46 protein-coding genes and 12 pseudogenes are annotated in these 56,816 nt (G+C 68.5%); 36 read left to right on the top strand and 22 right to left on the bottom strand.

From position 1 onward, the window contains the following. Positions 1 to 63: 63 nt before the first annotated feature. From PH203_RS47260 to PH203_RS47250, 3 genes are all read left to right on the top strand, one after another. Complete coding sequence (locus PH203_RS47260; protein WP_354671324.1) at positions 64 to 789, top strand: TetR/AcrR family transcriptional regulator; 726 nt, start codon at positions 64 to 66, stop codon at positions 787 to 789. Positions 790 to 1,218: 429 nt separating this feature from the next. After that, positions 1,219 to 1,584, top strand: a complete 366-nt coding sequence (locus PH203_RS47255) for a MerR family transcriptional regulator (protein ID WP_289928900.1) — start codon at positions 1,219 to 1,221, stop codon at positions 1,582 to 1,584. A 46-nt stretch (positions 1,585 to 1,630) separates the two neighbouring features. Beyond that, the gene (locus PH203_RS47250; RefSeq protein ID WP_289928898.1) at positions 1,631 to 2,647 is read left to right on the top strand and encodes an NADPH:quinone oxidoreductase family protein; all 1,017 of its coding nucleotides are present in this window, start codon (positions 1,631 to 1,633) and stop codon (positions 2,645 to 2,647) included. Positions 2,648 to 2,900: 253 nt separating this feature from the next. Here the strand turns inward: PH203_RS47250 and PH203_RS47245 are convergent, their stop codons facing one another. Next, positions 2,901 to 3,176, bottom strand: coding sequence for a hypothetical protein (locus PH203_RS47245; protein ID WP_289928896.1), 276 nt, complete (start codon positions 3,174 to 3,176; stop codon positions 2,901 to 2,903). Positions 3,177 to 3,360: 184 nt separating this feature from the next. Further along, positions 3,361 to 3,585, bottom strand: coding sequence for a suppressor of fused domain protein (locus PH203_RS47240; protein ID WP_289928895.1), 225 nt, complete (start codon positions 3,583 to 3,585; stop codon positions 3,361 to 3,363). 221 nt (positions 3,586 to 3,806) lie between these two features. Between PH203_RS47240 and PH203_RS47235 the strand changes: the two genes are divergently transcribed. The 3 genes and pseudogenes from PH203_RS47235 to PH203_RS47225 all read left to right on the top strand — a co-directional run. Further along, positions 3,807 to 4,328 carry a DUF664 domain-containing protein gene (locus PH203_RS47235; protein ID WP_289928894.1) on the top strand — a complete coding sequence of 174 codons (522 nt, stop codon included), beginning with the start codon at positions 3,807 to 3,809 and terminating at the stop codon, positions 4,326 to 4,328. Positions 4,329 to 4,541: 213 nt separating this feature from the next. Further along, positions 4,542 to 4,694: pseudogene (locus PH203_RS47230) on the top strand (IS701 family transposase); the annotation flags it as partial. Then, positions 4,693 to 4,836: pseudogene (locus PH203_RS47225) on the top strand (conjugal transfer protein TraA); the annotation flags it as partial. The pseudogenes PH203_RS47230 and PH203_RS47225, both read left to right, overlap by 2 nt. 26 nt (positions 4,837 to 4,862) lie before the next feature. Here PH203_RS47225 and PH203_RS47220 read toward each other — a convergent pair. Beyond that, a complete protein-coding gene (locus tag PH203_RS47220; RefSeq protein ID WP_289928893.1) occupies positions 4,863 to 6,389 on the bottom strand; it encodes an MFS transporter in 1,527 nt (508 codons plus the stop codon). Between the two features lie 122 nt (positions 6,390 to 6,511). Here PH203_RS47220 and PH203_RS47215 point away from each other — a divergent pair, with 122 nt between their 5' ends. Further along, positions 6,512 to 7,084 (top strand): TetR/AcrR family transcriptional regulator, encoded by a 573-nt coding sequence (locus PH203_RS47215; protein WP_289928892.1) that lies wholly within the window; start codon positions 6,512 to 6,514, stop codon positions 7,082 to 7,084. Between the two features lie 358 nt (positions 7,085 to 7,442). Here PH203_RS47215 and PH203_RS47210 read toward each other — a convergent pair. Next, a pseudogene (locus PH203_RS47210) lies at positions 7,443 to 8,515 on the bottom strand (IS630 family transposase). A 271-nt stretch (positions 8,516 to 8,786) separates the two neighbouring features. Here PH203_RS47210 and PH203_RS47205 point away from each other — a divergent pair. The 5 genes and pseudogenes from PH203_RS47205 to PH203_RS47185 all read left to right on the top strand — a co-directional run. Then, positions 8,787 to 9,536: an FHA domain-containing protein gene (locus tag PH203_RS47205; RefSeq protein WP_289928908.1), complete on the top strand. Its 750-nt coding sequence runs from the start codon at positions 8,787 to 8,789 to the stop codon at positions 9,534 to 9,536. Further along, the gene (locus PH203_RS47200; protein ID WP_289928891.1) at positions 9,533 to 10,873 is read left to right on the top strand and encodes a protein kinase; all 1,341 of its coding nucleotides are present in this window, start codon (positions 9,533 to 9,535) and stop codon (positions 10,871 to 10,873) included. The genes PH203_RS47205 and PH203_RS47200 overlap by 4 nt, the downstream gene beginning before the upstream one ends. A 138-nt stretch (positions 10,874 to 11,011) precedes the next feature. Next, a complete protein-coding gene (locus PH203_RS47195) occupies positions 11,012 to 11,194 on the top strand; it encodes a hypothetical protein (RefSeq protein WP_289928890.1) in 183 nt (60 codons plus the stop codon). A 776-nt stretch (positions 11,195 to 11,970) separates the two neighbouring features. Beyond that, positions 11,971 to 14,814 (top strand): carbohydrate-binding protein, encoded by a 2,844-nt coding sequence (locus PH203_RS47190; RefSeq protein WP_289928889.1) that lies wholly within the window; start codon positions 11,971 to 11,973, stop codon positions 14,812 to 14,814. A 5-nt stretch (positions 14,815 to 14,819) separates the two neighbouring features. Beyond that, a pseudogene (locus tag PH203_RS47185) lies at positions 14,820 to 15,971 on the top strand (ThuA domain-containing protein); the annotation flags it as partial. A gap of 248 nt (positions 15,972 to 16,219) precedes the next feature. Here the strand turns inward: PH203_RS47185 and PH203_RS47180 are convergent. Beyond that, a pseudogene (locus PH203_RS47180) lies at positions 16,220 to 16,824 on the bottom strand (GntR family transcriptional regulator); the annotation flags it as partial. A 508-nt stretch (positions 16,825 to 17,332) separates the two neighbouring features. Between PH203_RS47180 and PH203_RS47175 the strand changes: the two are divergent. The 3 genes and pseudogenes from PH203_RS47175 to PH203_RS47165 all read left to right on the top strand — a co-directional run. Beyond that, on the top strand, positions 17,333 to 17,842 hold the full coding sequence (locus PH203_RS47175; RefSeq protein ID WP_289928888.1) for a helix-turn-helix domain-containing protein: 510 nt from the start codon (positions 17,333 to 17,335) through the stop codon (positions 17,840 to 17,842). Positions 17,843 to 18,059: 217 nt separating this feature from the next. After that, positions 18,060 to 18,995: a GNAT family N-acetyltransferase gene (locus tag PH203_RS47170; protein ID WP_289928887.1), complete on the top strand. Its 936-nt coding sequence runs from the start codon at positions 18,060 to 18,062 to the stop codon at positions 18,993 to 18,995. Between the two features lie 287 nt (positions 18,996 to 19,282). Further along, positions 19,283 to 20,255: pseudogene (locus tag PH203_RS47165) on the top strand (sodium:solute symporter); the annotation flags it as partial. Between the two features lie 19 nt (positions 20,256 to 20,274). Here the strand turns inward: PH203_RS47165 and PH203_RS47160 are convergent. Further along, complete coding sequence (locus PH203_RS47160) at positions 20,275 to 20,874, bottom strand: TetR/AcrR family transcriptional regulator (RefSeq protein WP_289928886.1); 600 nt, start codon at positions 20,872 to 20,874, stop codon at positions 20,275 to 20,277. A 163-nt stretch (positions 20,875 to 21,037) separates the two neighbouring features. Here PH203_RS47160 and PH203_RS47155 point away from each other — a divergent pair, with 163 nt between their 5' ends. The 3 genes from PH203_RS47155 (at position 21,038) to PH203_RS47145 (ending at position 22,601) form a co-directional block, all read left to right on the top strand. Beyond that, positions 21,038 to 21,184 (top strand): hypothetical protein, encoded by a 147-nt coding sequence (locus PH203_RS47155; RefSeq protein WP_289928884.1) that lies wholly within the window; start codon positions 21,038 to 21,040, stop codon positions 21,182 to 21,184. 108 nt (positions 21,185 to 21,292) lie between these two features. Continuing rightward, a complete protein-coding gene (locus PH203_RS47150; RefSeq protein WP_289928883.1) occupies positions 21,293 to 21,943 on the top strand; it encodes a peroxiredoxin-like family protein in 651 nt (216 codons plus the stop codon). A gap of 109 nt (positions 21,944 to 22,052) precedes the next feature. Next, positions 22,053 to 22,601 (top strand): NUDIX hydrolase, encoded by a 549-nt coding sequence (locus tag PH203_RS47145; protein ID WP_289928882.1) that lies wholly within the window; start codon positions 22,053 to 22,055, stop codon positions 22,599 to 22,601. A 686-nt stretch (positions 22,602 to 23,287) separates the two neighbouring features. Here the strand turns inward: PH203_RS47145 and PH203_RS47140 are convergent. Both PH203_RS47140 and PH203_RS47135 read right to left on the bottom strand, forming a co-directional pair. Next, positions 23,288 to 23,749, bottom strand: coding sequence for a DUF4279 domain-containing protein (locus tag PH203_RS47140; protein ID WP_289928881.1), 462 nt, complete (start codon positions 23,747 to 23,749; stop codon positions 23,288 to 23,290). A gap of 518 nt (positions 23,750 to 24,267) precedes the next feature. Then, the gene (locus tag PH203_RS47135) at positions 24,268 to 24,777 is read right to left on the bottom strand and encodes a GNAT family N-acetyltransferase (RefSeq protein ID WP_289928880.1); all 510 of its coding nucleotides are present in this window, start codon (positions 24,775 to 24,777) and stop codon (positions 24,268 to 24,270) included. Positions 24,778 to 25,068: 291 nt separating this feature from the next. Here PH203_RS47135 and PH203_RS47130 point away from each other — a divergent pair. Next, positions 25,069 to 25,302, top strand: a pseudogene (locus PH203_RS47130) (ATP-binding protein); the annotation flags it as partial. A gap of 231 nt (positions 25,303 to 25,533) precedes the next feature. On the opposite strand, the gene PH203_RS47125 reads toward PH203_RS47130, so the two are convergent. Next, complete coding sequence (locus tag PH203_RS47125) at positions 25,534 to 26,082, bottom strand: TetR/AcrR family transcriptional regulator (RefSeq protein ID WP_289928878.1); 549 nt, start codon at positions 26,080 to 26,082, stop codon at positions 25,534 to 25,536. Positions 26,083 to 26,107: 25 nt separating this feature from the next. Further along, complete coding sequence (locus tag PH203_RS47120) at positions 26,108 to 26,581, bottom strand: nuclear transport factor 2 family protein (protein WP_289928876.1); 474 nt, start codon at positions 26,579 to 26,581, stop codon at positions 26,108 to 26,110. Between the two features lie 482 nt (positions 26,582 to 27,063). Here PH203_RS47120 and PH203_RS47115 point away from each other — a divergent pair, with 482 nt between their 5' ends. Next, entirely contained in the window at positions 27,064 to 27,786 is a 723-nt protein-coding gene (locus PH203_RS47115) for a sulfite exporter TauE/SafE family protein (RefSeq protein ID WP_289928874.1), read from the top strand. A gap of 146 nt (positions 27,787 to 27,932) precedes the next feature. On the opposite strand, the gene PH203_RS47110 is transcribed toward PH203_RS47115, so the two are convergent. Further along, positions 27,933 to 28,346: an NUDIX domain-containing protein gene (locus PH203_RS47110; protein ID WP_289928873.1), complete on the bottom strand. Its 414-nt coding sequence runs from the start codon at positions 28,344 to 28,346 to the stop codon at positions 27,933 to 27,935. Positions 28,347 to 28,558: 212 nt separating this feature from the next. Between PH203_RS47110 and PH203_RS47105 the strand changes: the two genes are divergently transcribed. Continuing rightward, positions 28,559 to 28,870, top strand: a complete 312-nt coding sequence (locus PH203_RS47105) for a hypothetical protein (RefSeq protein WP_289928872.1) — start codon at positions 28,559 to 28,561, stop codon at positions 28,868 to 28,870. 116 nt (positions 28,871 to 28,986) lie between these two features. Here the strand turns inward: PH203_RS47105 and PH203_RS47100 are convergent, their stop codons facing one another. Further along, the gene (locus PH203_RS47100; RefSeq protein WP_289928871.1) at positions 28,987 to 29,982 is read right to left on the bottom strand and encodes a phosphotransferase; all 996 of its coding nucleotides are present in this window, start codon (positions 29,980 to 29,982) and stop codon (positions 28,987 to 28,989) included. Between the two features lie 205 nt (positions 29,983 to 30,187). Between PH203_RS47100 and PH203_RS47095 the strand changes: the two are divergent. From PH203_RS47095 to PH203_RS47075, 5 genes and pseudogenes are all read left to right on the top strand, one after another. Then, positions 30,188 to 30,457: pseudogene (locus PH203_RS47095) on the top strand (hypothetical protein); the annotation flags it as partial. Positions 30,458 to 31,352: 895 nt separating this feature from the next. Then, the gene (locus tag PH203_RS47090; protein WP_289928870.1) at positions 31,353 to 32,396 is read left to right on the top strand and encodes an iron-siderophore ABC transporter substrate-binding protein; all 1,044 of its coding nucleotides are present in this window, start codon (positions 31,353 to 31,355) and stop codon (positions 32,394 to 32,396) included. Between the two features lie 30 nt (positions 32,397 to 32,426). After that, positions 32,427 to 33,431: an iron ABC transporter permease gene (locus tag PH203_RS47085; protein WP_289928869.1), complete on the top strand. Its 1,005-nt coding sequence runs from the start codon at positions 32,427 to 32,429 to the stop codon at positions 33,429 to 33,431. Beyond that, complete coding sequence (locus PH203_RS47080; RefSeq protein WP_289928868.1) at positions 33,428 to 34,510, top strand: iron chelate uptake ABC transporter family permease subunit; 1,083 nt, start codon at positions 33,428 to 33,430, stop codon at positions 34,508 to 34,510. Before PH203_RS47085 ends, PH203_RS47080 begins: the two co-directional genes overlap by 4 nt. Continuing rightward, positions 34,507 to 35,349, top strand: coding sequence for an ABC transporter ATP-binding protein (locus PH203_RS47075; RefSeq protein ID WP_289928866.1), 843 nt, complete (start codon positions 34,507 to 34,509; stop codon positions 35,347 to 35,349). Before PH203_RS47080 ends, PH203_RS47075 begins: the two co-directional genes overlap by 4 nt. 96 nt (positions 35,350 to 35,445) lie before the next feature. Here the strand turns inward: PH203_RS47075 and PH203_RS47070 are convergent, their stop codons facing one another. The 5 genes from PH203_RS47070 to PH203_RS47050 form a co-directional block, all read right to left on the bottom strand. Continuing rightward, the gene (locus PH203_RS47070) at positions 35,446 to 36,378 is read right to left on the bottom strand and encodes an aldo/keto reductase (RefSeq protein ID WP_289928865.1); all 933 of its coding nucleotides are present in this window, start codon (positions 36,376 to 36,378) and stop codon (positions 35,446 to 35,448) included. 19 nt (positions 36,379 to 36,397) lie between these two features. Continuing rightward, complete coding sequence (locus tag PH203_RS47065) at positions 36,398 to 37,255, bottom strand: aldo/keto reductase (RefSeq protein ID WP_289928864.1); 858 nt, start codon at positions 37,253 to 37,255, stop codon at positions 36,398 to 36,400. Between the two features lie 594 nt (positions 37,256 to 37,849). Further along, positions 37,850 to 38,833 (bottom strand): glycoside hydrolase family 68 protein, encoded by a 984-nt coding sequence (locus PH203_RS47060; protein WP_289928863.1) that lies wholly within the window; start codon positions 38,831 to 38,833, stop codon positions 37,850 to 37,852. A 92-nt stretch (positions 38,834 to 38,925) separates the two neighbouring features. Next, on the bottom strand, positions 38,926 to 39,924 hold the full coding sequence (locus PH203_RS47055; RefSeq protein WP_289928861.1) for a LacI family DNA-binding transcriptional regulator: 999 nt from the start codon (positions 39,922 to 39,924) through the stop codon (positions 38,926 to 38,928). Positions 39,925 to 40,121: 197 nt separating this feature from the next. Further along, a complete protein-coding gene (locus tag PH203_RS47050; RefSeq protein ID WP_289928860.1) occupies positions 40,122 to 41,210 on the bottom strand; it encodes a LacI family DNA-binding transcriptional regulator in 1,089 nt (362 codons plus the stop codon). Positions 41,211 to 41,641: 431 nt separating this feature from the next. On the opposite strand from PH203_RS47050, the gene PH203_RS47045 reads away from it, so the two are divergent. Beyond that, positions 41,642 to 42,958 carry an extracellular solute-binding protein gene (locus PH203_RS47045; RefSeq protein WP_289928859.1) on the top strand — a complete coding sequence of 439 codons (1,317 nt, stop codon included), beginning with the start codon at positions 41,642 to 41,644 and terminating at the stop codon, positions 42,956 to 42,958. Positions 42,959 to 42,972: 14 nt separating this feature from the next. On the opposite strand, the gene PH203_RS47040 is transcribed toward PH203_RS47045, so the two are convergent. After that, entirely contained in the window at positions 42,973 to 44,184 is a 1,212-nt protein-coding gene (locus PH203_RS47040) for an RNA-guided endonuclease TnpB family protein (protein ID WP_289928858.1), read from the bottom strand. Positions 44,185 to 44,345: 161 nt separating this feature from the next. Here PH203_RS47040 and PH203_RS47035 point away from each other — a divergent pair, with 161 nt between their 5' ends. Both PH203_RS47035 and PH203_RS47030 read left to right on the top strand, forming a co-directional pair. Continuing rightward, on the top strand, positions 44,346 to 45,326 hold the full coding sequence (locus PH203_RS47035) for a sugar ABC transporter permease (protein ID WP_289928856.1): 981 nt from the start codon (positions 44,346 to 44,348) through the stop codon (positions 45,324 to 45,326). Further along, complete coding sequence (locus PH203_RS47030; protein ID WP_289928854.1) at positions 45,327 to 46,151, top strand: carbohydrate ABC transporter permease; 825 nt, start codon at positions 45,327 to 45,329, stop codon at positions 46,149 to 46,151. Positions 46,152 to 46,739: 588 nt separating this feature from the next. Here PH203_RS47030 and PH203_RS47025 read toward each other — a convergent pair. Then, positions 46,740 to 46,945 (bottom strand): annotated as a pseudogene (locus PH203_RS47025) (MFS transporter); the annotation flags it as partial. Between the two features lie 319 nt (positions 46,946 to 47,264). Here PH203_RS47025 and PH203_RS47020 point away from each other — a divergent pair. Both PH203_RS47020 and PH203_RS47015 read left to right on the top strand, forming a co-directional pair. Continuing rightward, positions 47,265 to 47,928: pseudogene (locus PH203_RS47020) on the top strand (PP2C family protein-serine/threonine phosphatase); the annotation flags it as partial. A gap of 530 nt (positions 47,929 to 48,458) precedes the next feature. Beyond that, positions 48,459 to 48,848 carry a MarR family transcriptional regulator gene (locus PH203_RS47015; protein ID WP_289928853.1) on the top strand — a complete coding sequence of 130 codons (390 nt, stop codon included), beginning with the start codon at positions 48,459 to 48,461 and terminating at the stop codon, positions 48,846 to 48,848. 368 nt (positions 48,849 to 49,216) lie between these two features. Here PH203_RS47015 and PH203_RS47010 read toward each other — a convergent pair. Continuing rightward, positions 49,217 to 49,342, bottom strand: a pseudogene (locus PH203_RS47010) (IS30 family transposase); the annotation flags it as partial. 364 nt (positions 49,343 to 49,706) lie between these two features. On the opposite strand from PH203_RS47010, the gene PH203_RS47005 reads away from it, so the two are divergent. After that, entirely contained in the window at positions 49,707 to 50,546 is an 840-nt protein-coding gene (locus tag PH203_RS47005; protein WP_289928852.1) for an IS5 family transposase, read from the top strand. A gap of 262 nt (positions 50,547 to 50,808) precedes the next feature. On the opposite strand, the gene PH203_RS47000 is transcribed toward PH203_RS47005, so the two are convergent. After that, positions 50,809 to 51,981 (bottom strand): IS4 family transposase, encoded by a 1,173-nt coding sequence (locus PH203_RS47000; RefSeq protein WP_289928851.1) that lies wholly within the window; start codon positions 51,979 to 51,981, stop codon positions 50,809 to 50,811. Between the two features lie 277 nt (positions 51,982 to 52,258). Between PH203_RS47000 and PH203_RS46995 the strand changes: the two genes are divergently transcribed. The 4 genes from PH203_RS46995 to PH203_RS46980 all read left to right on the top strand — a co-directional run bounded on the left by PH203_RS46995 (position 52,259) and on the right by PH203_RS46980 (position 55,446). Next, entirely contained in the window at positions 52,259 to 53,446 is a 1,188-nt protein-coding gene (locus PH203_RS46995; RefSeq protein WP_289928849.1) for a CE1758 family FMN-dependent luciferase-like monooxygenase, read from the top strand. 3 nt (positions 53,447 to 53,449) lie between these two features. After that, positions 53,450 to 54,196: a CE1759 family FMN reductase gene (locus PH203_RS46990; protein ID WP_289928846.1), complete on the top strand. Its 747-nt coding sequence runs from the start codon at positions 53,450 to 53,452 to the stop codon at positions 54,194 to 54,196. Between the two features lie 292 nt (positions 54,197 to 54,488). Continuing rightward, positions 54,489 to 54,959 carry a flavodoxin domain-containing protein gene (locus PH203_RS46985; protein ID WP_289928844.1) on the top strand — a complete coding sequence of 157 codons (471 nt, stop codon included), beginning with the start codon at positions 54,489 to 54,491 and terminating at the stop codon, positions 54,957 to 54,959. Positions 54,960 to 55,005: 46 nt separating this feature from the next. Continuing rightward, the gene (locus PH203_RS46980; protein WP_289928907.1) at positions 55,006 to 55,446 is read left to right on the top strand and encodes a MarR family transcriptional regulator; all 441 of its coding nucleotides are present in this window, start codon (positions 55,006 to 55,008) and stop codon (positions 55,444 to 55,446) included. A 73-nt stretch (positions 55,447 to 55,519) separates the two neighbouring features. Here the strand turns inward: PH203_RS46980 and PH203_RS46975 are convergent. Further along, positions 55,520 to 56,626, bottom strand: a pseudogene (locus PH203_RS46975) (transposase). Positions 56,627 to 56,816 lie beyond the last annotated feature (190 nt).

Below are 56,816 nucleotides of genomic sequence, written 5' to 3'. Positions count from 1 at the left end.
CCTTTGGACACGGCGTGTACTAATGTCACGGCGGAGACTATCGCACCCCTGTAACCTTTCAAGGTGAGCATCGACGAGGGCGAAAACGTCCCGGGCGTGATGAGCCGCAGGGAGCGGCTGCGGATCGAGACGACCCGGGAGATCAAGGCCATCGCACTGCGGCAGATGGCGGCAGGAGGGCCCGGAGCGATCTCACTGCGTGGCATCGCCCGTGAGATGGGGATGACCGCTCGCGCTATCTACAGCTACTTCCCGACCCGAGACGACCTGATCACGGCACTGATCAGCGGAATCGCCACATCGCTCGCGGAGGCGGTGGAAACTGCCAGCAACGCCGTGCCCGACACCGACCCCGGCGGCAGGCTCCTGGCATGGGGCCAGGCCCTGAGGGAATGGGCGCTGGCTCACCCGGAGAGCTTCCGGCTCTTCTACGGCCACCCCATCCCCGGCTACCAGCCCCCTGAGGACGGGCCGGTGGACCAGACGGCACGTCGCGTGTGCCGTGAGCTCACCCGCCTGGTGGCCGCCGCATGGCCCCACGCCCGGCACCACCAGCCCGAGGACACCTCCTGGTCCGACCTTCACCCGGATTACGTCGCGAAGATCCAGGACGACCTCCCGGACGTGCCGCCCGCCGCGGCGGCGCTCGCGCTGCGGGTCTGGGGCCGGATGCATGGCCTGGTGGCCCTGGAGATCGACGGCCACATCCACCCTGTCGCGGGCAACCCGGCCGCCTTGCATCGCGCCGAAATGCTCGACTTGGTCAGGTCACTGGGCCTGGATTACTGATCTACTCGGATCTACTCGGATCTACTCGGATCTACTCGGACGGTCGGCTGATCCCTGCGGTAGGCCGGTGGTATGCGGTACGCGCAGGGTGGCGGGGTGAGTGCCGAGCGGCGGCGGTCTCGTGAGCGGATCCGGTACCAGCCCGCACTTCTTCTCGGCGGCCGGCATTCGCAGCCCGGGTCGGCGGCGGGGCCTGCTTCACCGGCACCGTCACCGTCTGGGACCCCGGACCGGCCAACGGATCAGCCAGCCCGCCACGGGCCGCGACGAGACCGGGAACGCTCGCCTTTCCGCCGACGGGGAGCTGCTCGCTGTCGGCTGGCGCAGCGGCAGCATGAAGAGGTGGGGGTTGTTGACGCCGCAGCGGCTTGTCGCTTCGTCGTAGCGAGTGCTGGAAGAGCGCAGCGCTCCTGGGCGTTGCCTTCAGGTATGAAGATCAGCGAAGCGTCCAGAGCCAGCGGTGTGAGTGCCAGATCGTTGCGTCACTACGAGGACGAGGGCTTGATCGTCCCCGGTCGCTTCAGCAACGGGTTCCGCGACTACTGCCAGTCCACGATCGACCGGGTGCTCATCATCCGCTCGCTGCTGGAATCCGGGCTGCCCGTGCGGCTGATCAGGGAACTTCTGCCCTGGCTCACTGACGGATCCGATGCCGGCAGCGATGCGGTGTGCGCGGAGTTCCTGCACGAGGTACAGAACTACCGCGATCGGCTTGCTGCTCGCATCGCCGTTCTCAGCGATCAGCAGGCGGCACTCGACGCCTACCTTCGTCAGGCCCGCCGTACCGATCTCTGACCGCCACTTGACCTTGACGTAAGTGTCAGATTCCTAGGTTCGGTGCATGGAGACCGACGAGCGGCAGAACGCCGCTGAGCAGACGGTACGAGCACTGGTCCAGCAGTCCCGTCGGGGGCCCAAGGACCTGACCCTGACGACCGATCATCGCCGCCCGACCCCGGGGCCCGGCGAGTACCTCATCCGCGTGGGCGCCGCCGGGGTCAACTTCGCTGACGTCATGCAGACCCATGGAACCTACGGCGGAGGCCCGCAGGCCCCCTACGTGGCGGGCTTCGAAGCCGCTGGCGAGATCGTGGGTATCGGCCCGGACGTCGAAAGTCCGCTTCAGCTTGGCATCCATGTCGTCGGAGTGGGCCCGGGCGCGTTCGCGCAGTACATGACGATGCCGGCCGCGGGTGTCCTTCCGGCGCCGTCCGGCTGGAGCGACGCCGAAGCTCTCGGGCTGGTGCTGAACTGGGCCACCGCCCTTGCCGCGCTGAAGCCGCTGGGCGAGATCAAACCGCGGGAGGTGGTGCTCGTTCATGCCGCGGCCGGCGGGGTGGGACAGGCCGCCGTGCGCCTCGCCCGCCACTACGGCGCACGCGTGATCGCCACGGCGTCACCCTCGAAGCGCAACACTGTCAAGGCACTCGGTGCCGACGAGGTTCTGGACAGCCGGCACCCCCATCTGGCGCAGGAGATCACCCGCCTGACCGGCGGCGTCGACCTGGTCCTCGAATCGGTGGGAGAGGCCACATTCGAGGCCAGTCTGTCGGTCACCAGACCCTTCACCGGACGCATCGTCGTGTTCGGTGCCGCTTCCGGCGACGCCACCCTGACCACACACGACCTGGTCTTCACCCACCAGGTCCAGGTCAAGGGCCTGCACATCGGTGCGCTGGCGGTCGCGGCCCCGTCCATCTACCAGTCGTTGCTCGTCGAGATCGAGGCGCTCATCGCGCGCGGCGTATACGCACCCGGCACCCCCCACGTCCATGCCCTGGCCGAGGGACCGGCAATACTGCAGCAACTCGAAGCCGGCCAGACCATCGGCAAGCACGCCCTCGACCCATGGCGCTAGCAGCGCCTGCGCCTCACCGCAACCCTCCGCCGTCCCCTGAGGGACGGCTGCGACTGGTACAGCGTTGCCAGCACCACCTGATCGCCCACGTGGCGGCACAGATGGGCATCTCCCGTGCCTGCGCGGCGACATGGGCCAATCGTGGGATCTCACTGAGGCGCCGCGCCGTGTCGCGGAACCTGCTCGCCCAGGAACCCAGAGCGGTGCCGGTTCATCGATCCCAGCGGCGAGACGAACGGGGATCCGTGGGAGATCACCTCTTGCCGTCCGGTACACATGGCCCGCGTCGATGTGAAAACGGTCGGCCGGAGCCCAGACGGTGGTTGGTCGGCGTGTCCAGGGACGCGGAAGTCATGAGGCCAAGACTGTCGAGCGCCGGTTGCTGGAACGCCTGGGGCGGCAGGTCGGCGGCCTCGCCCGCGTAGCTGGTCGGCCGCACTCCGGTGGGGATCATGAATGGGCTGAAGTCGGGGATGGACCAGCCGCCCGTCAGGGCGCCGGTGAAGCAGACGCTGCTGTGCGCCCGCACGCATCCGAAGGTGTCGGGCGCGTACCCGGCTGGGGGCTTTTCGCTTCGTTCATGAGGTCGGACAGTGTTTGCCGATGACTTTGGGCAGCAATCGGTGATCACTGAGCCTCAACGCGTCGACGAGTTTTGACGGCGCTGGAGGGATCCCCGGCTGCCGCTTGTGCCCGGACTGTGCCCGCGAGGTTCAGGCGACGGGTGGCCGCCGTGGATCGGTCGGGACGATCGCGTGCTCGTCGAAGAGCTGTTCAAGGGCTTCGAGGTCGTGCTCGCGACCGTATGCCATCTCGGCTGCGGTGACCGGCAGGGCCCAGAGGATGCGGGCATGGCCGTCCGGCAGGGGGCAGTGCTCCAGGTCGGGGCCGTGCAGGTAGGGGAGGCTGATCTGCGGCCAAGGCCAGGAGCTCAGCACAGCGTTCTTCGCGGACGGGCGCGGAGAGGACGAACTCTCAGTGCTCCAGTGCGACGTCGTGATCTGCTGTCGGAGGCAGCGGCAAGTCGCCTCGCTGACGAGGCCCTGAAGCGGAAGGTGATTCCAGTGGCTGCCCTTTCACGGTTCCACGGCCTTCAGCCGGCTGCGTATATCGGGTAACTCCCCGTGCGGCCACAAAGATTCGGGGATCATGGGCGACCATGACCGAAGATTTGAGCGAAACAGCTCCGAGTAGTGAGATCAGGGCGCTCCTTCGGGTCCTGGACGGACAGCGGCGTCACGTCCTCGGCATCCTCGACGGGCTCGACGCGAAGGATCTGCGGCGGTCCGTGCTGCCTTCCGGATGGCACTTTTTGGGGCTGGTCCAGCACCTCGCGCTGGATGTGGAGCGGTTCTGGTTCGGCGCGGTCGTCGCCGGGGACGAGGAGGTCATCCGCGGCCTGACGAGCGGCGACGAAGCGTGGAAGGTGGCCCCGGAAGTGCCGGCCATCGACGTGCTCGACCGATACCGGCAGGAGACGAAACTCGCAGATGCCGTCATCACCGCCACCGCTGCCGACGCCGCATTGGCCTGGTGGCCTCGCGACCTGTTCGGTGAACCGCACCTGCATACCCTGCGCGACGTCCTGCTGCATGTCATCGCCGAAACTGCGTGCCACGCCGGCCACCTCGACGCAGCCCGAGAACTGATCGACGGCCGTCGCTGGCTGGTCCTGACCTAGAAATCCCGGATCAGCTTCGCGCTGCCTCGTGTCGAAGCCGCCTGCGGAACAAGCGACCACCGCGTGATCATCGAAGGTTGTGTGGGCTGTCGTAGACTGCGCGGCGGCCGCCAGCCGTGGCATGGACCCCGCCCACTGGCGAGGGCTGTTCGACCAGGTCATGGACCGGACCGCGGGCCGGTTCGGACGAGTTGGGCCCCGGCCACGGCCCGCGCCTACCTGCTCGGGCTGCTGTCCCGTGTTGAGCGGAAGAGCTGCTGGCAGCCGGCCGAACAGGTCGGACACACCCGCCCCGGGCCGCTGCAGCGCCTGCTGCGCTACGCCCGATGGGATGCCGATGCCGTCCGCGACGGCCTGCGCGCCTACACCGAACCTGCGCGCCCTGTACCCGCGCGACACCGAGGACCAGGCCGTGCTGCGCCCGCTCACCCGCAAGCGGTCCGCGACCCCGTACGAGCGGGCCCGCCGCGCCGCTGGCGCCCTGGCCGCCCGGGTCAACGCAGCGCGGCTCGATGGTGTTCGTCCGGACGGGACCTACTCGGCGGATTCCGGTGCGGTGTCGGTCGTCGCGGGGGTGTGGCGAGAGGTCGTGGCAGGAACGGGCCGGGAAGCGGTGGGGAGTTCCTGGCTGCGGGTGTTGGTGGCGCCCAGGGCGATCAGGGAGGCGAAGAGCAGGGCGAGGCTCGTGGCGAGGATCGCTCGTTGGAATCCCGAGGTGAGCGCGTCCGCGGGGGCGGTGTGCGCGGCAAGCAGGTCGTCGGTGCGCGCGGTGGCGATGGCGGAGAAGACGGCCAGCCCCAGCGCGGAGCCGATCTGCAGCGACGTATTGAGCAGGCCGGCGGCGAGTCCGGCTTTGTCCGCGGGCACTCCCGCGTTGGCGGCGGCGGTGACGGTGGTGAAGATTGCGCCCAGTCCGAACGACATGATCGCGAGGCCGGGCAGCAGATCGGCGAGGTAGGAGCCGTCGACGGGGACGCGCGAGAGGTAATACATGCCACCGGCCGCCACGAGCGCGCCGACGACGATGACGGGCCGGGTGCCGATCCGTGGGATGAACTGGGCGGAAACTCCCGCCGCGATGCCGATGCCGACCGTGACGGGAAGGTAGGCGGAGCCGGCCTGGACCGGTGAATAGCCGAGCACGTTCTGCATGTACAGGGTGAGGAAGAAGAACAGTGAGATGAACCCGGCGAACGCGATCAGCTGGGTGGCGTCGGCGGCGGCCAGGCCCTTGATGCGGAGGATGGAGACGGGGAAAAGGGGGGCGCGGGTGCGTCGTTCGTTGAGGGCGAAGACGGCGAGGAGGATGCCGGCGGTGGCGAGTTCACCGACGGTGTGGGCGTTGTCCCAGCCGACTTCGGGCGCCCGTACGAGCGCGTAGACGAGCAGCAGCATGCCAGCGGTGACGAGGATCGCGCCGGGCAGGTCGAACGTGGCCGGGCGGGCGCGCCGCTGCTCGCCCGGTATGAGGCGGAAGGCCGCGACCAGCACGTACGCGCACACGGGGATGTTCACGAAGAGCACCCAGCGCCAGCCGGGCCCTTCCGAGAGCACGCCGCCCAGGAAGACACCGGTGGCGGCGGCGAGTCCGCTGACCGCTCCCCACACACCGAGTGCCTTGGCCCTCTCGCGGCTCTCGGTGAAGGTGGTGGTGAGGATCGACAGCCCGGCGGGGGCCATCATCGCCGCGCCGATGCCCTGGACGATCCGGGCCCCGATCAGCGTGCCGCTGTCGGGGGCCAGCCCGCCGAGGAGCGAGCACACGGCGAACAGGGATGTACCGGCGACGAGCATGCGGCGACGCCCGAGCAGGTCGGCCGCGCGGCCGCCGAGGAGCAGTAAACCGCCGAAGGTGAGGAGGTAACCGCTGATCACCCACTGCAGGTTCTGCTGCGAGAAGCCGAGGTCGCGCCGGATGGAGGGCAGCGCGACGTTCATGATCGAGGAGTCGACGATGTCCAGGAACTGGACCGCGCACAGGAGCAGCAGCGTGAAGGTACCGCGGCGGGTGGCGAGGAAGGACGGCTGGGAGGGAGACGGTTCGGAAGCAGTCGGCGCCATGGCGGGGGACCTCCGGGGGATCCGCACGAGTGATGTGTCGGTAAGTGGCGTCCTGTTAGTGAGTTGACTGACTAACTCGACGCTAGCAGCAGGGGCCCCGGCCCCGCTATCCTCTGAGTGAGATGACTGACTCAGCCAAACGGGACCGCGGCAAACGGGAGCGCCTCGTCGCCGGCGCCGGCGATCTCGTACACCGCCAGGGCGTCCTGGGTGTCACGCTCGCGCAGGTCGCCGAGACGGCGCATGTCCCGCCGGGCAACGTGTACTACTACTTCAAGACCAAGGACGACCTGCTCAGAGCGGTCGTCGAGGCGCGGATCGGTGAAGTCCGGGCCATGCTCCACTCGTTCGACGCGCATGCCGACCCCAGCGTCCGCCTCAAGGAACTCGCGGGCCGGTGGGTCGAGATGCGCGATCTCGTCGCCCGCTACGGCTGTCCACTGGGCACCCTCAGCGAGGAGCTCGGCCGCCGGGACGACGGTCTCGACCGCGAGGCCGCGCAGCTGATGGGTCTCATCCTCGACTGGGCGGAAGCCCAGTTCCGCCAGTTGAACGCCGCCGACCCGCGCGAGTGTGCGGTCACACTCCTCGCCGGCGTGCAGGGCGGCGCGCTCCTGGCACACGCCTTGCGCGACCCGTCCCTCCTCGCCGACCACGTGCGCCGCCTCCAGGAGTGGATCGACTCACTGCTGTGAACCAGACCCGACTCGCGCATGCAGAAAACGACCGTGACCGGTGCGGTGAGAACGAGACCACCGGAGGGAAATCAAACCCCGCAAACGGAGCAAACACCGACGCTCAGAGCGCGCCGCAATGAGAATCTCCCGGCACGAACGAGACCGAGTAGGAATCCGACGGCCCCAATGCGACAGGACACAGTTTCTCTGACCTGTGCAGTCTCGACCGTGGCCACCGAGTCGCAACGGCTTTTGAGAATCGGCCACGAGATCCGAGAACCGACACCTGCTGGTGCTCGGGGCTGTTGCGGAGGTCAGCCATGCCCCGAACCATCTGGTCAGGTGCCATCTCGTTCGGTCTGGTGACTTCTCTGAACTAGTGTCCTGCGCCAGAGTTCCGTCGGCAGAGACGGGCGAGGCAGTCGAGGATTTCTTCGGCTGTCTTGGTCCAGATGAACGGCTTGGGTCTTCGTTCCAGTCTTTGGCCCAGGCGCGGATGTCGGCTTCCAGGGCCTGGATCGTCTTGTGTGCGCCGCGGCGGATCATCTGGTGGGCGAGGTAGCCGAACCACCGCTCGACCTGGTCGATCCAGGAGGAGCCGGTCGGGGTGAAGTGCAGCTCGAACCTGGGGTGTTCGGCCAGCCAGGCCTTGATCGCGGGAGTCTTGCGGGTGCCGTAGTCGTCCACGATCAGGTGGATCTGCAGGTGCGCGGGCACCGTGTTGTCGATCCGGATCAGGAACTTCTTGAACTCCGCGGCCCGGTGCCGGCGGTGCAGGGCGATGACCTCACCCGTGGCGACGTCGAAGGCGGCGAACAAGGTGGTCAGGCCGTTGCGGACATAGTCGTGGGTGCGCCGCTCGGGCATGCCCGGCATTATCGGCAGCACCGGCTGGGACCGGTCCAGGGCCTGGATCTGCGACTTCTCGTCCACCGACAGCACCACCGCCCCCTCGGGCGGGTTGAAGTAAAGGCCGACGACGTCGTAGACCTGTCCCACGAACAACGGGTCCGTCGACAGCTTGAAGGTGTCGGCCAGATGCGGCTTGAGCTGGAACTGCCGCCAGATCCGGCCGACGGTCGACTTCGACAGACCACTGTGCTCGGCCATCGATTTCCGGGACCAGTGGGTGGCGTTCTTCGGCAGCTGTTCCAGCGTGTTGACCACCACTGCCTCCACCTGATCGACACTGATGGTGGGCGGCCGGCCCGGCCTCGGCTCGTCGGCCGGCCCGTCCAGCCGCTCGGCGAGGAAGCGCCGCCGCCACTTGCGGACGGTGTCCGCTGTCACCCGCAGTTCCCGGGCGACCGCGACGATCGGCGGTACTTCCGGCCCCGCACAGGCCGGCACGATCCGCGCCCGCAGAGCCAGGGCCTGGGCCGATGTCGCCCGACGCGTCCACCGCTCCAACCCCGCCCGTTCTTCAGGAGACAGCAGCAGCCACTCCAGCTTCGGGCCACGACGAGGAACTGATGCACCAGCTTGCCTCCTCCGACCCCTCGTAGATCGCAATCTGCCCGTCACCCTGCGCTCTGCCCGGAACGCTCCAGGAGAGATGCCGGGAGCGGACTCGCCGCCGAGAGCAGCACATTCGCCGGCGACCTTCACCGACTCTCCGAGACGCGGGCAATGCTTCGCTCGGCTGATAAGGCATCCCTTACCCTGCCTTTCGTCGAACTGGGGGTACGCCCCCATGGCGTCGGAGAAGGGGGACAACTCCGTGTACAGCGTCATCGTGGTACCACCGCCGCACGAAAGCACGGGCGGACACCTCGGGCAGCTCAAGATCGCGGACGGTGAGCGGCTCGCGTTCGGCAGAGCCGCGGCGGACGACGGCCTGACGATCGCTCACGAAGGTGTGCCCCGGGTCGCCGGCGAGATCACGGCGCACCGGAACTTCTGGCTGCTGAGCAATCACAGCGAGGACCAGACCTACGTGGTGGAGAACCCGGAGGGCGCGGGCGAACACATCAAGGTCGCACCGGGCCGCATGGAGGCGCCCGTGCCGTTCGAGTTCGCGCGCGTGGTCCTGCCCGCCGCGGGCGACCTGCTCACCTTCGACGTGTGGGCGCCGCGCCACACCTTCGCCAGCATCGCCCGCCACACCCTTGCCGGAGACCTGACCACACCCGCGTTCACCCTCGACCGCACCAAGCGGTACTTCGCGGTCCTGACCGCCCTGTGCGAGCCACGCCTGCGCGGCGAACCGCATGCGCCGCTGCCGGCGGTCGAGGACCTGACTGAGCGGCTGCGCCCGGTGTGGCCGACGGTCAGCCGCTCGGCCGTGTACTGGAACATCGACTACCTCAGCGTCAAACTGCGGCTGAGGCCGGGCCCGGACACAGCAGAGCCGGGCCACCGCGTCAACGGCAAGAAGGAGTTGCTTGTCTCGCTCGCTCTCCGCTTCGACCTGGTCCGCGAGGACGACCTGGCCGTCCTCACCCCGGCCGCGAGCGAGGTGGTCCGATGACCAGGCAGCAGTCGTACGCCGTTTCTGTCCCGCAGGGCTATCGAGTCGGCGCCTGGGAGGTTCGCGAGCCGCTGGCGTCCGGTGCGTTCGCCACGGTCTACGTCGGCAGGCGCGTCGGCGATGACGAGCCCGGCCTGCCCCGCCAGGTGGCCCTGAAGTTCCTGCCCACCGGCACCCGCACCCCACGCCAACTGCATCATCTGCGGGAACTGGCCGCGCGGGAAGTGGAGCTACTCGGCCGGCTGCGCACACCCCGGCTGATCCGGATGTACGACACCGTGACGATCGACGACCCCGGCCACCCGGACCTCGACGGCGCCACGGTCCTCGTACTGGAGCGGGCCGAGGGCTCCCTGGACGCCGTACTGGCTCGTGATCCGGGGCTGGAGGCGGGCCCCGCCCTGCTCGCCCAGATCTGCGAGGGCCTGCATCAACTGCACCACGCGGGCTGGGTGCACGGGGACCTCAAACCCGCCAACGTGCTGCTGCTGGAGGACGGTTCGGTACGGCTCGCCGACTTCAACATGGCCGCCGAACTGGAGGGCACCCACGCCTACGCTCCCGCCTTCTCCACTCCCGACTACACGCCGCCGGAACTGCTCTGGCCGGAGATCGACGAGCGGGGCACCCGGATCAGGCCCTCCGCCGATATCTGGGCCTTCGGCGTCCTCGCCCACGTCGTTCTGACCGGCACCTTCCCGCTGCCCGGAGCCACCACACAGGCCCGCTGCGACGCGGCCACACGCTACGCACGAGGCACCGAGGAGCTCCGTCTGTCCCCCGAACTCCCCGCCACCTGGCGTCAGATCATCACAGACTGTCTGGCCCGCACCCACGCCGAACGCATCGGGGCCGAAGCCCTGCTCCGCCAGGCGGAACAGGCGGCAGGTGCCGCACGCTCGGCCCGGCTGCCGAGACTGCGGCCCCGACGGTGGGTGCGGCCGGTCCTGGTCTCGGCGGTGGCGGTCCTCGCACTGGGTACGGCGGCGACAGTGACGTACACCCTGCGCGACTCGGCCCCGGCGTCCGCGGCACCCCCCACCTGTGAGAAGCCCGCCGTGTACGAGGACGACGCCCACGGCCGCGGCTACACAGCGGGCTGGAGCGGCACCTGGAACTTCACCGTCAAGCGGGGCGACGGCGGCAGCCAGGTCCGAGAACTGCAGTGCCTGCTGAGGTATGTGCACGGCATCACCGAAGTCGGCGAAGTCGACGGCGACTTCGGCCCCCTCACCCACGGGGCCGTCCTCACCCTCCAGAATCGGACGGGACTGGGCGCGGACGGTATCGTCGGACCGCAGACGTGGCAAGCGCTGCGTAAGGCCGAGGGAGTCTGACAGGCGATTCCTGGCACGTCCGGCCTCGATCAGCTGCTGTTCCTGGATGCGGCACCGGGCTCCGCGACTTCGCCGACGATGCGGGTGAGCTGGGTGTCAGACGTCAGTAGTAGGACGTCTGGAGCGGCGGAGATGTGGATGCTCCCCGAAGAGGTCACCGGCAACGTCGCCATGAGTTGCCGGTACTTCGGCATCAGCCGGCAGGCGTATTACTCCTGGTACCACCGCTATCGGGCCGAGGCCGCGTCCAGGTCGTCGGAAGATCACAGATGGAAGCGGTACGAGAAGCAACTGCCCGGCCACGCGTGCAGATCGACGTGAAGTTCATCCGACCGCTCGCCTCGATGCTCCGATCGATGGCACGAGGCACCCGGTCGTGCCTGTCCCTGCCCACACCCCCGCCTCCGCCCGCTGCACCAGATGCGGCGCCGTCTACACGGGCCGGGGAAACGACTGCCCTCCTCGTCCCGCGTCGCCTGAGGACATCGTGCGACGCAGAAACGCAACCGAGTGCTTGCGGCTATGCCCTATCGGGGCGGTCGGCTGTGGGCGTACCGCGTGTGTGCCCGAGTTCGGTATCGGCGGTCGTGGCAGGGATCGTCGAGCGTCTGGTGCCGGATGAGTTGTGGGAGTTGTTACAGCGGGTGGTTCCTCCTGCCCCGATCCGGAAAGCCGAGCGCTACTGCCTGTGAGCGGATGCCGCCTCAGTGGGCGGCCCGCACCGGTCAGCTCGCTTCTCCGGGGCCGCAGACGCTCGTCGCGGTCGCTCGCCCTTCGTGTATTGCCCGCCTCGGCGAAGTTCATCAAGTGGGCAGACCCGGCGAAGAGTTGACCCCGACTTGACGGGCCCGTCTGATCAGCGTGGGCGATGCCGACGATTTTGACAGGCTCTTGACAAATGTGGCAGTGCCGCGCAGCATGCAAGAGATCTGCGGAAGCCTGCAACTCCCTTAGTTCAAGGCGTAATTTATCCGCACAGCGCATCGAATGGTCCGGAGTCCGGCGGTTTCTTCGCCGTGCCCCGTACAGACACACCCCAGCAAGCGCGGCCGGCGCGCGCCTTGCCTGACACCCGCATCGTCAGGAAGGACACCCCCATGTTTCGACGCCCTCACGCGGGGCTGAGAACGATCACCGCGCTGGCGCTTCTCCTGGCCGCCGCCGTCACGGCGGGCCCCACGGCCGGTCCGGCCTCCGCCGCCCCGGCGGACCTCCCGCCCGGCGACTACCAACAGGTCCAACTCGCCCTCGGCGCGGCAGAGCTGGGCGAACCGATGTCCCTGGCCGTCCTGCCCGACCGGTCGGCCCTGCACACCGCCCGCGACGGCACGATCCGCCTCACCGACGCCGCGGGCAACACCAAGCAGGTCGGCAAGCTCGACGTCTACACCCACGACGAGGAGGGCCTGCAGGGCATCGCAGTCGACCCCTCCTTCACCGTCAACCGGTACGTCTACCTCTACTACTCCCCGAAGCTGACCACCCCGGCCGGAGACGCGCCCGTCACCGGTAGTGCCGCCGACTTCGAGCGCTGGAAGGGACACCTCAACCTGTCCCGGTTCACGCTGCGTGCCGACGGCACCCTGGACCCTGCCAGCGAGAAGGTCGTCCTGGAAGTGCCCAACGACCGCGGCCAGTGCTGCCATGTCGGCGGTGACATGGACTTCGACGCGGCCGGGAACCTGTATCTGACCACTGGCGACGACACCAACCCGTTCGACTCCTCCGGGTACGCACCGCTCGACGAACGCACCAACCGCAACCCGCAGTTCGACGCCCAGCGCAGCGCCGGCAACACCAACGACCTGCGTGGCAAGGTCTTGCGGATCAAACCGACCGCCGCCGGCGGCTACACCGTCCCCGCGGGCAACCTCTTCGCGCCGGGCACCGCGGGCACCCGTCCCGAGATCTACGCGATGGGCTTCCGCAACCCGTTCCGGATGTCCGTGGACCGCCCCACCGGCACGATCTACCTCGGCGACTACGGCCCCGACGCCGGTGCCACCGACCCGAACCGCGGACCGGGCGGGCAGGTGGAGTTCGACCGGATCACAGCGCCCGGCAACTACGGCTGGCCGTACTGCACCGGCACCAACACCACGAGTGAGACGTACAACGAGTACACCTTCCCCAGCGGCCCCTCCGCAGCGAAGTACGACTGCTCGGGCGGCCCGGCCAACAACTCCTTCCGCAACACCGGCCAGGCCAAGCTGCCGCCCGCGAAGCCGAGTTGGATCAAGTACGGCCTGGACGGCTCACCGCCCGAGTTCGGCGGCGGATCCGAGTCGCCGATGGGTGGCGAGGTCTACCGGTACGACGCCGGCTCGACGTCCACGGTGAAGTTCCCGCAGTCCCTCGACGGCCGGTTCTTCGCCGCCGAGTACGGGCGCCGGTGGATCAAGGCCGTCGAGGTGAAGAACGACGGCACCTACGGCACGATCGAGAACGTCCCCTGGAGCGGCACCCAGGTCATGGACACCGACTTCGGCCCGGACGGCGCGCTGTACGTCCTGGACTACGGATCCGGCAGCAACAACCAGGCCCTGTACCGCATCGAGTACATCGCGGGCAGCAACCGCAACCCGGTGGCCCGGGCGTCCGCCGACCGCACCTCCGGAGCCCTGCCGCTCACCGTGCGGTTCTCCGCGCAGGGCAGCTCCGACCCCGAGGGCGGAGCGCTGACCTACTCCTGGAACTTCGGCGACGGCACCACGTCGACCCAGGCCGACCCCAGCCACACGTACACCACCGCCGGAACCTACCGGCCCACCCTCACGGTCCGCGACCCGCAGGGCCTGACCGGCACCGCGAGCCTGGTGGTCACCGCGGGCAACACGGCGCCGACGGTGACCCTGCAACAGCCCCCGGACGGCCAGCCGTTCGCCTTCGGCGACACCGTGCCCTTCCGGGTGCAGGTCAGCGATCCCGAGGACGGCACCGTCGACTGCTCCAAGGTCAAGGTCACCTATCTCCTCGGCCATGACAGCCACACCCACGCCATCACCTCCACCAGCGGCTGCCAGGGCAACCTGACCGTGCCCGCCGACGGGGAACACGACAGCGCCGCCAACCTCTACGGGGTCCTCGACGCCGAGTACACCGACGCGGGCGGCCTGACCACGCACTCGGTGCGCACCCTGCAACCCCGCCACCGGCAGGGTGAGCACTTCGGCGCCCAGTCCGGCATCGAGATCGCGAACCACGCCACCGCCGAGGGCGGCAGGACGGTCGGCTTCACCGACGACGGCGACTGGATCTCGTTCAAGCCGTACGTCCTCGCGGGCGCCACGAAGTTGACCGCCCGGGTGGCCTCCGGCGGCGCGGGCGGCACCCTCCAGGTCCGCGCCGGGTCCTCCACCGGCACCCTGCTCGGCACCGCCACGGTGCCGGTCACCGGCGGCTGGGACACCTTCACCGACGTCACCGCCAACCTCTCCGGCGCGCCCGCCGGGACCACCGAGCTGTTCCTGGTGTTCCGCGGCCCGACCGGGCAGGGCAACCTCTTCGACGTCGACGCCTTCACCCTCGGCTCCGGCTCCACCACGACCACACCGTGGGAGGCGGAGTCGTACAGCTCCGCCTCGGGCGTCCAGTCCGCCGCACACGGTTCCGCGAGCGGCGGACTGACACTGGGCTACATCGACAACGGCGACTGGGCGGGCTACGCCTCCGTCTCCACGGCGGGCGCGACCTCCGTCTCCGTCAGGGTCTCCTCCGCCGGTGCCGGCGGCACCCTCCAGTTCCGCTCCGGCTCGCAGACCGGACCGCTGCTCGGCTCGGTGACGGTGCCGGTGACCGGCGGCTGGGACACCTTCACCACCGTCACCACCACGCTCAACGGCGCCGGAACGGGCCCCCTCTTCCTCACCTTCACCGGAGGAACCGGCAGCCTCTTCGACGTCGACACGTTCACGCTCGCCTCCTCGACACGGAAGGAGTGATGACCATGACCACCCTGACGCGGCGGCTGCGCCGCGGCGCGACGGCCCTGGCCCTGGCCGTACTGGGAGCCCTCGTGGTCCCGGTGCAGACCGCACACGCGGCCTCCTTCGAGGTCCTCGTGTTCTCCAGGACGGCCGGGTTCCGGCACGACGCGATCCCGGCCGGCATCGACGCCCTGCGCACCCTCGGCGCACAGAACGACTTCTCCGTCACCGCCACCGAGGACCCCGGCGCCTTCACCACGACGAACCTCGGCGGCTACGAGGCCGTGGTGTTCCTCAACACCACGGGCGACGTCCTCAACGCCGCCCAGCAGACCGCCCTGCAAACTTATGTCGACTCCGGGGGCGGCTATCTGGGCGTGCACGCGGCCGCCGACACCGAGTACGACTGGCCGTACTACGGGCAGTTGGTCGGCGCGTGGTTCCAGAGCCATCCCGCGATCCAGCAGGCCACGATCCGCACCGAGGACCGCACCCACCCGGCCACCTCCCACCTCGGCGCGACCTGGACCCGCACCGACGAGTGGTACAACTACCGCACCAATCCCCGCACCGGCGTGCACGTCCTGCAGACCCTGGACGAAAGCACCTACAGCGGCGGCTCGATGGGCGCCGACCACCCCATCACCTGGTGCCACCGCCAGGGGCAGGGCCGCTCCTTCTACACCGGGCTCGGCCACACCATCGCCTCCTACGCCGACCCGGCCTTCCGCTCCCTGCTGCTCGGCGGAGTGCGCTACGCGGCCGGACAGGTGGCAGCCGACTGCTCGGCTCCGGCGGGTACCGGCCAGGTCGAGGCCGAGGCGTACACCTCCGGCTCCGGCGTGCAGGTCGCCGCGCATGCCCCGGCGAGCGGGGGACGGACGCTGGGCTACATCGAGAACGGTGACTGGGCGGGCTACGCGTCCGTTTCCACCGCGGGCGCCAGGACGTTCACGGCGAAGGTGTCCTCGGCGGGCGCGGGCGGCACGATCGAGGTCCGCTCGGGCTCGGCCACCGGCGCCCTGCTCGGTACCGTGACGGTGCCGGTGACCGGCGGCTGGGAGACCTTCACCACCGTCACCACGACTCTCACCGGCTCGGCGTCGGGTCCGCTGTTCCTCCGGTTCACCGGCGGTGGGGGAGCGCTGTTCGACGTGGACACGTTCACTCTCTCATCGGGCAGCGGCCGCAGGTAGTTGTCGCTGTGTTCGGAGGGAAGGACCCGTTCGCCGGACAGGGGGTCCACCCATGTGTTCCCGACCATGGCGGAGACCGGAGAAACGTGGTTGGTCACCCGTGCGGTCGGTTGTGCGCCGTCCATCGGACGACTTGTGTGAGCGGGTGAAGTCCACCGAGAGCATGGTCCGCCGGGCCTCGTTGAGCGCCTCGGCCGCGCGGCGCGGCCGAGGGGTGACCCGGTGGACCGCAGGTGCCGGCGCAGCCACGGTTCGGCGTTGCTCATGTAGCAGTGCGGTGGCCTGGCTGAGGGCGGCGTCGCGGGTGGACAGGGCCGTGAAGCTCGCCTCATGTGCGGCGAGGCCGCGCCGGATGCGGGTGCGCAGTGTGTCGTTGCCCGTGGCTGAGATGACGGCACGGTGGAAGGCCGCGTCATGGGCGTTGAGCTGCTCGACGCCGTCGCGGGCTGCGCCCATGGCGTCCAGGTGTTGTTTCACCTCGGTCAACTGCTCCTCGGAGATAGATGCGGGTGGCGGCCAGTGTGGCGACCGGTTCGAGATGGCGTGGTACCTCCATGAGGTCCTGCAGGGCGGCCGAGCCGCCCTGCAGCAGTCCATGGCTCCGCCGAGGCCCTGGAGGAGCAGGCTCGGCTCAGGCTGGTCACGTAGGTGCCGTCGCCCCGCCGGACCTCCAGGACCCGCGGGGCGGCCAGGGCCTTCACTGCCGGGCCAGATTGCGGGACAGGCCCAGCTGGGCCGCCAGCTCTGGTTACGACGGCAGCTTCAAGCCCGGGGAAACCGCACCGGTGCGGATCAGCTCACGGATCTGCTCGATGGCCTCGTCCGTCAGGGACTACGCGAACCCTTCCGTGTTCCGTGAGTGTTTGGCTCCGGCATGTCCAGATGCCAGGGGTAGGCGGACTTCCGCGAGACCCGCAACAGCCTCGCCACCCGCGGCGCAGCAATGCCGTCCGCGAGCATCTCGGCGGCCTGGAACCCTACCCGCTCTCGCGCAGCCCGCTGCCGCATCGCCCCGGCTACCGGCCCACCCTCGTCGACCCCTGCCGTGACCACCTGCGTGGGCGCCATGCCCAGGGACCGGCCATCCCGGTCAGCCACCTCCTCCAGGAGATCCGGGAGTTGGGCTACACCGGCAGCGCTCACATACCGGTCCGCTACCTCGACCAGGGCCGGCTGCAGTGTGCTCTGGACCTCCTTCTGGGCCTTGGCTCGGCCTTGGCCTCGGCGACAGTACGCGTGAGCGGCTACCACGATCGTTCCGTTTACAGAACGTTCTGTTTGTGGAACGCTGGTCGCGTCACGGGCACCGCATCACCGGCGAGCAGGGGCGGAAAGCTATGGAACTGGCCCAGGAGGTGGGCGAGCGTCTGCGCCGTCTGCGCCAGGACGGCGGCCTGTCGCTGTCGGAACTGGCCCGCCGCTCCGGCGTCGGCAAGGGCACGCTCTCGGAACTGGAGACGGGCCGACGCAATCCGACCCTGGAAACGCTGTACGCGCTGACCACGGCCCTTCAGGCGCCGCTGAGCACGGTCGTCGGCCCCGCCCCGGTGCAGGGCGCGGCGGTGCACGCGGTGCTGACGGACCGCGTGCAGGACGCGGCTGCGGTGTCGGAGGTGTATCGCATCCGCATTCAGAGCGGCGCGGTGCAGCGCTCGGCCGCTCATGTGCCGGGCACGGAGGAGCACTTGCTGGTCTTCAGCGGTACGGCCCGGGTTGGTCCCGCCTCCGCCCCGCTCGAGGTTGGCCCGGGCGGCCACGCCCGGTGGGCGGCGGATGTACCGCATCTGTACGAGGCGGTGGGGAGGGATGTGGAGGGGGTGCTGGTGGTGCGCTACCCGGTGGAATGAGATGCCTGCGCCGCACCGCCCTGTGCCAGGCCACGGCCACCGCTGATCGGTTGTAGATCCACCGCTGCCGCAGGAGGCCGACAGTATCCAGTCCCGTGAGCCCGGGTCTGATGGCCGCTCTGACAAGGGCGGGAACAGCCATGCCTGCCGGTGCTACTGGGTGGCGGTTTCATGCAAAGTCCAGCTACATCATCGAGAGACAGGACGATCCCAGTACATGCCTGTACGTATAGCGCGCCCCGACGAACTGCCTGCCCTCGTCCAGCACGCCGACCAGCCCGAGCGCAACGCCGGGACGGCCGCCTACCTCACCGACCTCCTGGCCAAGAAGTGCACGCGGCCGGAGTGGTGCCTGGTCGCGGAGGACGAGACCGGTCGGCTCACCGCGGCCACCGCGCTGTGGACCCTCCCCGGGAACGACATCCCGATGGCCCTGGTGCTCCTTGAGACACCGTGGGACGAGCCGGGCCTGGCCACCGGCCGGGCACTGCTGGCCGAGGCCGTCGCCCTGGCCGGCTCGCTCGGCGCCACGGAGCTGGAGCACGTCATCGACTCGCCGACGCAGCCGCCGCAGTTCCAGGCGGAGCCGGAACGGCGCGCCGAGCTTCTCCGTCTGGTGGGCTTCGAGCAGGCCCGTGACGGTCGCCGCTTCCGCCGCCGCTCCGGGGCGGAACTCACTTCGCATGATGACCGATTGACCTGGCGTTCCCTGCCCAGTCTGGGACGTGAGCCGTTCATCTCTCTGCTCGCCGAGGCGCTGCCGACCAGCGCCGACGCCCAACTCGCCGCCAGAGTCGCCCAGCACGGCGCCCGGCGTGCGGCGGAGAGCCTCATCGCGGACATGGAGGAGTTCTCGTACGAGCCCTCGTGGTGGGAACTCGGCTACGCTCCGGACGGCACGCCGGCTGCCCTCAGCCTCCCCGCCCGAAACGCCTCGACCGCGGTGATCGGCCTGGTGGCTGTGTCTCCGGCCTGCCGCGGTAACGGCTACGCGACCGCGGTGGTGGCCCGCGGCACGCGGCTGCTGGTCGAAGCGGGCGCCGAGGAGATCCGCGGCGACTGCGACGCGGCCAACACCGCCATGAGGATGGCTTTTGAACGGGCAGGCTACGAGAACTTCGCCGACCGCCAGGAGTTCACCCACCGGTGGTGAGCGGGGGGCCGCTCCCGCGCCGTCACGAATGCTGAACGGCCCCTCCCACCCCAGTTGGTAGGGCTGGACGGATAGGTCCGAAGTCCTGCGAGCGCAAAGGAAAAGGGTCTCGTTGATCGTTGCATGACGAACGACAGCGAGACCCCTCTGACCACATGTATGTGAAGATCGACGACGAGCCGGCGGGACCACGACGGCTGGGCAGGCCCCCGGTATTGACCGACTCCGAGCTCGTGTGTGTCGCGCTCGCCCAGTCGCTGCTCGGCTTCACCTCCGAGGCGCACTGGCTGCTCCTCTTGCGGGCGGCGTACACCTACTCGTCGGGTCTGCGCGCCCCCGCCATGATCGACTTTGTCAAGGACGCGTTGATCTACGTCGTCATCGTCGTTGTGATCGTCTTCATCCCGAGCAAGGTGGGCGGGTTCGATGTGATCTTCGCCGCGGCGGACAGGAAGTACGCCACGACGGGTGCGGGCGGATTGCTCCCGGCTGCGGAGGGCCAATGGACGTACGCCACGCTGGCGTTGGGCTCGGCCATGGCCATGTTCATGTACCCGCATTCGATCACGGCGACGTTCCAACGGCCAGTTGGCGATCCCGCAGCTGTTCGAGAACATGTTCCCGGCCTGGTTCGCGGGCGTGGCCTTCGCGGCGATCGGCATGGGCGCACTGGTCCCGGCGGCCATCATGTCCATCGCGGCGGCGAACCTGTTCACCCGCAACATCTACAAGGACTTCATCAAGCCGGACGCCACGCCGGAGCAGGAGACCAAGGTCTCCAAGCTGGTCTCGCTGCTGGTGAAGGTCGGCGCGCTGGTCTTCGTCCTGACGATGGACAAGACGGTCGCCATCAACTTCCAGCTGCTGGGTGGCATCTGGATCCTGCAGACCTTCCCGGCCCTGGTCGGCGGCCTGTTCACCCGCTGGTTCCACCGCTGGGCCCTGCTCGCCGGCTGGGCGGTCGGCATGATCTACGGCACGGTCGCCGCGTACGGCGTCGCCTCCCCGACCCAGAAGCACTTCGGCGGTTCGTCGAAGGAGATCCCGGGCATCGGCGAGATCGGCTACATCGGCCTCACGGCGTTCGTGCTCAACGTGGTGGTCACGGTCGTCCTGACCTTCGTCCTGAAGGCCGCGAAGGCCCCCGAGGGCATCGACGTCACGTCCCCCAGGGGCTGCACGGCGGATGCGGCACAAACGCAAGCGAAAGCGGCTCCCGCCCTTCGTCCAGGCACTTCGCCTGCCCCCAACCCCAGTTGAGAGGCGGATCCACGCACGGCTACGCCGCCGCCCGGTCGGCGATCGCGTCCAGGGCGGCGGTCACCGTGGTGGTCAGCGTCGCGGCGTCGGCACCAGCACGCGAGCGCAGGTTGACGCCGTAGGCGAGCAGCGCCAGCAGATCGGCGGAAGCACCGGGATCGGCGCCGGGGGCGAGCTGCCCCTGGCGCTCGGCGCTGACGAGCGCCGCGTACAACGCGTCCCGCAACTCCTGGTGGTGCTGATCCAGGACCGCGCGTACCTCGGGTTCACTGTTCTCGGCACCGGCGTGCGCATTGGAGACCATGCAGCCCCAGCGGGCGTAATCGCCCGAGCAGCGGGCCTCGATCAGGTCGCCGAAGAACTCGGAGACGGCCGGAAGACCCCGCTCGTCCTCCGCCAGGCGCCGAAACATCGGCTGGGACCGCCGCTCCAGGTAGCGGCGCAACGCGGCGAGGTAGAGCTCCTGCTTGCCGCCGAACGTGGCGTACAGGCTGGAACGGTTGAGCCCGGTCGCGGTCACCACGTCCTGGATCCCGGTCGAGGCCACGCCCTGCCGCCAGAACAGTCGCACCACGGTCTCCAGGGTGGCGTCCGGATCGAAGTGCTTGATATCCGGCATGTCACTCCGTCATCTTGAAATAAGGATTCCAAGATACTCCGCGTTCACCCCGCCGCGAAGGTGCTGGCGGGTGCAGAGCGGGGCAGGCCGCCCACCTGTGCGAAGGCGTCCAGCTTCGTCCACGATCCACCCGAGGGGTGCCGCGTGGCGGGACCATGCCCTCATGAATCACATACCAGCCCTCTGGGGGGCCGCGTACGGGTCGCAGACCCCCCGCTTCTGTCGCTTCCTCGCCCGCCGCGTGGTCCACTTCGCCGCCTTCGTCCGCGCTCTTGCCCTGGCCGGCCACCACCCGTCCACCAGCCTGTGACCGATTGACATCTCCGTGCGGCTGGCGCGCGGCCGCGCATGCCCTTATCTTGGAACGGTCATTTCAAGATTGGCCCGCTCCAGCCGTCAGCCAGGAGGAACCAGCGCCATGCCCACCCTGAACGCGGAACTGCGCACCTTCTACGAAGCCCGTCAGCAGCAGATCCCCGCAGAGATCCGGGAGATCATGCAGCGGGCAAGCCGGGAACTCGCCGACTCGGGCCAGGCCGACCGCGCCCTGACCGTCGGTACGCCGGCCCCGCGCTTCAGCCTCCCCTCCGCGACCGGACAGACCCTGACCCTGGACGACCTGCTCGTCCAAGGCCCGGTCGTCCTGACCTTCTACCGCGGCGCCTGGTGCCCGTACTGCAACATCGCCCTGCGCTCCCTCCAGCAGCACCACGAGGCCATCACCACCCGCGGCGCCCGCCTGGTGGCCGTCTCGCCGCAGATCCCCGACGAGTCCCTCACTCTGACCGAGAAGCACGCCCTCACCTTCGACGTCCTCAGCGACATCGGCTCCGACACCGCCAAGCAGTACGGCCTCGCCTTCGACCTCCCTGACGACCTCGCCGCCGTCTACGACAAACTCGGCTTCGACCTCCAGCGCGTCAACCACGGCCATCCGCGCACCCTCCCGCTGCCCGCCACCTACGTCATCGACCGCGACGGCGTGATCCGCTGGGCCTTTGCCGACACCGACTACACCACCCGCGCCGAACCGGCCGACATCCTCGACGCTCTCGACGCACTGGGGTGATCCCCTGGACGCCGTCTTCCCCGGTGTCCCGCCTGCGCCTGAATCCAGGAGGCCAGGTAGCGTCCGGTGTCGGGTCCACTTGGGCCGGAGCCACGAAGGGGGAGCAGGCATGGCCGAGTGGGTGCAGCTTTCGAGCGAGGTGGTCCATGAGGGCCCGTTCTTGACGCTCCACCGCGACACGGTGGTCAAGCCGGATGGAGTCGGCACCGGCATTTACGAGCACATCAGCGTGGACGACACGGTCCGCGTGGTCGCGCTCGACGATCACGGGCGGGTCGCGATCGTCGAGGACGACTTCTACCTTCAGCGCCGCAGGGTCCAGCATCTGCCGGGAGGCGGCAGCGCAGGCCAGGAGCCGCCGCAGGCGGCCCGGCGGGAGCTGGAGGAGGAGACCGGCGTCCTCGCCGGCGCCCTGCACCCGCTGGGCGTGATCGATCCTCTGCCGGCCACGACGAGCGCCCGGACGCACCTCTTCCTCGCCACGGACCTGCACCCTGGGCAGCTGCACCGAGACGACACCGAGATCGGGATGACGGTGGCGTGGATCCCTCTGGCTGACGCCGTGGACGCCGTACGGTCCGGTCGCATCACCGAGGCCGGTAGCGTGACCGCGATCCTCCTGGCTCAGGAACGAGCAGAAGTCGTTCCGGAAGGGTGATGCGCTGTCAAACGCGTCCCGCCGGGCATAGGAGTGCAGCCGACTTCACCTCTGCGGCCTTCGTGTGAGCGTGGTTCCGTGGCGGAACGCATGATCACGCGAGAGTCGTCGGCCTGTCCGGCGGAACGCCCAGCGTGGGCGCGTACGGGGCCCGTTCGAGGCCGAAGGCTAGAACACAAGCTCAGAGCCTGACTCTGAGCCCGGAGGAGTCAGCGCCCCCTTGCCCGGGACATCGACGCCGGCCGCGCCGACGGGTACGGCGCAGCCGATCGCATCCGCTCCTGGCGAATCTGATCTCGTCCTGATGCGCTGCGTCCCGGACTGCTTCCTCGTCCGGGGTGCTGCCGTGTGTGCTGCTCAGGACTCCGGAGAGCGTTGACACTCCGAGGCCGGCGCCCTGACTGCACGGCGGTGTCAGTGGAACTGCCTGCCGTGCCGAACATCCCTCGAAGGCGATGACATCAGACCTGATTGAGCGGGTCCTGCCGCCGCGTAGGGCGCTGCACGATTCTGTTCACTGGCCCATCGCGAGGCCTTCGGCGAGCTCCCGTACGTCGTGCTCCGGCACCCACTGCCCGATCTCGTACGAGGCAAGGAGCTCGGCCGCGCGTCCTGCATTACGGCGGTGGAGAGCGCGAGCGTGGTCACGTACTGCTCAACGACCCTTTGATACGGGGGCCATGTGCTTATGCGGTGTCCTCGTCGTCTCCGGTCATGTCGTACTCGTCGACGTCGAGTTCGGCTCCGGTGGCGATGAGGAAGTCCAGGACGTTGCGGTCCAGATGCCAGCCGAAGGTGTTGGGGGCATCCGCGGCGTTCGGCTTGCCCGGGTCGGTGTTGTTGAAGTAGCGCACGACTTGAAGCACTGCTCCGCCCCCGTTGATGGCCAGATGCAGGGCGAGGTCTGCGATGCGGTCTGTGTGGGGCTGGAGCCTGTTGAGAATGCTCGTGATCTGCTGGTCGACGCGTAGACCTGGCTCCCGGCAGACGATCTTCCAGCGGTGGCTGACCGGAATCGGCCTCGGCTCGGTGAATCGGCTGCCCCGAACGGACACCTCGTCAGGAGTGATGCCGAGTTGCGAGGTCATCTCCTCTGCCGAGGTGTGTGGGCTGAACAACACAAAGTAGGTGTACTGGTGAAGGGGCATCTCGTGGAGGATAACCACACGGAGAGTCGGTAGCTCCTCAGCCCCAGCGGGCCTGCGGTGCCCCGACGCTGTGGTCACGCGTCATCGGCGACATGGACCACGTGCGGCGCCTGTGCGAGACGGTCCTGCGATCCAACGACATCGACTCCCTCACGGCGTTCGCCGCCGGCTGCGACCAGACCGGCGCCCGCACCTTCGCCTGCCTGCTCTACACCCTGGACCGGCGTGAAAGCGCCCTGTACTGGAGGCGGTTCGCCGCCGGCGTGGGCGATCCCCTCGCCGCCCATCTGCCGGCCGCCCACCATGCAGCCGCCGGCCGCACGACCTCTTATTGGCGCGCAGACCATCCGGACCAGAGCCGTTCGGATGGCTGCACCACTCGGCGGGACACCCGTCCCTCACCTTCGGCGGGGACATCATCGAAACCGGCACGGAGTCCTACAGGCTCGCCAGTACCCACGCCGCCCAAGCCCAGGACTCGTCCACGAACTGACCCAGACCGACATCATTCTCTCTCGTCAGAACGACGGGCAGTCCAGGGCTTTGGGATGGCCGTCAAGGACAGACAGACTGGCAACGACCTCGTCACCGGAAGAGACTGCTGTTGGCTGAAAGCCCAGGGAGGCATACAGCCGTGCGGCCACGGCGTTGTCGGGGTGATACGACAGGCGAAGCTCCCGGCAGCTCTCACGTTGCGCAAGCCACTCCATGAGGGTTCGCACCGCCGCCCGTCCGACCCCCTTGCCCTGCTCGGTGCCGTCGATCATCATGCCCCCGAGCCAGTATGAGCCGTCTTCGTCACGACCCCACATGATGTGACCGACCACCGTGTCATCGGCGCAGATCGCCATCGAGTGCCAGATGCCTTCCCGCAAGGACAGAAGCAGGTAGCGGGCCGCCAGCGCGGGCACGTATCGGCGCTGGTCGTCCAGCGGAGCGATATCCGCGACAGCACGCCAGTTCTCGTCGTTCACCTCGTGCAGGACAACACGTCGTCCCGCTCCGTCAGAAAGCTCAAGGGTGATCACGGAGACCAGGCTACGAATCAACCGGTTGATCCTCGAACCATTTGGTTTCGTGAGCCCACCCTCGCAGGCTGCGTCGTCTGCTGGCCGGCAAGAGCCGTCGCGCGACGACCGGCGACGTGACCCAGCCGCTACGTCCTCAGCCCATCGGCGGTGGCCAAGTCGGTCCGCTGCACGGCCTGTTGAACCGTAGCGCAGTCGCCCGGATCGAGGTCGGGCGCCGTCCCTTGTCGGTCTATGACGAGCTGACGGGACCGGGTCTTTCACTGCCAACTCGCCAAGAATGGAGTCCTCTTGAGCGAGCTGACCGGCAACCGCATACGCACCACGGCGGGCAAGCACGGCCTGCCCCACCTGGCGGAGACCAGTTCCTCGACCTGGTCCTGTCCGAGGAACTGGCTCTCCGTGACGACCGCCGTTGCCGCTCTGGCCTGCGGCTGTGCAAGAGTGCCGCGCCACAAGACGCTCGACGAGTACGACTTCTCCTGCCAGCTCGAACTCGACTCCCGCAGGGGCAAAGACCGGGCCTGCTGCGGGAGAGCGGGAGAGCGGGGGAGCGGGGTGGGGATGGGGGAGCTGGAGCAGATCACGGCTCGCGGGAGTGAACTGGGTGGGCTCGCTGCAGAGTTGGCCAGGCGGCTGTAGGGGGTCCAGGCGGAGCGAGAGGACTCCTGGGCGCCGAGCGCGTTCTGAGCCGACTGGCCGAGCTGGCCTATGAGGAAGGCTCGGGGCCGTGGTCGCCGAACTGCCGGTGGCGGGTCATCGGGTGGTGAGGACGTGTGCCCACGGTTCATCGATGTCGGCCAGGCCCAGCACGGCGACCACGTTGTCGAGCATGCCGGCGCCGAACCAGTGCCGCACGGCGTCGTCGTCGCCCAGCAGCTGCCGGACGGTGTCGACCTGCTTGGCGTAACACCGGCGCACGGCCTGTGCCACCAGCGGCTCGCCGACGGCACAGTTCGCGTGCATGAGGAAACGCAGGATGTTGCGGTCCGCGACGAGCGCGCCGTAGGCGCCGCGTGCGGCATCCAACGCCGCCTCGGGCGCCAGATCGGCCCCACCTGGCGCCGGCGAGTGCGCGACCAGCGTGTCCGTCATGACGACGGACACGTGGTCGACCGCCGCCGCGAACAACGCTTCCTTGTTCGGGTACAGGCGGTAGAGATACGGCTGAGAGACTCCGACCCACGCTGCGATCTCGTGCGTCGTCGTACCGTAGAAACCCTTTTGCGCGAAGCAGTCGACCGCGGCGGCCATGATGGCCCGGCGTCGTTCGTCGCTCTTCGTGCTGGTACCGGCGGCAGGCATGGGTCTCAGTCAAACACGGGTGCCCTCAGCGCCCAAACGTCACGCTGAGGTCGGAGTCGGACGGCACGTCGTCGGGGGTGAGTGCCTCGATCGCCACCAGCGGGTTCCAGTAGTCCAGGTAGTGGGTGATGCGCCCGTCGTCATCGGTGCGCACGACGGAGATGCAGGTCTGCTCGTACGGCTTGCCGGTCGGCAGCGCCGTTCCCTTCGAGCGGAACTCGGCGATCACCAGACTCGGATCGACCGTGTCGTGGAAGACCAGGTCGACGAACTCCACGTCGAAGGTCTGGGGGAAGTTGCTCATGTGCGCGACCAGTGCGTCGCGCCCCGTCACCCGCTGGGGCACGCCGGCCGGCGCGTACGGGAACTCGAGCACTGCGTCCGGGGCGAACAGCTCCACCCATTCGTCGACGCGGCCCGCGGCGGTAAGGCGCAGGTGCTCGGCCAGGGCGTGCTGGGCAGCGGCGCGGCGGGCGGCGACGTCTTCCTTGACTGTCATCTTCACTCCTACGTTAGTGGTCGACCTATAACCTACACGTCGGCAGCCGTTGCGCGGGTGGTCGAGCAGGAGGTGACGCCAGGGGATCCCGGTCCGGTTCACGTAGAGGATGGCGTCCAGAACACGCCGTAGGCGGCTGGCGGCGGCCCGGTACTATCGGCGCCGTCACGCAGCGTCACGTATCACCGGTTCCGGCACGGCTTCAGAGTCAAGCTGAGGGGATGAGGGGAGAGGGCGGTGTCGACCTGCAAGAGGAAGCGGCAGGCTTCCGGTTCCATAGTGCAGCTGACGGGCCATGCCGCTGAAGGTGAGAACACGGCCCGCTGCGCCGGCCGTCTGCACGGCGAGGCGGGGCACGTGCCGGTGCCTTTCCCGAAGGGGAGCCGATGCCATGGCGGACCCGCCCGGCCGCCGGGGAGGATGCCCGGCATGGCTACCGACCAGAACATCGTTCCCGCACGCTCCACGCACTCGATGCCTCGGTGTTCGGTGCGGGAGCGGCCATCGGTGTCCTGGGCGGGATGATCGGCCTGTTCGGGTTCGCCGCACTCTCCGCGGCCATCCTGAACAAGGCGATGAGCCTGGTCGTGGTGCTCTTCTCGCTGCCCGCGCGTCCGGCAGTGGTCCCCGTCTCTGCGCCGGCCGCGCACTGGACGATCACGGTCAACCTGCTGGCGGGGAGCCTGATCGGCGCCTGGGCCGGTGCGACGTGGGCCGTGCGGATGCGCAGCTCCACCCTCCCAAAGGTGCTGGCCGCGCTCATGGTCCTCATGGCCGCGGCCCTGATGGTCACCCACGTCACCACCGTGGGGACGCTGTCGCTGCCGCTGTGGGCGCAGGTGCCCAGTGGGGCGGTGGCCGGGTTCGGCATCGGGGTGGTCGCGACGATCATGGGCGTCGCCGGGGGCGAGCTGCTGATCCCGACGATCATGCTGCTGTTCCCGGTGGACATCAAGACGGCCGGGAGCCTGTCCCTGCTGGTGTCGCTGCCCACCATGCTGGTCGCCTTTGCCCGCTACAGCCGTGACGGCAGCTTCGCGGTCCTGGGCGCCAACCTCCGCTTCACCCTGGTCATGGCCGCGGGTTCGGTCGGCGGCGCGGTGCTGGGCGGGCTGTTGGCCGGAGTGTTCTCGGACATGGTGCTCATCCCCGTGCTGGCCGTGATCCTGCTCATCTCCTCGGTCAAGCTCGCACGCCACGACTGACGGCTACGGGCCACTCGTCGCCCTCCGGCGCCTCACCTACTCGCACACGTTGGCCGCCAGGAGCAGTCCGGCGACGCTGCCGGCCTCGGTGATGCGACCGGCACGAACAGCGTCCACGGCCGCGCTCAGCTTCCACCAGTGCACCGTCATGCCGATCTCTGTGTCATCGCGGTGAATCGTGCCGGGCCGCAGATCGGTAGCGAGCGGTGAGTCGTCGCAGCCGTCACGGCGGGCAGCGGATCGATCACACCGAGCGGTCGTGCCCTGCCTGCCACGAGCCCCGTCTCCTCCTCCAGTTCCCGCAGCGCCGCCTCCTGCGGCTCCTGGCCGCCGCTGCCGCCTCCCGGAAGGTGAAGGACACGTCGCCGCTGGAGGTAGAAGCCGTCCTCGACCAGGGCGACCTCGCCGTGGCCGTCGAGAGCGACGATGCGCACCGCGTTGTCGACCGTGATGTGCTCGTACGTGCCGCTGCTGCCATCCGGTCGGATCACCGCGTCGCGGTTCAGCACGATGAAGGGGCCCCGGTGCACCACCTCGGTCGCCTTCCGTGTCCACCCCATGGCCAGACCTCCCCGCGCCAGCTGCTGATCGTCGGGATCACGCTAAGCGCCCCCGGCCGCACCCAGCTACAAGGGGCTGCATGGCAGCGATGGGGGCGGCAGGGGAGCAGGCGGCTTTGGTGGAGGGGATGTGGCGGGCTACGGATCTGACGTGGGCCTACCTCGATCAGGACCGGGCCCGGGCAGAGGCATGCTGAGAGGGGCTGGCCGGCGTGCAGGTGGAGCATCTGCTGGCCTGGCAGGTGCTGGAGCACGACATGCTGTTCGGTGGTCTGAGGGAGCCGTCGAAGTCCGTGCCTGTTCTGGACGCGGTCGCGGCTCTGGCGCCGGCGGACTGCGAGTTCGTGATGACGACCGCGGTGCGCGAGGCGGTCGCCGCGGGTACGGGCCTGTCCAGCAGGCTCGGTGGCGGCTCAGGTCCATGCGCTGACGGTCTGCAGGTCGTGATGCCGCCCGGGACGTGTTCTGGCGGCCTGCGCCTCACTCAGCCGCAGACCGCGCAGGTCTGGGCCGACCGCGGTTAGGCCGGCGACCTCGAGGACTGGGCCTGAGACCACCACCATGACCCGGCGTCCCACCCGCAAAAGCCCCCGTACCGACCGGGAGAAAAACACGGGTGTCCTCCTGGTGACCAACACCCTCAGACCAGCGTCAGTGCCTGGTTCAGGTGGTGCTCGGCAATTCCCTGCATGAACGCCCGGTCGGGGAAGTCTCCGTCGAGCAACCGGAGTGGCCCCGCCGTCAGGGACAGGTGCTGGGTGAGCCTGTAGAGGGCGAGTCGGTCCTCGTCGAGGTCCTCCACCGCCAACCGACGGTATTGGTCCTCGGAGTGGCGGAGCCGCAGGAACACGTGCTCCCACTCGACGTCGAAGTACAGCAGCTCCTCGAAGTCGATCACGACGGGGTTACCGTCCCGGTCCACCAGCACGTGATCCAACCCCAGCTCGCCATGGACGACCGAGTACTCGGCACGCGGTCGCACCGCCGCGGCGAGTTCACGCAGCCGCTCCTCCAGCCTGCCGCGAGCGTCCGAGATCCTCCGGTCACGGGAGGCCGCCTCGGCGAGGCAGCGCAGCGCGAACTCCAGCGCTGCCACCTCACACGATGCCGCCCTGGACGTTCCCCCCTTGTCGATCTGGGCCACCTTTCCGAACGACGGCGCTCGATGGCATCGCATCACAGCCAGGGCGTCGGCAAGGCGGGCCATGGTCGGCTCTGCGGCGCGCGGGTCGCGGTTGAACAGGTCCATCAGGTCCTCGCCGGGGAAGTCCTCCACGATCGCCAGGTCGGCCAGGTAGTGAGTGCGGTCCCGGTCGACCAAGTAGACCTCGGGAACCCGCAAGCCGAGCGAGGCCAGGCGCGCGTGGCTGGCTTCGAACAGGTCAAGTCCGACACCGGGCGCGAACGGGTCGGTGAGGTCGCCGTCGCCCTCAGTCGCTGGCCAGTAGTTCTCCGACTTCTTCCACAGGTAGGCGACCGCCGTCGTGGCGTCGTTCATCGTGAGGCGGTACACGCCCTTCGTCGTGCCGCCGGTGAGTCGCTCGACGGCCTCCAGCGTCCGACCGCCACCCACTGCGGCCCGGGCCGCCCCCGCCAACTGGTCTCGCGTCACTGCCCGAGGCGTCACGGCCACCATCCACCCTTTCAGCTCGGCAACTGGGGAACCCTACGCGAGCTACTACTCAAGCCTGAATGCTTTTTGCGGACCCTCAGTCGTCAGCCGACCTTCAAGAACACCTACTCACAGGTACAGGAGCGTCGCCAGCCGCTGCAGGCCGCAGCACCGGGAAATCCGTTCGCGGAACTCCCGTGACATGACCTCGGGTTCGACGGGGGCAAGCGTGTGCAGCCAGCTCCCGGAGCGAGAGGAGTCGAGGGTCCCGGAGAGGAACGGTGAGTTCGGTAGATTCGGGGCGTGCGGGATCAGGGGCCACGAGGCCGTGGCCCGTCAGCTCGACGTGCTCGTCGGCTACATCGCTATGCCCGTCACCGCCCGGCGAGGGCTGCTGGCCCGCCTGCACTCTCTCACCCGCACCGACCACGCCCGCGTCGCCGCACGCGCCGCCGGGCTGACCATCACGGACCGCACGCTGAAAGCGTGGCTGGACGGGTACGGCTCGCTGTCGTGCGTCAGACCGCGGGTGACGGCCTCGGCCGGAGTGCGGGTGCGGTCCACGACCAGGGACCAGTTCTCCGGGGTGTCCTGGAGCCAGTCGTCGGCCGTGGGGTGGCTGCGGGCGTCGTCGGCGGTCGTCTCGTTGGAGCCGTACGCGGCTTCTGCGCCCCCGCCATGAAGCCGACCAGGGCCAGTGCGACGGCGGCCGCGACCGCTGCGGCGCGCCGCGGCTGTTCTCTTCGGCTGAAGTGTCATTGGTGGTCCTTGATGCTGTGCGCATCGATGGCATCGACGCAGAGGACCACCGCACACCTGCCCGTCGGAGCGCGGGTTGCCATTCAGGGTGTGCCAGATGGACATCAGTCGCGTGTTTGTGGTGGTTCAGGAACATGCGGCCGATATTCGGTGCCGCCCGCGGGACGGCGTGGAGGCAACCCACGCAGCCGCCTGCCGGACAGTCGCCCGACGGGGGATCAGGAACGACCCTGGGGCGGTGACTGGACTCTCGGCCCCTACGTGTGTCCTGACCGGGGTGGAAGGTCACGGCTGCACGGGACTGGGCCCGGGCCGGTGCGTGGCCCGGCGTGCTCCCCGAACCGGCAGCCGACCAGCTCGCCGTCACCGAGCGACGACTCACCGCCGAAGCCGGCTGAGACGGGTTCCCGATCCCGGCCTTCTCCCGCCGGCGCCTTCGTCTCGGCCACCGCCACCCTCCCGCTCGATCACACCCGCGAGTACGAACTTGTCGACGGCGGAACCGAGTTGGCTCGCCCTGTGGCGCGCGATGGGCTCCTACCCCGCGAAGGGGCAGGCCCACCTGTCTGCCCCACACACGTATCGCATAAGGTGAGCCTCGCCTAACTATCTTGATCACAGCAAGGAGCTGTTCCATGTCACTTCGGCGCCGCGGCCCTGCCGCCGTCGCTCTCGTCGTCGTCGCCGCTCTCTCCCTCGCGGCGTGCGGCAGCGACTCCGCCACGGAGGGCAAGGGCACCAGCAGCTCCGTCCAGAAGGACTCCAAGTCGGTCGCGAAGGGCGGCAAGGACTTCGCCGACGCCGCCCAGAAGACCGCCGCGCTCGGCACCGACGCCAAGCCGGGACAGTGGCCGCGGACCATCCGGCAGGCCATGGGCGAGACCGTGATCAAGACTCAGCCCAAGCGGGTCGTCGTCCTGGACGTCGGCGAGCTCGACAACGTCGTCTCCCTCGGCATCAAGCCGGTCGGCCTGGCCACCACCGAGGGCTCACCCGAGCTGCCGTCGTACCTGAAGAAGGACGCGGGTTCGCCGAAGAGTGTCGGCACCATCAACAGCCTCAACCTGGAAGCGATCGCGGGCCTCAAGCCCGACCTGATCCTGGGCAGCCAGCTGCGCGCCGCCGCCCAGTACGACGAGCTGTCGAAGATCGCCCCGACCGTGTTCTCGATCCGCCCCGGCTTCACCTGGAAGCAGAACTACCTGCTCAACGCCGCCGCGTTGGACAAGACCGCCGAGGCCAAGGCCAAGCTCGCCGCGTACGAGAAGCGGGCGAAGGAACTCGGCGCGAAGCTCGGCGCCGACAAGCCGACCGTCTCGATGGTCCGCTACATGCCCGACGGGGTCATCCGCCTGTACGGCAACGACTCGTTCATCGGCACGATCCTCAAGGACGTCGGCATCCCGCGCCCGAAGAACCAGGACATCGAGGACCTGGCCGCCGAGATCAGCGCCGAGAACATCGACCAGGCCGACGCCGACTGGATCTTCACCGGTGTCTACGGCGACCCCAAGGCCACCGACAAGTCCAAGGCCCAGGGCAACCCGCTGTGGAAGAACCTGAAGGCGGTCAAGGACGGCCACGCCCGTGACGTGCCGGACGAGACCTGGTACCTGGGTCTCGGCGTTACCGCGGCCGACTCGGTCCTCAGCGACCTGCAGGAATACCTCCAGGCCTGACGGCCCGGCACGAGAGAGTCAACAGGACGCATGTCGTCACCCACCCGTCGCCGGGTCGGCTGGCTGCTGGCCGGTGCCGCGATGCTCCTCATCGCGGTGCTGCTGAGCCTCGCCGTGGGCAGCCGCCAGATCGCCCCCGCCGAGGTCATCCAGGCCCTGCTGCACGGCGGCACCAGCAACGACGCCCAGGCGGTACGGGCACTGCGCGTCCCGCGCACCGTCATCGGCGTGCTCGCGGGCGTCGCACTCGCCGTCGCCGGGACGGTGATGCAGGGCATCACCCGCAACCCCATCGCCGAACCCGGCATCCTCGGCGTCAGCCAGGGCGCCTCGGTGGGGGTGGTGTGCGCCATCGCGTTCCTCGGGGTGCACACCCTGACCGGATACGTGTGGTTCGCGTTCACCGGCGCGGCACTGGCCGCGCTGGCGGCCTACGCGGTCGCCAGCGCCGGGCGGGGCGGGGCCTCGCCGGTCAAACTCGCCCTCGCGGGCGCCGCGATGAACGCGTTCCTCGCCTCCCTCGTGTCCGGCATCTCCGCCGTCGACGCCCGCATGCTGGACGAGTTCCGGTTCTGGCAGGTCGGTTCGATCAGCGGACGCGGCAGCGAAGTCATCGGCCAGATCTGGCCGTTCGTCCTGACCGGCCTGGTCCTGGTCGCCGTCGTGGCGCGGGGCCTGGACGCGCTGGCACTCGGCGACGACACGGCCCGCGCCCTCGGCTACAAAGTCGGCGCGCTGCGGCTGCTCGGCGCACTCGCCGCGACCGTGCTGACGGGCGCCGCGGTGGCCGCGGCCGGACCGATCGCGTTCACCGGTCTCGCCGTTCCGCACATCGCCCGTGCGCTGGTGGGCACCGCGCACCGCTGGGTGCTGCCGCTGGCGGCGCTGCTCGGACCGGTGATGATCCTCGGCTCCGACGTCCTCGGCCGTGTCCTCTTCCCGCCCTCGGAGGTGCCGGTGGCCGTCATGACCGCCCTGATCGGCGTGCCGTTCCTGATCACCCTGGTGCGCCGGCGGACGGTGGTGGCCGCATGAGCGCCACCACTTCGCCCGTTACGCGACCAGGCCGCCGCCCGGCCGGGCACGGCGTCCTGCGCCTGGGGCGCGCCAGCTTCCTCGTGCACCGGCGGGCCACCGTCGTAGCGGCGCTGCTCACCGTGCTGCTGGCCTGCACGGTGGTGGCGTACCTGTGTGTGGGCGAGTCGTTCGTGCCGCCCGCGCAGGTCGTGCGGGTGGTCCTCGGCCGGCCCAGCCCGGACGAACTGGTGGTGGGCACCTTGCGACTGCCCCGGCTGGTGGTCGGCCTGCTGGCCGGCGCCGCGTTCGGGGTGGCGGGCGCACTGGTGCAGACCGTGGCCCGCAACCCGCTGGCCAGCCCCGACGTCATCGGCATCACCCACGGTGCGGGCGCGGCCACGGTCGCCGCCATGGGTTTCACCGCCCTCGCCTACGACGTGCTGCCCTACGTGTCCATCGCCGGCGGCCTCGCCGCGGCCGCGCTGGTGTATGCCCTCGCCTGGCGGCGCGGACTGCACGCCGGACGCTTCGTCCTGGTCGGCATCGGCATCTCCGTCGCCCTCGGCTCCCTGACCCAGCTCCTGCTCACCAAGGGCGACTATCTGACCGCCCAGCAGGCCAAGATCTGGCTCACCGGCTCCCTCGACGGCCGTGGCTACGAGGAGGCACGCCCCCTGGCGCTGCTGATGGTCGTAGCCGTCCCCGCCACGCTGTGGGCGGCCCGGGCGCAGCGCGCGGCGAACCTCGACGACGACACCGCGACCGCGCTCGGGGTCCGACTCGACCGCGTCCGGCTCGGCCTGACGCTGCTCGCGGTCGCCCTGACATCGGTGGCCACCGGCGCGGTCGGCCCGGTCGACTTCGTCGCGCTGCTCGCCCCGCAGATCGCCCGGCGGCTGACCCGCACGGCCCAGATCCCGCTGGTGTCCTCGGCGTTGACCGGCGCGCTGGTCGTCGTTGCCGCCGACCTGCTGGCCCGCCGTCTGTTCTCCCCCGTGGAACTGCCCGTCGGCGTCCTCACCGCCGCGGTGGGCGCCCCGTACCTGATGTGGCTGATCGCCCGCAACCGCAGCCGCTCCGGAGGTAATGCGTCATGAGCCCCAACCCGGCCAGCCGTCTCGTGGCGCACGAGCTGACCTTGGCGTACGAGGCCCGCACGGTCGTCGAGGGCCTCGACCTGGCGATACCCGACGGCAAGGTCACGGTCGTCGTCGGCCCGAACGCCTGCGGCAAGTCGACCGTGCTGCGCGCACTGGGCCGGCTGCTCAGGCCGCGCGGGGGCGCCGTACTCCTGGACGGCGCCGACATCGCGGGCCTGCCCAGCCGTCAGATCGCGCGGACCCTGGGCGTCCTGCCGCAGACACCGACCGCACCTGACGCCATCACGGTCGCGGACCTCGTCGCGCGCGGACGCCAGCCGCACCAGAAGTGGTGGCAGCAGTGGTCGCAGGCGGACGAGAAAGCCGTCACCGAGGCCCTGGAGCGCACCGACACCGCCGATCTCGCCGACCGTCCGGTGGACGAACTGTCCGGCGGTCAGCGGCAGCGGGTGTGGATCGCCATGGCCCTTGCCCAGGACACGGACCTGCTCCTGCTCGACGAGCCGACGACATACCTGGACATCGCCCACCAGGTGGAAGTACTGGACCTGGTCCGGCATCTGAACCACGATCGCGGCCGGACGGTCGTCGCCGTCCTGCACGACCTCAACCAGGCCGCCCGCTACGCCGATCACCTCGTCGCCATGAAGGACGGCCGGCTCGTAGCCCAGGGCCCGCCGGACGAGGTGGTCACCGCGGAACTGGTCGAGGAGGTCTTCGGCCTGCCGGCGGTCGTCGTCCCCGACCCGGTCACCGGCGGCCCACTCGTCGTGCCCTCCCGCACCTGGCGGCCCGCACCCGGGGAGGAACCCGCCTCGGCACCACACGCCACCTGAGGAGGGGACGGCCCTGGACCCCGGAGCCCTCCCCTCCACCCCCTGACGCTTCAGCACGAGCGAGCACGGCCGAGCACGCCCGAGCCCGAACGGGCCTTACGGCACGGTGTAACCGGCGGCGCGGAAGAGGTCGTACCACTCGGCGCGGGTGAGCGGCAGATCCGAGCCCTGTGCCGCGGCGGCCACGCGCTCGGGTGTCGTGGTGCCGAGCACGACCTGCATCTGCGCGGGATGGCGGGTGATCCACGCGACAGCGATCGCTTCGGCCGGGACGCCGTACTTGTCCGCCAGGCGGTCGACCACGGCGTTCAGCTCGGGATAGCGGTCCGAACCGAGGAAGGGACCGTCGAAGAACCCTGCCTGGAAGGGCGACCAGGCCTGGATCGTGATGTCGTGCAGACGGCAGTAGTCGACGATCCCGTCGTCCCGCACGACCGACTGGTCCAGCCCCTGCATGTTGGCCGCGACGCCCTGCGCGATCATCGGCGCGTGCGTGATCGACAGCTGCAGCTGGTTCGCGACGATCGGCTGGGTGACGTACCGGCGCAGCAGGTCGAGCTGGCGCGGGGTCTGGTTGGACACGCCGAACGCGCGCACCTTGCCGGCCGCCGACAGCTCATCGAACGCGCGGGCGACTTCTTCCGGTTCCACCAGCGCGTCGGGTCGGTGCAGCAGAAGGATGTCGAGGTAATCCGTGCCCAGCGCCGCGAGCGACCCGTTCACCGACTCGACGATGTGCTCGTACGAGAAGTCGAAGTACGGCCCGTCCGTGACGATGCCCGCCTTCGACTGGATGAGGAACTGCTCGCGCTCGGACGAGGTCAGCTTCAGCGCCTCGGCGAAACGCCGCTCGCAGCCATGCAGGCTCGACCCGTAGACGTCGGCGTGGTCGAGAAAGGTGATGCCGCAGTCGCGGGCGGTGCTCACGAGCGTGCGCACCTCGTCGTCGCTCTTGTCCTGGATCCGCATGAGTCCGAGGACGATGTTCGGCACCACCATGTCGGTGCCGGGCAGGGTGAAGGTCTTCACTTGTTTCCTCCGGGTCGGATCAGGCGGACAGACGGGCGACCTGGTCGGCCGTGAGCACCAGGTCGGCGCCACCCGCGGAGTCGCGGATGGTCTCGGGGCGGGAGGCGCCGGGGATCGGGAGGACGACGGGCGCGAGGGCGAGTTCCCACGCGAGCGTGACCTGGTGCACGCTGGCACCCACCTCGTCCGCGACCTCCTGGAACACGCTGTGGCCCGCGGCCAGGTTCTTGGCGTTGGCGATGCCGCCGAGAGGGCTCCAGGGCAGGAACGCGATGCCGAGCCGCGCGCAGTGCTCCAGCTCGCCCAGGCTGGAGCGGAATGCGGGCGAGAACTGGTTCTGCACCGAGACGAGCCGACCGCCGAGTACTTCGCGGGCCTGGTCGATCTGCGCGATGTCGGCGTTGGAGATGCCGGCCATGCGGATCACGCCCTCGTCGAGGAGATCACGCAGGGCACCCACCGACTCGGCGTACGGCACGGCCGGGTCGGGGCGGTGGAACTGGTACAGGCCGATCGCGTCCACTCCGAGGCGACGTGCGGACTCCTTGGCCGCGCGCTTGAGGTACTCGGGGTCGCCGTTGCGCGTCCACGTCCCGTCGCCGGGGCGGAGATGACCGCCCTTGGTCGCGACGAGCACGCCGTCGGCACCCGAGCCGTACGAACGCAGCGCCCGGGCGATGAGCTCCTCGTTGTGGCCGACCTCGCCGGCGTCGCGGTGGTAGGCGTCGGCCGTGTCGATGAGGGTGACACCCGCGTCGAGCGCGGCGTGGACGGTGGCGATGGAGCGGGCCTCGTCGGGGCGGCCCTCGATCGAAAGGGGCATGCCGCCAAGGCCGATCGCCGAGACGGCATGACCGCCGATGGTGCGTTCTCGCATGTGTTTTCCTTCGTCAGCAGGCGCTGGTCGACGCCGCGCGTTCACTGTAGGAATCAGTGATCTAGAAGTCCAACAACTATCAATTGTCGGATTCAGAAGCTGAAGTGATGAATGCGAGCGGAAGTCTGCAAGCAGACCGGTACCGAACCTACGACGCGCTCGTCCTGCCCCACTCGGCCCGCGGGTAGGACTGAGTCCCGCCCATGCCGTCACTGAGAGCGGCGCACCTCCAGTGTTCGGGGTGATGGCGATCGCGCAGCGCCTCTAGGTGAAGTTCTCCTCTCCCTCGGTAGCCAGTGCAGTGGCGGGTGGAACGCGTGCGGGCCGGGAAACATCAGCTCCGGCGGGGCGACGTCGACCAGCGCCTCCAGCGGCGACACCGGAGGCTCGCCCACTCCTTCTCCCTCGCCCGGAACGCCCCGACCCCTGGGCCCTACCCCCCCTTGCGCCCCACATTTTCGTCCACGATGTGGCCTTCAGCATCGTCAAGACGGTCTACGACCTCGCCAACTGCGAGTTCCGGCTACGCGGGGTCGGCTCAGACCACGACGCCTCCTGCGAGTCCGCCGATGGAACCTGACGGGCCGTACCGGGTCACTCTGCAACTGTTGCCGAAGTGCCCATTCCGCTGAGGACGGGGTAAAGGCCACGGGCCGCGGAGTGGCGGACGGGTATGGGGTCGATGAGTTCACCGGCGAAGGTCCCGTCGCGTTCGTCGGCGAAGCCGATGAGCTGCCAGGCGCCGGAGACGTCCTGGACGAGGCGCGGTGCGTATACGTGCGGGCAGGGGACGGGGCGGGCCGCGGAGATGTCCCAAGGGCCGGTGACGGAGGTGCCGGAAACGGTCCAGATCCGGTCGTTGGCGGTAGCGTCCGGACGCTCGACCGCGTTGGTGCAGAACAACAGGAGCGGGCGGCCGTCGACGACCGCCACCTGCGGCACCTCCAAGTGGCCGAAGCCCGCCGGTTCGGTGAGCGGAGGCCGGACCTCCCAGGACATCAGGTCGTCGGAGCGGGCGTGCCCGATCACTCCCCGTCCGCCCACGGTGCCGCCGCCGGCGCGGGCGGTGATGAGCATGTGCCAGCCGTCCCCTGCGGGGTCGGGGAACACCCAGGGGTCGCGCCATGCTTCCTCGGGCCAGTCGCCCTCGGCCGGGCCGGACGGATCGAGGCGCTCGTACCAGGTGCGGTCGGCCTCCACGAGGGGCTTGCCGCCGTACCGGTGCCAGGTGTGCAGGTCTTGCGAAACGGCCAGGCCGATGCGCTGGACCCGTCCACCGTCCGTCCGGCTCACGCCCGTGTAGAACATGAACCACCGTCCGTCGGGCGCGCGGACGACGGATCCCGTCCAGGTGGCCAGATCGTCCCAGGCCGGCTCGTCCGCCGCGACCAGCGCATCGGCGGCGAGTCGCCAGCTGTGCAGGTCGTCGGAGACTGCGTGGCCTATCGACGCGCGATGGTGGCGGCGCTCGGGATCGTGGAGCGCGCGCGAGGCCCGAAGGAAGAACACGTGATGGCGTCCATCGTCGTCGGTGACGTACCAGCTGTCCCACACCCAGTGGTCCGGCAAGCTCAGCATCGATCACGCTCCTTCGTCCACAGTGGTCGCAAGCTATCAGATAAATCGATTTATCAAATCCCTGGAAGCCTACGGCCACTGAGCGCAGGAGGTCAGTCCTGCCGGGGAGCCGCGACAGACGCCCGCTCATGCAGCGGCATGGGGACCCATCTCTTCCCGGGCTTGAGGTCCCAGTCGAGCAGGAGTTCCACGGCGAGCCTGCCCATCTGCTCGTGCGGCAGGGCTGCCGTGGTCAGGCCCGGGCGCAGCCAGCCCGCGATGGCGTCGTCGTCGAAGGAGACCACGGAGATGTCGTCGGGCACCGTCAGCCCTGCCTCGGCGAAGGCCTGGTAGGCGCCGAGGGCGAGCCGGTCGTTCATGCAGATGACGGCCTGTGGCAGGGTGCGCCGAGCCAGTAGCGTACGGGTCGCTTCGTAGCCGTCCGACGGCTCCCAGCCGTCGCTCTGCCCGCCGGGGGAGAGGCGGGCCCCGTATGCGGCCAGCGCCCGCCGGATGCCACTGAGCCGCGCGCCCGCGGCGAGCGACCTGCGCGGATTGCGCTCGATCTCCGCCGTCCTGCCGATCACGGCGATGCGGCGATGGCCGCGCTCGAGCAACGCGGTCGCCACCTGGTACGCGGCACTCTCGTCGTCGGGCAGGACGCAGGGAACGGAATCGTCGCCGTCGGCATTGAGCAAGACCGTGGGCCGGGCCGACATCGCCTGGGGGAGCGTGACACGTCGGCTGTACATGCATGCGTAGACGAACCCGTCGATCTGGCGGTCCAGCATGGCCTCGATGGCCTGCCTCTCCACTTCGGGGTCGCCCTGTGTCTCGGCGATGAGCAGGACGTGCTCCCGCTCGCGCGCGGCGTCCAGGGCGCCGCGGATCATGTCGCCGGCGAAGCGGGTGGTGGCGACCACGTCCGAGACGAAGGCGATCGTGGCCGTCTTTCTCGTGCGCAGACTGCGGGCGGCGACGTTGGGCCGGTACCCCAGTTCCTCGGCGGCGGCGAACACGCGTTGCCGGGCTTCCTCCGAGATCCGGACCCCCGGCCGCTTGTTGAGCACCAACGACGCCGCGGTGACCGACAGACCTGCATGGCGAGCCACGTCAGCCAGTGTCACTCTGCCCCGGGCCATACGCCCCTCCTCCGTGTCGGGACACATCTTCGCGCATCCGAGCCGTCGCTCTCGTGCCCATGTGTCCGGCAGTCCCGCCGGCCGGACCTCGCCACACCGTCTGACTGCGGGCCGTTGCCCGGATCGTCGTCGTGCGTCAGGGCTGTCCTGCCGAGACCGTGTCCGGTTCACGGCGGGCCTTCGCCCGGTCCTTGGCGTGTGGTCGTGGGGGTCACGGTCGGGCGAGGTGAGCCGGACGTCGTCCTGTGTGAGGAACGGAGCGTCACCGGCATCGGAATCCGGTGGACGCGGGGCGCGATCCCGCCGTCGAGCAGTACCTCCACTGCCGTACGTCCCAGGTCGTAGTGCGGCAAGGCGATGCTGGTGAGGGAGGGACGCAGCCAGGCCGCCAGATCGGAGTCGTCGAACGACACCACGCACACGTCGTCCGGCACGTTCAGGCCCGCTTGCTGAAGCGCCTGGTAAGCGCCCATGGAGACACGGTCGTTGAGACAGATCAGAGCGTGCGGCCGGGTTCCCGCATCGAGGAGGCGCAGGACCTCACGATGGCCGTCCGCGGGCTGCCAGTCGCACTCCGCGACCCCGTCGAGGCGGGTACCCGCCTGCGCCATGGCCTCCTCGATGCCGCGCATCCGCTCCTGTCCCGCCCAGACCCCCTCGGGGGTCGCGGGTGTGATGTGGCGACCGCCGATCACGTGAACACCCTGCCGGTGCCCGGCGGCCAGTACGACGCTGGCCGCGTCGCGGCCCGCGTTGACCTCGTCCGGCAGCACGGACGACGCCCGGGTGCCTTGCGCCCAGCAGTTGAGCATCACCACGCGGGTGTCCTGCAGCGCCGCCGGCAGCCGGACCTCCCTGGTCGACATCGCGGCGTAGATGAAGCCGTCGACCTGGCGGTCGAGCATGCCTTCCACGAGCTGGGCCTCCACGTCCGGATCGCCCTTGGTCTCCGCGATGAACAGAACGTGGTCGCGAGCCCCGGCGGCGTCGAGGGCGCCGTGGATCACCTCACCCGCGAACTGGGTCGTCGCAATGGTGTCCGAGATCATGGCGACGGTCCTGGTCACGGAGGTACGCAGGCCACGGGCCGTCAGGTTCGGGCGGTAGCCCAGTTCCTGCGCGGCGCGACGGACACGTTCCTCGGCCTCGCCGGAGATCCGCATGTCCCTGCGGTCCGCCAGTACGAACGACGCCGTGGTCGGGGACACTCCCGCCCTGCGGGCGACATCGGCCATGGTGACGCGCCGGCGGCTCATCGTGGACGCTCCTCGTGGTCGTCGACACGCCGGACCGCCCGCGTGGGGTGTGTCCGACCGTGAACCCCGCGTTGCTCCGGTGTTACTTCACGATGCTTGACAGGGCCCGGGACAGGGCGCATGCTCCCTGCTAAATCTATTTAGCACTTGCATTATGCAGCTTGGCAATACACCGTCTCTGCGTCGCTCCCGGCGACAGGTCGCCGGGATGCGGCGTCGGGACGATCCTCGAATCCGACTTGCCGACAGCCTCCCCACGGGCGCCGCGCAGACGGTGAAGACGTCGTCCCGCGACCTGTACCGCGGACCGCAGGCAGGCCGAACGGCCACGGCGATCCGCCGCCCCTGACACACGCAAGGAGTGCTCTATGTACGAAGGTATGGCCGGGCGCACATCTTCGCGCACTCGCCGACGCCTGTGGCGAGCATCGGTGACAACGGCCGCAGTGGTCCCGCTGGCCCTGGTGGGCGCGGCGTGCAGCGCACCGGGGTCGGGGGAGCGGGCTCCGGCCGGCGGCGGTCCGGTGAGCACCTCGCTGGGCACGGAGAAGGTCACGCTCAACATGTACGCCGAGACCGGGTTCCCCCTGGCCAAGGCGCTGGCGGACGAGTTCACCCGTCAGCATCCGAACGTGACGTTCAAGGTTCGCGAGGACCAGTTCACCGTACTGGTCGAGAACGCGCCGCGGGTGCTGGCCGGGGACAACGCTCCGGACATCATCCGCCTGCCCACGATGGTCGATCTGGTCAAGGACAACCTGCTGAAGAACCTGGATCCGTACTTCAAGGCCTACGGCTGGGACAAGTTCCCGGCGTCCCAACTCGCGCAGCTGCGCGTGAACAAGGACGGGCAGCGAGGCTCGGGTCCGCTGTACGGCCTGGGCCTCGGCTACAGCGTCACGGGCGTCTTCTACAACAAGGACCTGGCCAAGAAGGTCGGCATGACCCAGCCGCCCACTACGGTCGCCGAGTTCGAGAGTCTGCTGGCCAAGGCCAGCAAGGACGGCGTCCAGCCGATCGTGCAGTTCAACAAGAACACGGCCGGCATCAACTTCCCCTACCAGGCACTGCAGAACCAGTTCACCGATCCGGCGCAGGTCAACGACTGGATCTTCCAGAAGCCGGGCGCCACCTTCGACGCGCCGGCGTCGCTGAAGGCCGCGCAGTCCATCGAGAAGTGGGCGAAGGCCGGCTACTTCACCAAGGACGCGAACGCCCTGGACTACACGAACATGGTGGGTGACTTTGCCAAGGGGCAGGGCCTGTTCATGTTCAACGGCGACTGGGAGTCGGCCAACCTTGACACGAAGATGCCCGGCAACGTGGGCTTCTTCCTCTTCCCCGCCGAAACCGCCGCCGGCCGCCATGTGGCCATGTCCTCCCCGAACACCTTCGGTATCGGCGCGCGGGCCGAACACCCGGACGTGGCGGCCTACTTCCTCAACTGGCTTCACACCAACGACAAGGCCCGCAAGATCCTCGTCGACGTGGGCGGCTCGAACCCCGGCGGTCCGGCGGACCTGCCCGTGCCGCAGGCCAAGGAGGACTCGGTCCTCGCCTCGACTCTCAAAGCCTCGCAGCAACTGGCCGACGAGAACGGAGCCGTGGACTTCACCGCCAACGCCACCGGTTCGATCTTTGCCTCGGCCATCACTCCCGAACTCCAGAAGCTGATAGTCGGCCAGCAGACCCCCGAGGGATACGTCAAGGCCGTACAGAAGGAGTACGAGAAGGAGCTGTCACGTTGACGTTCCTCCCCCGCCTAAAGGCGGGGGATTCCAGCGGTCGCCCGCTGGGGTTCCTGCTTCACCGACGACCGCCCCGTCCGGGAGGACTCCCGTTGAGGTCTTACACCGTCTCCACAGGCAGAGGCCGCCAGCCCGGCGGCCAGGATATTGCGTGCCGCGTTCAGGTCGCGGTCATGCACCACACCGCAGTGCTCGCACGTCCATGTACGGACATGCAACGGCAGCTGCGCCGCGACCGTGCCGCAGTTTCCGCACAGCTTCGAGCTGGGGAAGAAGCGGTCGATCACGACGAGTTCGCGCCCATACCAGGCACACTTGTACTCCAGCATCATGCGCAGCTGCGTCCAGGCCGCATCCGAGAGGGCGCGCGCCAGGTGCCCGTTCTTCAGCAGGTTGCGGACGGTGAGGTCCTCGATCACGACCGTTTGGTTCTCGCGGACGAGTCGAGTCGACAGCTTGTGCAGGAAGTCCCGGCGCCTATCGGCGATCCGCGCATGGACCTTGGCCGCCCTGCGTCGGGCTTTCTCCCGGTTGGCGGAGCCCTTCGTCTTGCGGGACAGCTCCCGTTGCGCCTTGGCGAGACGGGCCCGGTCGCGGCGCTCGTGTCGCGGGTTGGTGATCTTCTCCCCGGTGGACAGGGTCACCAGGGAGGTGATCCCGGCATCCAGGCCGACCGCGTTCGTGGTGGCGGGAGCGGGCGTGATGGTGTCCTCGCACAGCAGGGACACGAACCAGCGGCCCGCCGCATCCCGGGACACGGTCACCGTGGTCGGTACCGCGCCCTCAGGCAGCGGCCGCGACCAGCGGATGTCTACGGGCTGCGTCATCTTCGCCAAAGTCAGGTTCCCCTCGCGCCAGGTGAAGGCGCTGCGGGTGTACTCGGCCGACGCCCGGGACTTCTTCCGCGACTTGTAGCGCGGGTACTGCGCCCGCTTGGCGAAGAAGTTCCCGAACGCCGTCTGCAGATGCCGCAGCGCCTGCTGCAGCGGAACGGAGGACACCTCCGCCAGGAAGGCCAGCTCCTCGGTCTTCTTCCACTGCGTCAGCGCGGCCGAGGCCTGCACGTAGGAGATGCGGCGCTGCTCGCCGTACCAGGCCCGGGTGCGCTCCTCCAGCGCCTTGTTGTACACCAGGCGGACGCAGCCGAACGTGCGCGACAGCTCCGCCGCCTGCTCGTGGGTGGGGTAAAAGCGGTACTTGAACGCCCGCTTGACCTGCCGCGCCATACCTCACACGCTATCAAATTCCGTGTGAACCAAGGGTGTTGGCCGGCTGTCGGCCAACGCCGGTGCGCCCTGGCGGCCAACCGGCTCTCCCTGCCCTGCTCCGCAGGAACTTCGCTTCCTCCCCCGGCTGAAGCCGGGGGTATCCACGAAGGAGAGACCCGATGACCCAGGCCGCCGAGGGGGTGAGGCGCGGACGAACGGTGAAGTCTGTGTCCCGGCGTGCCGCAGCAGCGCCGCACTCCTCGACAAGCCGTGCTCCCCGCGCTCTGCGGGGAGCACACCGGGCCCGCTGGAGCGGCTGGCTCTTCGTCCTGCCGGCGCTGGCCGTGTACGGGTTCTTCGTTCTAAAGCCCCTGCTGACGACGTTTCAGTATTCCTTCTACCACTGGGACGGCATCGGCCCCTCGCAGTGGGCCGGGCTCGACAACTACCGCACCGTACTCACCGATCCCGACCTCCTCGAGATCATCCTCCACGCCTTCATCCTGATCATCTTCTTCAGCTTCGTCCCCGTCGTACTCGGTCTGATCGTGGCAAGCCTCATCCACCGGGTCACCAGAGGGCCGCTCGGCACCGTGGCCCGTACGGTTCTCTTCCTTCCCCAGGTCATCCCGCTCGTGGCCGCGGGTATCGCGTGGAGCTGGGTCCTCAGCACGACGGGCATGGTCAACCAGGTCCTGAACGCCGTCGGCCTCGACCGCTACTCCCGTGCCTGGCTGGGCGAGTTCGACACGGCGCTGCCCGCGGTCGGTGTGATCGGGGCATGGGTGCTGCTGGGCCTGTGCACCATCCTGCTGGTGACCGGAATGAGCAAGATCGACCCGACCCTGTACGAGGCCGCGCGGATCGACGGAGCGGGCTCGGTACGCGAGTTCTTCGCGGTCACCCTGCCCAGCCTGCGCCGGGAGATCGGTATCTGCCTCACCGTCACCGTCATCGCCGCACTGGCGAGCTTCGACATCGTCTACATCTCGACCAGCGGTGGCCCCGGAACCGCCACCACCGTGCCGGGACTGGAGATCTACCGGCTGGCCTTCTCCCAGCGCCAGGTCGGGCTCGCCTCGGCGCTCGCCGTGGTCCTCATGGTTCTCGTCCTGGTCTGTGTGCTGCCCATTCAGCGGCTGTCCCGAGAGGGCAAGTGAATGAACATCAGCCGACGCGAGGTGATCACCGGCAGGGTCTTCCTCGTCCTGCTCATGATCGTCACCCTCCTGCCGTTCGTGAGCATGCTCTCCGCCGCCCTGCAGCCCCGCGGGACGGTGCCCTCCGGCCTCGAATGGCCCGCACACCCGCACTGGGGGAACTTCGTCGACGCGTTCGACGTGGCCAACATGGGCGCCCTGTTGAAGTCCAGTCTGCTGATCGTGCTGGGCGTGGTACCGGCGGCCGTGGTCATCGCGACCATGGCGGGCTTCGGCCTCGGGCATCTCAGGGTGCGCGGCGGTGGCATCGCGCTCGCGGTGCTGCTGCTGGGGCTGACCATGCCGTTCGAGGCGGTCATCACCCCGATCTACTACCAGATCAAGGACCTTGGTCTGCTCAACACCCGATGGGCCATCATCCTTCCGCTGATCGGCCTCTACATGCCGTTCGCGGTCTACTGGATGCGCGCCCACTTCCTCAACGTGCCTCAGGAACTGTCGGAGGCGGCACGGGTCGACGGCGCGTCGACCTGGCAGCTGTTCTGGCGCGTCCACATCCCGCTGGCACGGCCGGCCATCTCGTCCCTGACGATCCTGTTGTTCCTGTGGACCTGGAACCAGTTCCTGCTGTCCATCGTGCTGGTCGACGACCCTTCCGAGCGGACCATGGCCGGAGCGCTCGGGGCGTTCCAGGGCCAGTGGGGCACGGACCTGGTCCTGCTGTGCGCCGGTTCACTGCTCATTCTCACCCCGACACTCGTGGTCTTCCTCATCTTCCAGCGGCAGTTCATCGCCGCGTTGCTGCAGGGATCCGTCAAGGGCTGAGGGGGAGGCGGGGCCTGCGGAATGCGGCGAACTGGCTGCTCGTCCTGTGGGCGTTCATCGCCTGCATCCGGCTGCATCCGGCTGTGCCTGGGCCGGCTCCTCGTGGCGGACGCATATCGACCACCTGTTCACTCAGGCCCCTGGCGAGGCCGGGCAGTCGTCTCGTACGGCGAAGTCGCCAAGGGGCTGCGGATCTGCCACTGGGCGGCACTGGACCCTGGCGGACAGGAGAGGGGCCCATGCGGGCTGACCCTGTACAGGGGTTGTCGTGAGGAGCCTGCTTGACGCCTTCGGGGGTCGCCTGACCGTGTTCTCGCCCGGCCGCCCGGCTTCCGGCCTGCCCACCCTTGTGAGGCACCTCGGACCGGTCCGGTCCAGGACCGCCTGAGTCCGGCTGAAGTGACGGCCCGTTGGCAGTCCGTGTCTGCCCAGGATCGGCTCCGGCGCCGTGCAGACCTTCTGAGAGTCGCAGAGCTTCTGGACGCCACTGCCGCGTACGACGTCTCCGACCGTGCCCTCGACCTCGCCGTCGATCTCGCTCGAGACCTCGACCTCGATCTCGCCCGCGACCTCGCCGTCGAACTCGACCTGCCATGGCACAGACAGCCAGTCGTACGTATCGCCGGCGAATGTCACCAAGATCATCAGCAGCGACACGGCGGCGGTGATGAAGGAGGCGCGGGCCCCCAGTCGACCTTGACCTCGCGTCGACTGTGCGGCAGCCGCAGCGTGCGCTGCAGTACCGCCAGGGGGATGCCGGCGTACAGACACCAGCGCCAGCCGAGCCAGGACGAGCAATTGCCAAGAGTTGTGGACCTCGTGGCGTGAGGGCGGGTCAGACACTCGTGGTGTGCCCTCTCCCGGCTCTCATCCGGGGCTGCCCCAGCCGGTCGTCTCTCGTCGAAGTACAGGCAGAAGGGATGGCCGGCCGGGTCGAAGAGCACCCGGACGTTCTCCTGCGGCTGGAACTCCGCCACCGTGGCGCCAGGGCGACGGCCTCGGCGACCGCCGAGTCCAGATCGCCTACCTGGAAGTCAAAGTGCATCATCGGACGCGGCTCCCCCTCGACCGGCGGCCACACCGGCGGCCGACGGCCCTTTGCCTGCTGGAAGTGAATTGCAGGAGGTCAACGAACGCCTGCGTGGGGCCCATGCGCGCGAACGCGAGGTCGCCCTGGCCCTGCAGGCAGCGATGCTGCCTGCCCCGACGCCGGTCGAGCACCACAGCGCAGCCGTCCGCTACCGGCCGCCGTCGGCACCCTGAACGTCTGTGGCGACTGGTACGACCTGGTCGACCTGCCCGGCGACCGCATCGCGGTCGCTGTCGGCGACGCCGTTGGCCACGGCCTGGAAGCGGCCGGTGTCATGGGCCAGCTGCGCAGCGCGCTGAGCGCGGCCGCCCGTGTCGCCGACGGTCCGGCCCGGGCACTGTACGCCCTTGGACTGTACGCCCGGTCGCCGGTGCGGAGTCGACCACAGTGGTGAAGACCTACATCGACCGGGACAGCCACACCGTCACGTACAGCAGCGCGGGCCACCCACCACCAGTGCTGCTCCACCCCGACGGCACGGTGACCTTCCTCGACCAGGCGACCGATCCGCCGCTTGGTGCGCGCCCTGAACATGTTCCCCGGCCGGAGTCCAGTACGGCCTTCGCCAAGGGCGCCACCCTGGTCCTCTACACCGACGGCCTGATCGAACGCCGCGACGAGGACATCGACGTCGGTCTGGCCCGCCTCGCCGACTCCCTCGTCCGCCACGGCCAAGCCAGCCCCGAGGCCTGACCAATATCTTGATCCGGAGGCTGGAAGAGTCCCGCGAGCAAGCCCTCCGCGCAACCCGCGGCGGAGCACGCCGCGTCGCCCCGGGCACAGGCCGCAAACCCAGCCTCACGCCCGCCGAGCAGATCCTGGTCACCATTCTCTACCTGCGAAAGCACTCTCTCCAGGAGCTCCTCGGGCGACTCTTCAGCACCACCGCCATGACCATCAGCCGTGCCGTCAGAGACGTCGTCCACTCCTCGACGCGCAAGGTGTCCACATCCCCGCCTCGACAGCCCGGTTGTGCACCCTGGACGACCAGATTCCTCGACTCGGGCAACCCCAAGATCAACTCAGCGTTTTGATTCCCGGCAAGCCTCAAGTCATGAAGCACACACGAAATGACGTCATCCGATGTGTCTGGCGGCCGATTGTGATCCACTTCAAGCCCGTGGGCACACCCAGCAGCAAGGTAGTCTGCTCCGGTGACGCCTGATGTTCCCTTGAGCCCAGCAGAGGAACGCCTTTGGCGTGCCCTTATGCGAGTGATGGTGGCCTTGCCCAAGGCCCTGGACGATGACCTCCTGAAGTCAACTGGGCTGACGATGTCCGAATACCAGGTTCTTATGCACCTCTCCGAGGCCGCCGAGCGCGAGATGCGCATGACAGAGTTGGCTGAGGCGACGGCACTGTCCGTCAGTCGGATCTCGCGAGTGGTCAATGCCATGCAGACGCGCGGCTGGGTCGAGAAGCGACGTGACGCGTTCGACGCGCGGGGCAGTGTGGCGACTTTGACGACCGAGGGACTGGGCCGGCTCGAGTCGGCCTATCCGACCAACCTGGCGAGCGCGCGCAACCGCGTCATCAAGCACCTCGACAAGAGGTCGCTGTCCCGCTTGGCCAGTCAACTCGAGGTCATCGCCACCCAGCTCGATTAGTCCCCTATTCGAATGTGTCAATCCCGTTCGATCCGAACGTGGAGACCTTCCCATGCAGCCAGCTCTTCGATGAGGCTGGCTCGGTGATCGTGTTCGTAGACGATCGGGCTCTTGAAGCCGCGCACGCTGTGTAGCCGCCTCGCGTTGTAGAAGTCGGTGATCCAGGTGGCGATCCTGATCCGGGCCTCGGCGCGGGTGGCGAAGGCGTGCCGGTGGACGTGTTCGACCTTGAAGACGCTGCTGAACGGCTCGCTAACGGCACAGTCAGCAGCACGATCTGACCCGGCCCATGGACGGGAAGACGCCCAGCCGGCGGCAGGCCCGCCGGAACTGCGGGGGCCGTACTCGGCGAGTTCAATTGGTCGTTGCACACCGGGTTGTTGCAGCGAGCGTAGCTGCTCTTCGAAGTCCTCGGCCGGCGTCCGCCAACCGAGGATCTTGCGGGGCCGGTTGTTGATCGCCATGGCGACGGCTTCGAGATCCGTGGACGACCACACCGTCGTTCGCCATCAGGTTCGGGAGCCGTCTCTGTCACTGAGTTCTTTGAGACGGGTCATCGATCGGGTGACGGGCAGAGGGCCGGGCCGCAACACACAGGGCTCCCGTGCCGTTGAGGTAGGTGTTCGTAGTCTCAGAGGGCGTTTATGCAGGTCAGGACCGGTAAGAGGCTTTCATCCGTGTCACATTTTGAGGCGTATGAGTGGATGGGTGGCTATCGAGCCTCCAGGAGCTGCGCACTCGACTGTCCGTCTCATCCGAGGTTGCGCCCTGAAGTTCGTCTGGTTCGAAAAGATCACGGAAACGCCTGAAGGGCGGCGGAACAGCGACTTCCGCTGTGATCCATGATCACGCTACCGCGTGAGCCAGCGGAAGCCGTACCCCAGCGACCTGTCCGACGCCCGATGGGCCCTGATCGAGCCGACGTTGACGGCCTGGCGGAATGCCCGGCTCGACCGCAGGCCCACCGGCCAGCCACCCAAAGTCGAACTCCGTGACGTGTTCGACGCGATTCTCTACCTGAACCGCACCGGAACCCCCTGGAAATACCTGCCGCACGACTTCCCGGGCCACGGCACCGTCTACTTCTACTACGCGGCCTGGCGCGACGAGGGAATCTTCAGTCAACTCAACTACGACCTCACGGGATTGGCCCGCGCGAAGGAGGGGCGCAAGCCCGAACCCACCGCCTCCGTCATCGACACCCAGAGCGTGAAGACCTCCACCAACGTGCCCGTGACCAGCCAGGGAACCGATGCCGCCAAGAAGATCGTAGGCCGCAAGCGCGGCATCCTGACCGACACGCTCGGCCTCATCCTCGCCGTGACCGTCACCGCCGCCGGCCTCCACGAGAACGCCCTGGGAATACGCCTCCTCGACCAGGCGAAGGAAACGTATCCGACCATCTCCAAGAGCTGGGTCGACACCGGATTCAAGAACGCCGTTGTCGAGCACGGAGCGAAGCTCGGAATCGACGTCGAAGTCGTCAACAGGAACCCCGGAGTTCGCGGATTTCACGTCGTGAAAAGGCGCTGGGTGGTGGAGCGGAGTATCGGGTGGATCATGATGCACCGTCGGCTCGCCCGCGACTACGAGACCCTCACCGCCAGCTCCGAAGCCATGATCCACATTGCATCGATCGACAACCTCGCCAAGCGCATATCGGACGAGACCACACCAACCTGGCGGGGTACTTACTAGGGCATAAGCGGCAACTCGGCTAGATTAACGCCCTCTAAGACCAATGCCGTTGCTTTACGTGGTTGAGGGTTGGGGTCGTTGGATGCGGACTGCCCGGGCGCCGGTGTGGGTGGGTTGGGGCCAGGTGTGGTGTCCGGCCCGTTTGAGCAGGTAGTTGGACATCTTGCGTTTGACGACGCGGGGCTGACTGCGCAGGCGTCTGTGTGGCAGGAGGCGTTCGAGCAGGTCGTGCTGGAGCAGGACAAGGGCTCTGACCAGCAGCTCAGGGGGAAAAGCTGCCCGGCGTGAGGGTCACGCTGCGCCGGGCGGAGCGCAGGGTTTCGGTGAAGGAGACCCGGTCCGGGTCCAGGCCCCGGGTGGCCGCGGTTCTGACCATCAGCTCGCGCAGGGCGTGGTGGACCAGCAGGTGGGCCCAGATCTGTTGCAGGACGCCGTCGGACGTCTTGCTGGTGAGCACGACGCGGGCGCCGCGTTGATGGGTCTTGAGCTCGGCGAAGACCGCCTCCGCCTCCCAGCGCTCCTGGTAGAGCGCGGCCAGCTGGCGGGCGGGATAGCGGCGGGCATCGAGCAGGCTGGTCACCAGCCGGTAGTCCTCGCCTTCGCGGCCGGTGCCGTGCAGCTGGTAGGCCAGCACCCGCACCCGGACCGGATCACGGTGCGCGGGGTCGCTGGTGGCGTGGATGCGCGAGAGCCAGGATCCGTCCCGCAGCATCCGCTCCACGGGCAGGACCCGGTTAGCGGGCACCCGCCACAACAGATCGGCACCACTGCCGGTGAAGGCCCGCCACAACGGCACGCCGAGGAACTCCCGGTCGGCCAGGACCAGCTCGCCGGGTCCGCAGGAGCGGGGCAGGCGGCCCACCAGGGTCACTTCGCCGGTGCGGCAGCCGGCCACCTCCGCATCCAGCACGAGATGGGTGCCCACCTCGATCAGACAGGCCATCCGCACCTGGGGAAAGGAGGACTTGTCGGGGCCGCGGCCGTTTCCGGGACGGCCGAACGCGGCCTCATTCGCCGCGCTGTCGGCCACGTCCCAGCACGTGCCGTCCACCGCCAGCAGCCGCAGCCCCCGCCAGAAGCACCCCGGGGTGGCCTCGGTGCCCATCGGCTCCGTGGTCGCGGCGAACAACACCCGCAACGGCTCCGATCCCAGCCGCTGACGAGCCCGAAACAGCGACGACTTCGCCGGGATGCGCCACTCGCCCAGCAGCCCCTGGCTCCGCAGGCCTTCGACCAGATGCCGCATCACCTCCAGATACGGAGCCGGCGAGAACAGGGCGAGAGCGAGCACGAAATACACCACCAGCCGGGCCGGCAGCAGACGTCTGCGCTGCTCGCCACGACCGCACGCGGCCACCACACGATCCACCAGCCCAGGCTGATACACCCAGGTCAGCAGCCCCAACCCCGATAACTCACCGACATCCGCAGACACCCGCACCACCCCCGGCAAGCACTACGCAGCAGCGTACGCCGCAGACTAAAACAACGGCATTGCCTCTAAGACCACAAGTAAAATGATGCGTACGCAAGCATCTTTCTGTTATGTTTGCTTGCGCACGCTCACCTTCGACTCGCGATGCAGGGGAGCATGCGACGCGCGGGCCCGCACATCAGGGTCCGGTCCGCCGTTCAGTGCCGACCCGGCCCTGCCGGCATCTGTCAGGTGCAGCAGTCACTGTGCGGCACCTGGCCGCAGAAAGGTGCAAACCATGGAATTCGGAATATTTTCTGTCAGTGACGTCACTCGTGACCCTGTTACGGGTTACACGCCCAGTGAGGCCGAGCGCATCGATGCGATGGTGCGCGTCGCCGAGCGCGCGGACCAGGTTGGGCTGGATGTCTTCGCCATCGGCGAGCACCACAACCCTCCCTTCTTCTCGTCTTCGCCGCCCACACTGCTCGGGCACATAGCGGCGCGCACCGAGCGCATCACGCTCAGTACCTCCGTCACGCTGATCACGACCAACGACCCGGTGCGGATCGCCGAGGAATACGCGATGCTGCAGCACCTGGCCAAGGGCCGTGTCGACCTGATGGTCGGCCGCGGCAACACCGTTCAGGTCTACCCGTGGTTCGGCCACGACATCCGCAAGGGGCTGCACCTCGCTCTGGAGAACTACAACCTGCTGCACCGACTGTGGCGGGAAGACGTAGTGGATTGGGAGGGGCAGTTCCGAACCGCACTGCAGGGGTTCACTTCCACGCCCCGGCCGCTGGACGACGTGCCCCCCTTCGTCTGGCACGGTTCCATCCGCACCCCCGAGATCGCGGAACAGGCCGCCTACTACGGCAACGGGTTCTTCGCCAACAACGTGCTGGCCCCGTATGGACACTTCGACCAGCTCATCAACTTCTACCGTGACCGCTTTGCCCACTACGGCCACGGGACCCGCGAGCAGGCCATTGTCGGACTGGGCGGCCACGCCTTCATCGCCAAGAACTCCCAGGATGCGATCAAGCGGTTCCGCCCCTACTTCGAGTCCTTTCCCCTGTTCAGGGGGAACTCTCTGGACGACTACATGACGAGCACTCCGCTCTCGGTGGGCAGTCCTCAACTGGTCATCGACAAGACCATGGACTTCCGGCAGCGCTACGGCGACTATCAGCGCCAGCTGTACAACATCGATCTTCTGGGTCTGCCGGTGGAGGCAGCGCTGGAGCAGGTCGAGCTTCTGGGCACCGAGGTCGTGCCCGTCCTCCGCAAGGAGATGGCATCGGTCCGCACGCCCGGCGCTCCCGACACGCCTACGCACGCGAGCCTGGTCAAGGCCAAGTACGGCGACGCCACTCCTCGCCAGCCTCGGCCGAATCCCAACCGCGGCGACAACGTCACGGGAACCTCGCCGTACGAGGACAGCGATCCCGCCCTCACCCCCCACTACCCCACGATTGGCTGAGGCATGACTGATCCCACGTCTCCCGACCGGAACAGTGCCGGGGAGCCGGCCGCCGAGCCGCTCTCCCTGGTCGTCGTCAGCGGAGGGACGGGCGCTCCCTCGTCCTCGCGGCTCCTAGCCGACCGCATCGCGCAGAGGACCGTGGATCTGCTTCGTCAGCAGGGCCGGGCGACCACGATTCACATCATCGAGCTCGCCCCGATCGCGACGAACATCGCGCAGGCCATCGTCTCCGGCTTCCACGACGAACCGCTCAAGGCCGCCATCCGGCAACTGGCCGCAGCGGACGGTGTGATCGCTGTGTCGCCGGTCTACACCGCTGGTCTGAGCGGACTGTTCAAATCGTTCTTCGACATTCTCGACAATGATCTCATCGTGGCCAAACCCATCGTGCTCGCCGCGACGGCCGGCAGTGCTCGTCACGCGCTGGTCATCGACGGTCAGTTGCGCCCCATGCTGGCGTTCATGCGCGCGCTCGCGGTCCCGACCTCGGTGTTCGCAGCACCGGAGGACTGGGGAGCCTCGGAGCTCGGTGAGCGCACCGGTCGTGCGGCGACCGAACTCGCGGTGCTCATGACGGCCGGCGTGGGCACCACCATCGCCGACCGAGCATGGACGGGATATCAGCACCGCTTCGGTGGTAACTCGACTCGCGCGGAACAGACGGCGTCCGATGTCGACTTCGACACGCCCCTGATGCGACTTGCCGCCGGTGGCGTCCAACCTCATCCGGAACGAGCGGCGACCTGATCAGCGTCCGGCAGCAAGCACTCGGGAGCTGTGGTATTGCTGGCCGGTTCTTCCCTCTTCCCGCTGCTTACGGAGCGGCTCGACGCCCGTCGTGGGGCCGTTTCGCCCGGGGACATTAGATTGCGCGCGCAAGCAATATCTAGCGTATGCTCACACACGCAGGCTATGTAGTGCGGATATCTCAGCGGGGCTCTTCCCGTGTATGCGGGCGCCCCCTCTCCTCGCACATCACCCAAGAGTTACTTGCGAGAGACAGCCACCGAGGCGCTCTCCTGATGAAATGGACGAGCTCATGTCCGAGGCTCTCAAGCCGAATGTTGCTGTTGTCTACTACTCGTCGACCGGTACGGTGCATCAGCTGGCGGAGACGATCGGCACCGGTGCTTCGGAGGCGGGTGCGGAGGTGCGGCTGCTGCGTGTCGACGAGTTGGCGCCGAAGGAAGTGATCGCGAATGTCCAGCCGTGGGCCGATCACACGGCGGCCACCGCGCACATCCCGGTCGCAACCTTGGCCTCCCAGCTGCACGGCGGCCAGGAGTCCACCCTGCTCGCCCTGTGCAACTCCACCTACTACTTCGGCGGCTTCGTCGTGCCCCCGGGCTTCACCGACCCGGTCAAGTTCGCCGACGGCACCTCCCACGTCACCGGCGCCCAGGGAGAGATACCCGTCGACAGCACCGCCCGCGCCTCCGGCGCCTTGCAGGGGCGCCGCATCGCCGACGTCGCCCGCACCCTCAAGGCCGGCCGCGCCGCAACCGCATAACTCACACCAGAGCTCGGGGTGGAGAGGTGGCTACCAAGTGACAACAATGCCTCTGTCGTCCGACGAGGAACGTCTGTGGCGGGCCTTGATGCGCGCCATGGTGGCTCTTCCCAAGATGCTGGACGATGACTTGCTGGCAGCCACCGGGCTGACGCTGTCCGAGTACTCGGTACTGATGCACCTTTCCGAAGCCGAACACGGCAATCTGCGCATGACTGATCTCGCAGTCGCGACCGCACTTTCCCTCAGCCGTATCTCGCGCGTCGTGAGTGCCCTGCAGGCCAGGGGGTGGGTGGTGAAGCAACAGCACAGTCGTGACGCCCGGTGCAGTGTGGCGATCTTGACGGACGAGGGTCTGCAGCGCCTCGAGTCCGCTTACCCGTCGTTGCTGATGAGCGCCCGCAGGCGCGTGGTCGATCACGTGAACAATGAGTCGATCGCTGCAGCTGCAGATCATTTCGAGGAGATCGCCTCCGCCTTGCCGTGAGCCTGCGGTCGCAGGGACTCGCACAGGGCTGCCACACCGGCCAGCGGTCATGCTGTTGAAGGGGCCCCAGGGGCTATCGACGGTGTCTGGGAGCCGGGTTCCGTGCGCTGGTCGCGTGGGCCGACCTCCGCTGGACCGTCTCGGTTGCCTTTGCGATCTCCTGAACAGGACGGCTGCTCGTTGCAGTGGGCAGGGGATTGCAGCCAGGGTGAAGCTGGTCACGTCGGCTGGAGTGGTGTATTGACGGCCACTCGGTGATCTCGTTGTTCAGCCGCTCCTGCGGATTGTTCGACCAGATCTGCCGCCAGATCTCCCGGGGAAACGCGGTGAACGCCGGCACGTCGCCCTGGGCGGCACCCAAGTGGGCGGCTTCTTTGGGGAACTTGGCCTCCAGGGCGTCCAGGACGTGCCGCATCTGGGCCTGGACGGCGTCGGTGTCGGGTTGTTCGAAGATGGTCCGCAGCGAGGTGGCCACCCAGGGCTGGGCCGACTTGGGCACCTGGCTCAGCAGCGCGCGGGCGTAGTGAGTTCGGTATCGCTGCCAGCTCGCGCCGGGCAGGGTGGCGCCGATCGCGTTGACCAGACCGGTGTGCGTCGGGGATGACCAGTTGGACCCCGGACAGGCCGCGGGCGATCAGTGAGCGCAGGAAGGCCAGCCAGTCGGCGCCGTTCCCTCGGCGGTGGCCACGTCCAGACTGAGGATCTCGCGGTGTCCGTCCGCGTTGACGCCCACCGCGATGAGCGCGTGGACGTTGATGATGCGACCGCCCTCGCGGACCTTCTGGGTCAGCGCGTCCACCCACACGAATGTGTAAGGGCTGGCGTCCAAGGGACGGTTGCGGAAGGCGGCGACCTATTCGTCCACGTGCTTGACCATGGCCTGCTCGGCCTGCCGACGTCGTCCCAGCAGCCAGTGCGGGAAGTAACTCCCGGACCTGAGCTTCGGGATGGCCAGTTCGACGGTGCCGGCCCGCGGGTCCCATTCGCGCGGGCGATATCCGTTGCGGTGATTGACTCTCTCGTCGCTGACCTGCCCGTATGTGGCATTACAGAGAGCGTCGGCCTCCGCGGACATGAGCGCGTCGGCGAATGTCTTGACCATCGCGCGCAGATCGGGACTCGCCGCGGCGAGGTTGTCCTCAGCGAGGGCGGGCAGGGGCAGACTGTCGGGTGCGGTCATCGTGCTGATCTCCTTCGGGCTTCGACACCTCGAAGATCAGCTAGTTCGATGCGCCAGAAATCTGGGACGTAAGTGGCTAGGGTGTTCTTATGTCGCCGGGGCCTCGTGCTGTTGAAGTCGTGTTGTCTGCTGAGGAGTTCGCGGAGCTGACGCGTTGGGCCGACGGGGCGGAAGGCGCTCGGCTGGCTGA

Origin of the sequence: Streptomyces sp. S.PB5, assembly GCF_030403745.1 — a bacterium.
Lineage (GTDB): Bacteria > Actinomycetota > Actinomycetes > Streptomycetales > Streptomycetaceae > Streptomyces.
The sequence above is the reverse complement of the archived record's forward strand: the minus strand, read 5'-3'. Positions and strand labels throughout refer to the sequence as shown.

Bases quoted from the DNA above. Each gene is read 5' to 3' on its own strand.
- PH203_RS46990 (WP_289928846.1), top strand. From the start codon at position 53,450: ATGACTGATCCCACGTCTCCCGACCGGAACAGTGCCGGGGAGCCGGCC.
- PH203_RS47050 (WP_289928860.1), bottom strand. From the start codon at position 41,210: ATGAGCCGCCGGCGCGTCACCATGGCCGATGTCGCCCGCAGGGCGGGA.
- PH203_RS47175 (WP_289928888.1), top strand. From the start codon at position 17,333: ATGGAACTGGCCCAGGAGGTGGGCGAGCGTCTGCGCCGTCTGCGCCAG.
- PH203_RS47125 (WP_289928878.1), bottom strand. From the start codon at position 26,082: ATGCCTGCCGCCGGTACCAGCACGAAGAGCGACGAACGACGCCGGGCC.
- PH203_RS47200 (WP_289928891.1), top strand. From the start codon at position 9,533: ATGACCAGGCAGCAGTCGTACGCCGTTTCTGTCCCGCAGGGCTATCGA.
- PH203_RS47040 (WP_289928858.1), bottom strand. From the start codon at position 44,184: ATGGCGCGGCAGGTCAAGCGGGCGTTCAAGTACCGCTTTTACCCCACC.
- PH203_RS46980 (WP_289928907.1), top strand. From the start codon at position 55,006: ATGCCTCTGTCGTCCGACGAGGAACGTCTGTGGCGGGCCTTGATGCGC.
- PH203_RS47080 (WP_289928868.1), top strand. From the start codon at position 33,428: ATGAGCGCCACCACTTCGCCCGTTACGCGACCAGGCCGCCGCCCGGCC.
- PH203_RS47215 (WP_289928892.1), top strand. From the start codon at position 6,512: ATGACTGACTCAGCCAAACGGGACCGCGGCAAACGGGAGCGCCTCGTC.
- PH203_RS47170 (WP_289928887.1), top strand. From the start codon at position 18,060: ATGCCTGTACGTATAGCGCGCCCCGACGAACTGCCTGCCCTCGTCCAG.
- PH203_RS47255 (WP_289928900.1), top strand. From the start codon at position 1,219: ATGAAGATCAGCGAAGCGTCCAGAGCCAGCGGTGTGAGTGCCAGATCG.
- PH203_RS47035 (WP_289928856.1), top strand. From the start codon at position 44,346: ATGACCCAGGCCGCCGAGGGGGTGAGGCGCGGACGAACGGTGAAGTCT.
- PH203_RS47090 (WP_289928870.1), top strand. From the start codon at position 31,353: ATGTCACTTCGGCGCCGCGGCCCTGCCGCCGTCGCTCTCGTCGTCGTC.
- PH203_RS47220 (WP_289928893.1), bottom strand. From the start codon at position 6,389: ATGGCGCCGACTGCTTCCGAACCGTCTCCCTCCCAGCCGTCCTTCCTC.
- PH203_RS47155 (WP_289928884.1), top strand. From the start codon at position 21,038: ATGAATCACATACCAGCCCTCTGGGGGGCCGCGTACGGGTCGCAGACC.
- PH203_RS47145 (WP_289928882.1), top strand. From the start codon at position 22,053: ATGGCCGAGTGGGTGCAGCTTTCGAGCGAGGTGGTCCATGAGGGCCCG.
- PH203_RS47235 (WP_289928894.1), top strand. From the start codon at position 3,807: ATGACCGAAGATTTGAGCGAAACAGCTCCGAGTAGTGAGATCAGGGCG.
- PH203_RS47065 (WP_289928864.1), bottom strand. From the start codon at position 37,255: ATGCGAGAACGCACCATCGGCGGTCATGCCGTCTCGGCGATCGGCCTT.
- PH203_RS47075 (WP_289928866.1), top strand. From the start codon at position 34,507: ATGAGCCCCAACCCGGCCAGCCGTCTCGTGGCGCACGAGCTGACCTTG.
- PH203_RS47110 (WP_289928873.1), bottom strand. From the start codon at position 28,346: ATGGGGTGGACACGGAAGGCGACCGAGGTGGTGCACCGGGGCCCCTTC.
- PH203_RS47030 (WP_289928854.1), top strand. From the start codon at position 45,327: ATGAACATCAGCCGACGCGAGGTGATCACCGGCAGGGTCTTCCTCGTC.
- PH203_RS47150 (WP_289928883.1), top strand. From the start codon at position 21,293: ATGCCCACCCTGAACGCGGAACTGCGCACCTTCTACGAAGCCCGTCAG.
- PH203_RS47250 (WP_289928898.1), top strand. From the start codon at position 1,631: ATGGAGACCGACGAGCGGCAGAACGCCGCTGAGCAGACGGTACGAGCA.
- PH203_RS47015 (WP_289928853.1), top strand. From the start codon at position 48,459: ATGGTGGCCTTGCCCAAGGCCCTGGACGATGACCTCCTGAAGTCAACT.
- PH203_RS47060 (WP_289928863.1), bottom strand. From the start codon at position 38,833: ATGCTGAGCTTGCCGGACCACTGGGTGTGGGACAGCTGGTACGTCACC.
- PH203_RS46995 (WP_289928849.1), top strand. From the start codon at position 52,259: ATGGAATTCGGAATATTTTCTGTCAGTGACGTCACTCGTGACCCTGTT.
- PH203_RS47100 (WP_289928871.1), bottom strand. From the start codon at position 29,982: ATGGTGGCCGTGACGCCTCGGGCAGTGACGCGAGACCAGTTGGCGGGG.
- PH203_RS47085 (WP_289928869.1), top strand. From the start codon at position 32,427: ATGTCGTCACCCACCCGTCGCCGGGTCGGCTGGCTGCTGGCCGGTGCC.
- PH203_RS47160 (WP_289928886.1), bottom strand. From the start codon at position 20,874: ATGCCGGATATCAAGCACTTCGATCCGGACGCCACCCTGGAGACCGTG.
- PH203_RS47120 (WP_289928876.1), bottom strand. From the start codon at position 26,581: ATGACAGTCAAGGAAGACGTCGCCGCCCGCCGCGCCGCTGCCCAGCAC.
- PH203_RS47140 (WP_289928881.1), bottom strand. From the start codon at position 23,749: ATGCCCCTTCACCAGTACACCTACTTTGTGTTGTTCAGCCCACACACC.
- PH203_RS47195 (WP_289928890.1), top strand. From the start codon at position 11,012: ATGCTCCCCGAAGAGGTCACCGGCAACGTCGCCATGAGTTGCCGGTAC.
- PH203_RS46985 (WP_289928844.1), top strand. From the start codon at position 54,489: ATGTCCGAGGCTCTCAAGCCGAATGTTGCTGTTGTCTACTACTCGTCG.
- PH203_RS47190 (WP_289928889.1), top strand. From the start codon at position 11,971: ATGTTTCGACGCCCTCACGCGGGGCTGAGAACGATCACCGCGCTGGCG.